This window comes from Streptomyces sp. NRRL F-5122, from assembly GCF_001507435.1.
GTDB classification, from domain to species: domain Bacteria; phylum Actinomycetota; class Actinomycetes; order Streptomycetales; family Streptomycetaceae; genus Streptomyces; species Streptomyces lannensis.
The window spans coordinates 1-57,199 of the sequence record NZ_LMWH01000194.1 but is presented as its reverse complement, the minus strand read 5'-3'; the positions used below and the strand labels follow the sequence as shown (position 1 = coordinate 57,199).

The window sequence follows — 57,199 nt, the reverse complement described above, 5'->3', positions numbered from 1 at the left end:
GCCCGGTCGACCAGTTCGTCGACCTTCGCCCGGCTTTCGGCGCTCAGGCAGAGCAGCACCTCGCTGGTCTTCGTGGCGTCCGCGATCTCCTTCTGTGTGAAGTCGGCGTAGCGCCGCTTGCTCAGCAGCATCGCGATGACGGTGTCGCTGATGACGACGCATGCGCAGTCGTCCGTCGTGAACTGCGGATTGATCGTGTAGCCCAGCTCCGTGAAGAACTTCTTCGACGTGTCGACGTCGGCGACGGGCAGGTTCACGAAGATCATTTGCTGGTACATGAGCACTCTCTCCCGGTGGTGTGCGGGTCCTACGCAGTCATGGACCGCGAACCGTCCTGAAAGTCATCGCCGCCGGCCCGGGTGATTCCCAGCCGGCTCTCGAAGGACCAGCGCGCCGGCCCTATCCACGGGTCAGCGGCATCGCCGCCAGCTCCGCGACCACCCATGTCACCGGCACGAACACCACCACCAGCGCCCCCGCGCGCAGCAGTGCCGCGGTGCGCAGCACGGTGGCCGGCGCGCCCAGCCGTACGAGTGCGGCGATCGTGTCGGCGCGGTCCTGCCGCGCCTCGACCGCCGCCGTCGCCAGCGTTGCGAGCGTGCAGCCCGCCACGAGCACGGCACCGAGCACGGTGAGCGGCCCCAGGGACGGGCCCGCGCCGCCGTACAGCGCCGCCGTCGCGTAGGCCGCCGACGCCACCGCGCAGACCACGCCGAGCGGACGGCCGATCCGCCGCGCCTCCTCCTGCAGACCGCGGCCGGCGAGCAGGCGCACCGCCCCCGGACTCATCGACTGCAGCAGCGAACCGCACAGATAGGCGAGCGCGGGCCCGGCCAGCGCCAGCCCCAGCGCGGTCAGCGCCCAGCCCGCCAGCACCCCGGCGGGTCCGCCCGCGAGACCGCCGGGCAGATGCAGACCCTGTTGCTGACCGCCCCCGCTCGCATGCGTCTCCACGGCGAGCCCCGCGGCGAGCGTGGCCACACCCCAGGGGAGGCCGCCAGGGGCGGGCCGGGGAGCGAGCGGCAGGTCCGGCACGGACATCTCGTCGGGGGAGTCCGGGGCCCGATCGTCCGGCACGTCCCCGGACTCGGCGGCGGTCTGCGCGCCGGTGTCGGTCCGCCCGGGCCGCCGCGCCCGTCCGTCCTTCGGGCGCAGGGCCAGGGCGCTGCCCAGGGACGCGGCGAGCGGCACCAGAACGAGGAGGGTCAGCACGGCGGGCAGCGGCAGGGACTGGTCCGCGGCGAGGAATCCGGCGGCCGTCCGGTCCGACCGAAGTACGGGCAGGTCACCGCGCAGGTGCAGGAAGGCCAGCAGCGCGAGCAGCGAGCCGAGCACGGTCGACAGGGCCGTGGTCACCGCCGAGAGGGCCATCAGCCGCGCCGGGCCGAGACCGATCGTCGAGAGACCCGACCGAGGGCGGGTCCCCGGGTCCGTACGGGCGACGGTGACCGCGAGGTACACGGTGGCGGCCGTCGGCACGGCGCACCAGGCCAGCCGCTGTACCGAACCGGCCGACGCCTCCGGATGCGCGAGCGCGTATCCCAGCGTGCACAGCAGCAGGAAGCCCGTACCCGCCGAGGCCGCCGCGACCAGGAGCCGACGGAACTGGACCAGGGGGTGGGCCCCGCGCGCTAGACGGAGAGCGAGCACGGCGCTCGGCCTTCCTCGGGGACGGGTGGCAGATGGACGGTCCTGACCTGCCGTCCGTCCAGCAGGGACATCGTGCGGTCGGCGACCGCGACGGCGTCCGCCGGATGCGTGGCCAGTACGACGGTGATGCCGTGCGAGCGGGCCGCCGCGGTGAGCGTGCGCAGCACCTGGCCGGCATCGGCGCGATGCAGCGAGGCGGTCGGCTCGTCCGCGAAGAGCACGGTCGGGCACGAGGCGAGCGCCCGGGCGACGGCGATCCGCTGCCGGTCGGCCTGAGGGAGCTCGTAGGGGCGCTTGCGGGCGCGGTCGCCCACGTCGAGGCGTTCCAGCCACTCGAGGGCGCTGGTCTTGGCCCGGCGCCGGCTCGTGCCGCGCAGCATCAGCGGCAGAGCGGCGTTCTCCCAGGCGTTCAGTTCGGGCAGGAGCAGAGGTGCAGGATCGATCCAGCCGAACCGGTCCCGGCGCAGCCGCTCCCGGGTGATCGCGCCCATGGTGTGCACCGGTGTGCTGTTGAACCAGACCTCACCGCGCTGGACGGGCAGTAACCCGGCCAGACACTGCAGGAGGGTCGTCTTGCCGCTGCCGCGGGGGCCCGTGACGGCGAAGATCTCGCCCTCGCGTACACCCAGCGAGACACCGCAGAGTGCGGGCGAGCCGTTGTGCTGGAAGTGCAGAGCGCGTGCCCAGAGCACGTCGTTGTCCGGCGGGGTCACCATCGCGTACACCTCGGTTCAGATCCGTAGTCCCGTGCCGATCCCCGTCCGGGGGACCCGTTCGGGGGAACGAAGGCAGAAGCGATCGGTCACATGGCACGCTAGGCAGACTGCGCCGGAAGCCGCGGACAGCGACGGCCCCGTACCGCCGTTTCTCACTCCAACGGGCGGTACGGGGCCGGTTTTTGATCATCCAGAAGGATGATCTGTGCCTCGGGTGGCTCAGAGCTTGGTCCAGGCCTCCGTCAGCGTCGCGCGCAGGATCTGCTCGATCTCGTCGAACGTCCGCTGGTCGGAGATCAGCGGCGGGGCGAGCTGCACGACCGGGTCGCCGCGGTCGTCGGCCCGGCAGTACAGGCCGTTCTCGAACAGCGCCTTGGACAGGAAGCCGTACAGGACGCGCTCGGTCTCCTCCTCGTTGAAGGACTCCTTGGTCGCCTTGTCCTTGACGAGTTCGATGCCGTAGAAGAAGCCGTTGCCGCGGACGTCTCCGACGATCGGCAGGTCGTGCAGCTTCTGCAGGGTCGTCAGGAAGGCGGCCTCGTTGTCGAGCACGTGCTGGTTGAGCTTCTCGCGCTCGAACAGGTCGAGGTTGGCCAGGCCCACGGCCGCGGAGACCGGGTGGCCGCCGAAGGTGTAGCCGTGCAGGAAGGTGTTGTCGCCCTTGTAGAACGGCTCGGCCAGGCGGTCGGAGACGATGCACGCGCCGATCGGGGAGTAGCCCGAGGTCATGCCCTTGGCGCAGGTGATCATGTCCGGGACGTAGCCGAACTTGTCGCAGGCGAACGTCGTGCCCAGGCGACCGAAGGCGCAGATGACCTCGTCCGACACGAGCAGCACGTCGTACTGGTCGCAGATCTCGCGGACGCGCTGGAAGTACCCGGGCGGCGGCGGGAAACAGCCGCCGGCGTTCTGCACGGGCTCAAGGAAGACCGCGGCGACCGTGTCCGGGCCCTCGAAGAGGATCTGCTGCTCGATCTGGTCGGCGGCCCAGCGGCCGAAGGCCTCGGGGTCGTCACCGAAGATCGGGGCGCGGTAGATGTTGGTGTTCGGCACCTTGTGCGCGCCGGGGACCAGCGGCTCGAAGGGGGCCTTCAGTCCCGGCAGTCCGGTGATGGACAGGGCGCCCTGCGGGGTGCCGTGGTAGGCGACCGCACGCGAGATGACCTTGTACTTGGTGGGCTTGCCGACCAGCTTGAAGTACTGCTTGGCGAGCTTCCAGGCGGTCTCGACCGCCTCGCCGCCGCCGGTGGTGAAGAAGACCTTGTTCAGGTCTCCGGGTGCCTGGTCGGCGAGACGTTCCGCCAGCTCCACGGCCTTCGGGTGGGCGTACGACCACACGGGGAAGAACGCCAGCTCCTGAGCCTGCTTGAACGCCGTCTCCGCCAACTCGGTGCGGCCGTGGCCCGCCTGGACCACGAACAGACCGGCGAGACCGTCGAGGTAACGCTTGCCCTTGTCGTCGTAGATGTAGGTGCCCTCGCCCCGGACGATGGTGGGGACGGGCGCGTTCTCGTACGAGGACATGCGGGTGAAGTGCATCCACAGGTGGTCGTACGCGGTCTTGCTGAGGTCCTTTGTGCTCACGGCTATCGGGTTCCCCACATGTAGGTCTGCTTCTTGAGCTTGAGGTAGACGAAGCTCTCGGTGGAGCGCACTCCGGGCAGGGCCCGGATGCGTTTGTTGATGACATCCAGCAGGTGGTCGTCGTCCTCGCAGACGACCTCCACCATCAGGTCGAACGAGCCTGCGGTCATCACCACGTACTCGCATTCCGACATAGCGGTCAGCACGTCCGCGACGGACTCCACGTCGCCCTCGACGTTGATCCCGACCATCGCCTGCCGGCGGAAGCCCACGGTGAGCGGGTCCGTGACGGCGACGATCTGCATCACGCCTTGGTCGAGCAGCTTCTGGACGCGCTGGCGCACGGCCGCCTCCGAGAGGCCGACCGCCTTGCCGATCGCTGCGTACGGCCGACGGCCGTCCTCCTGGAGCTGCTCGATGATCGCGAGGGACACGGCGTCCGGCTGGGTGTTGCCGTTCCTGAACTCGCGGGAGTCCCTCTGGTCTGCGCTTCGACTGGCCACGACGTCACTGTGCACGACGTCTCGACAGTTTCGCAAGGCTGGATCGATGAAATTCGTTGTCTATGTGAGGGAAGCCTGCGGATTTCGCAGCGATGGCGGGATCGGGACTGTTGAAAACGTGGGGCCACGGATTAGGGTGGGTGTCTCAGCGATTGGACACCGAACTTGGAGGGCCGGCAGTGAGCACCGAGCTGCGTCGTCTGCGCAATTACATCGACGGCGAATTCCGTGACGCCGCCGACGGTCGGACCACCGAGGTGGTCAACCCCGCGACCGGTGAGGCGTACGCGACCGCCCCGCTGTCCGGGCAGGCCGACGTCGACGCCGCGATGGCCGCAGCCGCCGCGGCCTTCCCGGCATGGCGGGACGCCACGCCTGCCGAGCGCCAGAAGGCCCTCCTGAAGATCGCCGACGCGTTCGAGGAGCGCGCCGAGGAGTTGATCGCCGCCGAGGTCGAGAACACGGGCAAGCCGATCGGGCTGACCCGCTCGGAGGAGATCCCGCCGATGGTGGACCAGATCCGCTTCTTCGCGGGCGCGGCACGGATGCTCGAGGGCCGCTCGGCCGGCGAGTACATGGACGGACTGACCTCGTTCGTCCGCCGCGAACCGGTCGGCGTCTGCGCCCAGGTGGCGCCGTGGAACTACCCGATGATGATGGCGGTGTGGAAGTTCGCCCCGGCGATCGCGGCGGGCAACACGGTCGTCCTCAAGCCGTCCGACACCACCCCGGCGTCCACGGTCCTGATCGCCGACATCATCGGCTCGGTCCTGCCCAAGGGTGTCTTCAACGTCATCTGCGGCGACCGCGACACCGGCCGGATGATGGTCGAGCACCCCACCCCGGCGATGGCGTCCATCACCGGTTCCGTCCGTGCGGGCATGTCGGTCGCCGAGTCCGCGTCGAAGGACCTCAAGCGCGTCCACCTGGAGCTGGGCGGCAAGGCGCCGGTCGTCGTCTTCGAGGACACCGACATCGCCAAGGCCGTCGAGGACATCTCGGTGGCGGGCTTCTTCAACGCCGGCCAGGACTGCACGGCCGCCACCCGCGTCCTCGTCCAGGAGTCCATCCACGACGAGTTCGTGGCCGCGCTCGCCAAGGCCGCGTCGGAGACCAGGACCGGTCAGCCGGACGACGAGGACGTGCTCTACGGGCCGCTCAACAACCCGAACCAGCTCAAGCAGGTCGCGGGCTTCATCGAGCGCCTGCCCGCACACGCCAAGGTGGTGGCCGGCGGCCACCAGGTCGGCGAGAAGGGCTACTTCTACGCGCCGACCGTCGTCGCGGGCCTCCTCCAGGACGACGAGATCATCCAGAACGAGGTCTTCGGCCCGGTCATCACCGTCCAGTCCTTCACGGACGAGCAGCAGGCCCTCGAGTACGCGAACGGTGTCGAGTACGCACTCGCCTCCTCGGTGTGGACGAAGGACCACGCGCGTGCGATGCGTCTGTCCAAGGCCCTCGACTTCGGCTGCGTATGGATCAACACGCACATCCCGCTGGTCGCGGAGATGCCGCACGGCGGCTTCAAGAAGTCCGGCTACGGCAAGGACCTCTCGGCGTACGGCTTCGACGACTACACCCGGATCAAGCACGTGATGACGTCGCTGGACGTGTGAGCGAGCCACCGCAAGCGCGCGGCCCCGGGAGGGAGTTGTCCCTCCCGGGGCCGCGCGCTTTGCGGTGCGAGGCACGCCCGAAACGCCGTTCCGCCCCGGCCGACAAGGTGTCGGATTCACGGGGAGCGGCTCGACGGGGCGTCGATTGTCGGCCCGAGGGCGGCGGCGGCATGCTTGCCCGGATGCACCGGACACCGAAGAAGCCCACCCCGACCCGCCGCCAGCTGCTGCGCACCCTCGGTGGGGGCGCGCTCCTCGGCGCACTCGCCGGCTGCGGCGTACCCGGCGCGTACGTGGCGCCCGGAGACCGTTCCTGCGCCGAGCAACCGGGCCGCGATCTTGGCGATCGCACGGGACATCACGTCCTTGGAGCGGGTGGAGTTCGCCAAGCGGTGGAACACGATCGTGGGGCTGTAGGGCGTCACATCCGTCGGGTGTCCGCCGAGCGGCGCCGCCTACTCGTGGTTGGTCGGGCCCTCGGACGGCAGCTCCAGATGCAGTCGGTAGCCGCCGTCGGCCGTCGGGCCGGCCTCGACCGTGCCGCCGAGGAGTTCGGCGCGTTGGCGCAGGCCGACGAGGCCGTGGTGGGCGCTGGGCAGGGCGAGCGCCGGCCGGGTGGGTGCGGTGTTCGTGACGACGGTGTGGAGGGCGCCGTCGCCGTGGTGGATCCGCACCGTCGCCCTGGCACCGGGGGCGTGTTTGCGGACGTTGGTCAGGGCCTCCTGGACCGCGCGGTACACGGCGCGCTGGACGGTGGGCGGGAGGTCGCCGGGCAGATCCGTCTCCAGTTCCGCCTCGATGCCGCTGCCGGCGACCAGCCGGCGCAGGTCGGCCAGGGAGGGCTGCGGCGTGAGCTCGGTACGGCGGCCGCCCGAGGCGCGCAGCACGCTGACCATGTGCCGCAGTTCGTCCAGGGTCTGCACGCTGAGCTGCCGGATCGTGGCCGCCGCTGCCCTGGTCTCGTTGTCCCGGCTGCCCACCTGGAGCGCCCCGGCCTGCACGGCGATGAGGCTGACCTGGTGCGAGACGACGTCGTGCATCTCCCGGGCCAGCTGGGCCCGTTCCTCCGACAGGATGCTCTGGTCGGTCAGGAGCCGTTCGTGCTCACGGGCCTCGGAGATTTCCGCGAGCCGCAGGGACAGTTCCCGGTGGGCCTGCACGAGCTGGCCCAGGAAGACGGGGGCGGCCGCGGTGGCCAGGGTGTAGATGAGCTGGATCAGACCGGGGGTCCGGGTGAGCTCCGCCGGCCGCACCGCCGACCACGGCCAGGGCAGGAAGTCGGCCGCCGCGAAGGCCAGGGCGCAGACCGCCGGCAGCCAGAGGCGTCGGCTGAGCGAGGAGAGCGTGTACAGCGCGGCGATGGTGGCGAACACCGCGTCGGTGATCAGGGCGGTGGGGAGGGTGAGCACGAAGGTCGTCAGCGGCAGTCGGCGGCGCAGCGCGAGGGCGAAGGCGGCGAGCAGCGCGCAGGCCGTCTCCGCCGGGTCCGTGAGGTCGACGTTGACCCATGTGTCCACCAGGGCGGCCCCGACCAGGAGGCCGTCCACGACGGGGGCGGGCAGGCGCCAGGGGCTCATGGAGTGTCCTCGTCCTGCGGCGGCGTGAGCAGCCCCGCGCGCTCGGCGATCAGCACCGCCTGGACCCGGCTGCCGACCTGCAGCTTGCTCAGTACCGCGCTGACGTGCCCTTTGACCGTGCCGGTGCTCAGGTGCATCCGCTCGCCGATGTCGGTGTTGGCCAGGCCCTCGGCCATGAGTACAAGAACGGCTCGCTCGCGCTCGGACAACCGCTCGACGAGGCGGACGGCGGAGGGCTCGTGCGCACCCCTGTCGAGATAGGCGTCGACCATGGTGCGGGTGACCTTGGACGACAGCACGGTCCCGCCCCGGGCCAGCGTGCGCACGAGATGGGGAAGCTGTTCGGGGTCGGTGTCCTTGAGCAGGAATCCGGCGGCCCCCGAGCGGAGTGCGGCCGCCACGTATTCGTCGGTGTCGAACGTCGTGAGCATGGCCACCACGGGCGGGTCCTGCATGCGACGGACCTCGGCCAGAATCGTGAGCCCGTCCACGTCCGGCATCCGGATGTCCAGCAGTACGAGGTCGGGGCGCAGCTCCTGGACGGTCCGCACGGCCTGGCCGCCGGGGACCGCCGCGACGACCTGGATGTCGTCCGCCGCGTCGAGAATGTGCGTGAAGCCCGTGCGGATGAGGGCCTCGTCGTCGACCACCAGTACCCGGATCACGTGCGCTCCGCTCCTCGCATCCCCTCTCTTGGATGCGTACCCCGTCAGGGTCGTCCGTGGCGGGGGAAGTGGGTGTCGACGGCCGCGCGGCCGGATTCCAGCCGGTTGGCGGGGGGAGCTTCGGCCGGTCGGCGGGGTGCCTTCGGAAAGCCGCCGGGATGGCTGGGGCGAGGCCGCGGCGAATGCTGAGGGCATGACGCAGAACGTATTGGCGCCCGCGCCCCCGGCGGAGCCGCGCCCGCTCGAGGCGGACCGAACCCGCGCGTCCGCCGCCACGCCGTCGACCGGGCGGCTGATCGGTATCGACCTGGCCCGTGGGCTCGCGGTCTTCGGCATGTACGCGGCCCACGTCGGCCCCGATGTGTCGGTGGGCGGCCCGGTGGGCTTCCTCCTGGAGCTGGCGCGCGGGCGGTCCTCCGCCCTCTTCGCGGTGCTCGCGGGTTTCTCGCTGATCATCATCATGGGCCGTCCACAGCCCCGTACCGGCCGCTCCGGCCGCCAGGCGATGACCAGGATCGTGATCCGCACGGTCGTCATCGGCGTGATCGGCTATGCGCTGACGGCCCTGGGCACCTCGATCGACGTGATACTCAGCTTCTACGCGCTGCTGTTCCTCGTCGTCCTCCCGCTGTACCGGCTGCGCGCGGGGGCGCTCACGCTCATCGCCGCCACGGGTGCGGTGGTCATGCCCCTGGTGCTGCACGCGATAAACGCCTCGATCGACAACGGGAACTGGGCACAGTCCGTCATCGACCATGACCCGCTGGCCCGGGTCACCGGCACGGACGGCATCGTCGAGCTGCTGTTCACCGGGACGTATCCGGTGCTCACCTGGGTGCCGTTCCTGGTCGCGGGCATGGCGCTGGCCCGACTCGACCTCACTCGCCCCGGTATCCGGTCCCGGATGGCCCTGACCGGCGGGGGGCTCGCCCTGCTCGGCTACGGGGGGTCCTGGCTGGCCCTGCATCTGGTCCCGCACGCCATGACGGCCGTCGCGGCCGCCACGGACGGCGGTTCGGCGTCGGCTGCGTGGTGGTCCGACACGGTCGGCGATCCCGAGGGCCGAACCCCGCTCGCGTGGTTGCTGGTGGCAGCACCGCACAGCGAGACGACGTTCTCCATCGTCGGCAACATCGGCGTCGTCGTCATGGCGGTCGCCACGTGTCTGACCGTCGCCGCCAGGCTGCCGCGACTCACCCGTATGGCCACGCCCGTCGCGTCGGTCGGCAAGATGGCGCTCACGGTCTACGTAGCGCACATCGTCGCCCTGTGGTTCCTCACCCATGTCTGGTACGTGCCCCTGGTGGAGGACGAGACCATGGCCGCGCTGCCGGTGCTGCTCGGCTTCATCGCGTCCGCCGCGCTGGTGGCGACCGTGTGGGCCCGCCACTTCCGCCGCGGCCCCATGGAGCAGTTGCTGCATCTGGCCACCCGGCCCGCGCTCCTGGTCAAGTAGGAGGACGACGGCCCGCCCGGGACTCACGCCGCTCCGCCGCCCCGACTGGCCTGCGGAGCGGGCCGGACGGCCGCTCCACTCGGACGGAGCCGCCGTTCCCGCGCTGTACGCCGGGAACCGGGCCGCCGCGCCGCGGCCCGGCGGCTTTGCCGGCTCTTTACAACCCGCTCCCTTGCCGCCTCGTCTCTTCGCTCGATCCGTAACTCAGCCCGCCGCGTATGGGGCGGGCCGACGAAAGAGAGCGATTCGATGCGCCGAACTGTCCTCAGCGCCCTGGCACTCGGGAGCACCATCGTGCTGGCCGGCACCGTGCCCGCGTTCGCCGACGGGCCGAGCCCGGTCCCCAGCACCCGCCCGGGCGCGGCCGCCCCGGCCGGTCCGAGCCCCGTCCCGGCCACCCGGTCCTCGGCCCCGAGCGCGGTCCCGAGCGCGGCGCCGACGCGGGCCAACGGGCGCGGCCAGGTCTCCGTCGTGCCGAAGGGCGCGCCCGACACCGGAGTGACGGCGGTGTCCTCGTCGTCCGGGTCCGAGGGCGGGCTGATCGGCGGGGGTGCCGCCGCGGCGCTCGTCGCGGGCGGCGCGGCGGTCTTCGTCGTGCGTCGCCGCCGGGCGACCGGGGCATGACACCGCTCTCCAGGCGCGCCTTCGCCACGGCCGCTATGGCCTGCGTGCTCATGGGGTGCGCCGGCCATCCGAACCATCGGGCCACGACCGCACCGGCCGTGAGCACGCCGCCGCCCCCGCATGCTGCCGCACGGGCCGTACACCCCCTCGGTCGCTCGGTCCCGGTCGGGCTGCGGATCCCGGCCATCGGCGTCGACACCCCGGTCATGCAGCTGGGGCTGGCGCCGGACGGAAGCGTGCAGGTGCCCCCGATCCAGGCGGACGACCGGGCGGGCTGGTACCGGCAGTCGCCGACGCCGGGCCAGGTCGGCCCGTCGGTCCTCCTCGGGCACGTCACCGTCGGTGCCTACGGGGACGGGGTGTTCCGGCACCTCGCGCGGCTGCACCGGGGCGACCGGATCGTGGTGCGTCTGGAGAACGGCACGTCCGCGGTGTTCACCGTCGGCGACGTGCGGACGGTCGCCAAGACCGACTTCCCCGCACAGGACGTCTACGGGGATGTGAACCGTCCGGAGCTGCGGCTCATCACGTGCGGTGGACCCCGTAGCGGTGACGGCTACCTCGACAACGTCATCGTGTTCGCGACGCTGAGCTCCGCTGCCCCCTGACCCGGTCCTGCTCGGATGCCGGGCCCATGGAACGTACGCCGTCGGCCCGGCATCCTTCCCCACGAGTGCCCCCACGACCATGGAGAGCGTTGAAACGGTCCCGTGACAAGGCGGCGTCCGAGCTGTTCGCCGCCCTCTACCCGCGCCTCGCCGGCTGGTGCCGCCGTCTCGTCGACGACGACGAGACGGCCCACGAGATCGCCTCGGAGGCGTTCACCCGGCTCTGGGCCCGCTGGACGACTGTGGAGGAGCCCCGCGGCTTCCTCTTCGTCACCGCGGCCAACATCGTCCGGGACCACTGGCGCAAACTGGAACGCGAGCGCAGAGCCGTGCGCCGCGCCACCTCCGAGGCCGCCGTCCGCCCGCACACCGAGCAGACCGACCCGTCGGTGCGGCTGCTCGTACAGTCGCTTCCCGAACGACTCCGGGTGCCGATCCTGCTGCACTACTACGCCGACATGCCGATCCGGGAGGTGTCCGCGCTGACCGGGCGCAAGGAAGGAACCGTCAAGGCCGATCTCCACGCGGCCCGAGAACTGCTCCGCGTCCACCTGAGGAGAAGCCTTGACCACACGCCTTGACGACGGCCCGGAGTTCGGCTCCGACGACCCTCTCGCGGTGATCCTGCGGCCGCCCGCCGAGCACCTCGGCCCGCCCCCCGGTCGGTACGAGGCGATCCGCCGCGCCGCGGGCCGCCGCAGGCTGCTGCGTGCCGCGGCGGGGATCGGCGCGTCCTGCGCGGTCGCCGTTCTTGTCGCGCTGCCCCTTCACCTGGCGAGCCCCGGTGCGCCCGCCTCCCCGGCGGTGCCGCTCGCGCCGCCGCCCGCGAGCGGGCACGCGGGGTCGCCCACCCCCTCGGTGGTGCCCACCCCGTCGGCGTCGCCCGTGCCGTCGGTGCCGCCCGAGCGTGTCGAACCCCGCCCGACGGCACGGTCCTCGGCCGTGGGAAGCGACGCGCCGGGCGGTCCGGTGTCGCCGACCCGGGAGCGACGGGTGGCGTCGAACGCGATGCGGGGCGAGCCGTCGCCCTCCGCCCGCTGACGCTCCCGACGGCGGGGGAGCCGGTGGGGCCGCGCCCGCCCTCCTCCCTGCTCTCGTGCCCGCCTTGCGGGGGCCGCCGCCGCGCAGCAGGCTGCTTCACGGGGGAGGCGAGGAAGGGAGCCCCGTGATGACCCAGCATCCGCCCACGGCGCCGCTCGACCGGCCGGTGGTCGGCTCGTATCCGACCTACGAGGGCGCACAGCGTGCGGTCGACTTCCTCTCCGACAGCAAGTTCCCGGTGGAGCGCACCGCGATCATCGGCTCGGACCTGCGGATGGTGGAGACGGTGCTCGGCCGGCTCACCCGCGGGCGGGCCGCCTTGGCCGGCGCGGGCTCGGGCGCCTGGTTCGGGCTGCTCATCGGCCTGCTGCTGTCACTGTTCGCCGCGGGCAACCATCACGTGCTGGTACTGATGATCAGCGGTCTGTTCTACGGCGCGATCTTCGGTGCGCTCTTCGGCTTCGCCGGCCACGCGTTCACCGGGGGCCGACGCGACTTCGCGTCCCGCAGCCAGATCGTCGCCGCCCGCTACGACGTGGTCGCCGAGGCCGAGGTCGCGGAGGAGGCGAAGAACATGCTCATCAAGCTCGGCTGGCGCGAGAGCTGAGCGGGTACGGGCGCCCGCCGCGACCGGACACGCCCGCGGCCGGTCCACCGGCCCGTGCACCGGACGGTGCGGGGTGCCGCGCGTCTTGGCGCCCCGGCGGGTCCGGGAAAGGGATGATTCCTAGCTGAATGTCCGGTGTGCCGACAACAGCAAAGGAGCGGAAGAACCATGTCCGTGATGCGAGTCGCCCAGGTGGCCGAGCCCCGGGGGAGTTTCGAGATCGTCGAACGGGAGCTGCCCGAGCCGGGGCCGGGACATGTACGGATCGCCGTGGAGGCGTCCGGTGTCTGCCACACCGACTCGGTCTTCGTGCAGACACCCTCCCCGGCCGTGCGGTTCCCTCTCGTGACCGGGCACGAGGTGGCCGGCCGGATCGACTCGGTGGGCGAGGGGGTCGTCGGCTGGGCGGTGGGCACCCGGGTCGAGGTGGGGTGGTTCGGGGGTCAGTGCGGTCACTGCCGCCGCTGCCGCCAGGGCGACTTCATCAGCTGCGAGAACCTCAAGGTGCCGGGGCTGGCGTACGACGGCGGATACGCCACCCACATGGTCGCGCCCGTCGAGGCCCTGGCCCAGATTCCGGAGGGTCTGTCCGCGGTCGACGCCGCACCGCTCGGATGCGCGGGTGTGACCTCCTTCATGGGGCTGCGCACAAGTGTGGCCCGCGCCGGTGACCTGGTCGCGGTCCTCGGCATCGGCGGCCTCGGGCACCTCGGCGTCCAGTACGCCGCCAGGATGGGTTTCGAGACCGTGGCGATCGCCCGCGGCCGGGACAAGGAGGCGCTGGCCAGACAACTGGGCGCGGACCACTACATCGACAGCTCGGCCTCGGACCCGGCCCGGATGCTCAAGGAACTGGGCGGGGCGAAGGTGGTCCTCGGCACGGCGGCGAGCGCGGACGCCATGTCGGCGACGATCGACGGACTCGCCCCGCGCGGTCAGCTGGTCACCATCGGGGTGACGGACCAGTCGCTCGAGGTGGCACCGGTGCAGCTGATCGGCACCAGCCGGGTGGTGAGCGGGCATCCGTCGGGCACGGCGCGGGAGGTCGAGGAGACCATGGCCTTCAGCGCCCGCAGCGGCGTCCGGCCCATGGTCGAGACGATGCCGCTGGAGGAGGTCAACGACGCCTACGCGCGCATGCTGTCCGGCGCGGCACGGTTCCGCATGGTGCTGACCATGGGTGGGTGACGGCGGGGCCCGGCCCGGGCCCGCAAGGGTCCCGGCCGGTCCGGCGTCCGGTACGGCCCGCATACGGACACCCTTCCTCCTCACGGAATGGGACGTCGGGCTTCGGGTGTTTGTGAGTGACAGCAGACCTCGTCAGGGCGGATTGCCCTGGTTGTTCCGGTCTGCCGGAACGGGAGGCGGCGGATGCGTTCGAACCACCTGGCGATCGCCGAGTGAGCGCCTGAGCATGTCCAGCGAAGCCGACGACTACACGGGGCAGACCGCCTGCGGCAAGAACTCTCACTCGCCGCTGCGCGACTTCCTGCAGACCGAGACCGGCAGCGCGGCCGTCCTGGTGGCGGCGGCCGTCCTTGCGCTCGTGTGGGCCAACTCCGCGCCGTCGGGCTACGAGGCGTTCTGGCACACCCACCTGTCCGTACGGATCGGTCCGTACGGTGTGTCGCTCGCGCTGCGCGAGTGGGTGAACAGCGGACTGATGGCGCTGTTCTTCTTCGTCGTCGGTCTGGAGGCGCGCCGCGAGTTCGACATGGGCGAACTGCGCGACCGCTCACGTCTGGCCCTGTCGCTCGCTGCGGGCGTCGGCGGCATGCTCGTGCCGATCGGCATCTATCTGGCGATCAACGCGGGCCATGGGACGACGCAGGGCTGGGGCGCGGCGATGTCCACCGACACCGCCTTCGTACTGGGTGTGCTGGCCGTCGTCGGACGCCGAATGCCACCGGGACTGCGGGTCTTCGTTCTCACGATCACCGTGGTCGACGACCTGCTGGCCCTCGTCGTCATCGCCGTCGCCTACAGCGACCGCATCAACGTGCCGGCGCTGTTCGTGGCCGTCGGCGTCTTCGCCGTCGTCCTGCTGGTGCGATGGCTCGGGGTCCGCCGCGGAGTCGTGTACGCGCTGCTCGCGCTGGTGGCATGGGTCGCCCTGCTCGAATCGGGGGTGGACCCGGTTGTCATCGGGCTCGCCATGGGTCTGATCACCTACGCCTATCCGGCGGCGCGCGCCGATCTGGAGCGCGTCAGCGACCTGTTCCGGTTGTTCCGCGAGCAGCCGACGCCCGAACTCGAGCGCACCGTACGTGTCGGCATCGCCACGGCCCTCTCGCCGAACGAGCGCCTGCAGCGCATGTACCACCCCTGGGCCGGCTATGTGATCGTTCCCCTCTTCGCGCTGGCCAACGTCGGCATCCCGATCGGCGGCGAGCAGTTGGGACGGGCGTTCACCTCGCCGGTGACCCTGGGCATCCTGCTGGCGTACGTCCTCGGCAAACCGATCGGCATCGTCGGGGCGTCGGCCCTGGCCCAGGCGCTCAGCCGCGGACGGCTCCGGGTCCCGGTCGGCTGGGGGACCGTCGCCGCGGGCGGGACCATGGCCGGAGTCGGTTTCACGGTCTCCCTGCTCATCGCCACGCTCGCCTTCAGCGGCGCCCGGCTGGAGGAGGCCAAGATCGGCATCCTGGCGGCCGTGGTCGGCTCCTTCGTGACCGGCCGGCTCGCCACCGGCGTGATCGGGATGCTGTCGCGTCCCCGGCAGTTGCGTGCACTGTTCGGAAAGGCCGAGACGATCGTCGATCTGGGGGTGCCCGTCGGCCCCGGCCGCGACCATGTGCGCGGACCGCACGAGGCACCCGTGACGGTCGTGGAGTACGGCGACTACGAGTGCCCCTTCTGCGGTCAGGCGGAGCCGGTCGTGCGGGAACTCCTCGCGGACTTCGGGGACGTGCGGTACGTATGGCGGCATCTGCCGCTGACCGATGTCCATCCGCACGCCCAACTCGCCGCAGAGGCCGCGGAGGTGGCCGCGCTGCAGGGTCGCTTCTGGGACATGCACGATCTGCTGATCAGCCACCAGGGCGCCCTGACGCTCGACGACCTGCTGGGCCATGCCGCGGACCTGGGACTCGATCTGCGGCGCTTCGAGCGGGACATGCGCGCCCACGCGGGCGCCGCGCGCGTGGCCGAGGACGTCGATTCGGCGGATCTCGGCGGCGTCGCCGGAACGCCCACGTTCTTCGTCAACGGGCGTAGGCACTACGGCGCGTACGACATCACCGGACTGTCCGAGGCCGTGCGTGCCGCGCGTGAACGAGCCGCCGTGGCCGCTTAGCGCGTTCTCGTGTCCCACCCCCCGTACGCGGGCGGCGGGGTCCCCGTCCAGCCACTTTTGAACATGTTCAATTCGAGGGGTACGCTCATGCCATGAGCGACAGAGCGGCCCTGTCGAGGGGCATCCGCGCGTGGCTGGTCTTCTTCGTCGTCTGCCTGGTACTCAGCGGTGCCACGGCCTTTCCCCTGGTCCACGAACTGCGCTGGACCGAGGATCTGCTGAGGTCCCTGTCCGTGCCGGAGCACCTGCCCGCCCTTATGGACTGGATCGAGCGGGTGCGCCGCGGACTCGACGCCACCGATGCCGAACAGCCCTTCGTCCTTTACGGCACGGACTGGCTGGCGTTCGCACACCTGGTGATCGCGGTGGCCTTCTACGGGCCCTTCCGCGACCCCGTCCGCAACATCTGGGTCGTCGAGTTCGGGATGATCGCCTGCGCGGGCATCATCCCGCTCGCCCTGATCTGCGGTCCGATCCGCGGGATCCCGTTCTGGTGGACGGTGATCGACATGTCGTTCGGGGTGTTCGGGATCGTCCCGCTGTATGTCGTCCGGAAGAAGATCAAGCGGCTGGAGGAGCTGACGGCCGCGGTCACCCGGCCGGCCCCCGCGGCAGCGTGAGCCCGGCCACCGAACGGCCCCGGGACCGCCGCCCGCCTCAGCGCCCGCGCAGCGCGTGCAGCGCGTCGAGGCGGTTGGTGGTGATCGAGTCCACGCCCAGGTCGAGCAGGCGCCGCATGGAGCGGCGCGTGTCCGGGGTCCACACCGACAGCAGATGGCCGCCCCGGCGCACACGCGCCGCGAGGTCCCGGTCGACCAGGCTGAACCGGTAGTTGAGCCAGCGCGGGCGCACCGCATCGAGCAGCGCGGGCCGGGGCGGGGCGAGGCTCGTCCAGGTCAGGGCGATCTCCGCCGAGGGGTCGGCGGCCCGGACGGCCAGCATGGCCTGCGCCCCGGCGCAGTAGTAGACGCGCTCCGACGCGCCGCACTGCCGCACGACGTCCACCACCCGGCGCACGGCGCGGACCGAGGGCTCGCCCGGCAGGTCGATCATGACCCGGCCGCCGTCGGACGCCATCAGCGCGTCGGCCAGCGTCGGCACCCCGCCGGCGGTCAGCCCCTGCACCTCGTCGGACGAGAGCGAGGCGAGCGGCCGGTCCTGCTCCCACAGCCGCTTCAGTGTCCCGTCGTGCAGGAGCACGGGGACACCGTCCCGGGTGAGCCGAACATCGACCTCGACGGCGTCCGCGCCCCGGCGGAGCGCGGAACGCAGCGAGGCGAGCGTGTTCTCACGGTGGCGGTAGGGGTCGCCGCGATGGGCGACGGCAGTCACGGTGCGCATGGGCCCATTGTGCTGGTCAGGGAGCGAGCCACGCCGCAGTGTAGGCGTCGATCTCGGCGACCAGTTTCGCCTTGCCCGCGTCGTCGAGGAAGGACGCCTCGACCCCGTTCCTGGCGAGCGAGGCCAGACCCCGTTCGTCGAGGTCCAGCAGTCGTGCGGCGACCGCGTACTCGTTGTTGAGATCGGTGCCGAACATCGGCGGGTCGTCCGAGTTGACGGTGACGATCACGCCGGCGCGCATGAACTCCTTGATGGGGTGCTCCTCGAGCGTGCGGACGGCGCGCGTCGCGATGTTGGAGGTCGGGCAGACCTCCAGCGGGATGCGGTGCTCGGCGAGGTGCGCCAGCAGCTTCGGGTCCCGGGCGGAACTCGTGCCGTGGCCGATGCGCTCGGCGCGCAGTTCGTTCAGGGCGTCCCAGACCGTCTCGGGACCGGTCGTCTCTCCCGCGTGCGGCACGGAACGCAGGCCCGCCGCTATCGCCCGGTCGAAGTACGGCTTGAACTGCGGCCGGGGCACACCGATTTCGGGGCCGCCGAGCCCGAAGGAGACGAGCCCCTCTGGGCGCAGCCGGTCGTCGGTGGCGAGCCGGGCGGTCTCCTCGGCGGATTCGAGGCCGGCCTCGCCGGGGATGTCGAAGCACCAGCGCAGTACGGTCCCGAACTCGGCCTCCGCGGCCTTGCGGGCGTCCTCGATCGCGTCCATGAACGCCCGCTCGTCGATGCCGCGGCGGGTGGACGAGAAGGGGGTGATCGTCAGCTCGGCGTAGCGCACCTGCTGCCGGGCCATGTCGCGCGCGACCTCGTAGGTCAGCAGGCGTACGTCCTCGGGGGTCCGGATGAGGTCGACCACGGACAGATAGACCTCGATGAAGTGGGCGAAGTCCGTGAACGTGAAGTAGTCGACCAGGGCCTCGGGGTCGGTGGGCACCTTGGAGTCGGGGTGACGTGCGGCCAGTTCCGAGACGATGCGCGGGGAGGCAGAGCCCACGTGGTGCACGTGCAGTTCGGCCTTGGGCAGTCCGGCGATGAAGGCATGCAGATCGCGCACGGCGGGGGCGTCACGGTGGTCGGTCAAGGGGTCCTCCCCGGGAGCGGCGCCCCGGCACCCTGTTCGGGCGGGACGCGGGTGATCGGCTGATCGGTGGTTCAGGGATCATCGTAGGACGAGGGTCATGTGTGTCCGGCCCGGGCCGTAGCATGACGGCAGGTACGACGGAGGGGGGACTCACGCATGTCCGAGGACGCGCAGGCGCCGGGAACGCCTCAGCACGGCGCCATGGGGCCGGGGGCCACGCCGGGCGACGGTACGGAACGGGCGCCGGGTGCGCCCGGGGCCGAGGGCCCCGGGATACCGGGCACCCCCGCGGGCCGGGTGCCCGGGGTCGCGCTCGACAAGCCGGCCGCAGATCCGCTCCCCGCGTTCGATCCGTGGGCGCCGCCCGCCGACGACGCGCCCCGCACGGGTCTCGGCTCGCCGGTCCCGGGAGCTCCCGCCGGCCCGCAGGACCGGGTCCCCGGCGGCGCTCCGTTCCCGCACGACCAGCCCACGGTCGCCGCCCTGCCCGGCCCCGGGATGCCCGGCGCTCCGGCCCAGGGGCCCTGGGGCCATCCCTTCGCCCCGCCGGGCCCCACCGCCGCGGCCCCGGTCGGCAACCCGTTCGCGCCGCCCTCCCCGGCCCCGGTCGGCAACCCGTTCGCGCCGCCCTCCCCGGCCCCGGTCGGCAACCCGTTCGCCCCGCCCTCCCCGGCCGCCGCCGGCAACCCGTACGCGCCGCCCGTACCCGGTCAGCCCGTGCCGCCACCGCCCATCGGACCCGAAGGGCCCGGGCAGCCGACGGCCTACGCCTATCCGCAGTACCCCGCATACCCCGGCTACGGCGCACCGTACGGCCCCCAGGGCCATGTCCCCGGCTACGGCTGGCCCGGGATGCCGCTCGCGCCGAGCAATGGAATGGGCACCGCCTCGCTCGTGCTCGGGATCATCTCAGCCGTCGGGTTCTGTCTCGGTCCTGTGGCCATGTTCGTGGGCGCGCTGGCCGTGATCTTCGGAATCGTCGGCCGCCGCAAGTCGAACCGAGGTGAGGCCACGAACGGGGGCATGGCCCTGGCTGGCATCATCTGCGGAGCGGTCGGTCTTGCCATCGGTCTCGTCGTGACCGTCGCCATCTTCTTGGCCCCGGGCAGCGACGACGACCCGTGGACGAGTACGGAGGACGGCTACTCGACGTCGCTCGTGGTGCCTCGGCTGCCCTAGCGCGTCGAGCGCGTGCCGGTGTGTGACACGGCGGCACCTCATATCCCTGTGCTTGTCCGCAGCGGCAGGGCACGGAAGTGCCGCCGGCGGGGAGGGGGTGGCGGGGTGCCGTCGGGAACGCTAGGAGGCGGCCAGCCGCTCCCGCGCCGCCATCAGTGCGAACCCCAGCAGATTCGGTCCCCGCCAGCGCTCCGGGTCGGCCGCCCGCTCGTCGTCCGCCGCGATCCCTATGCCCCAGACCCGGTCCACCGGGCTCGCCTCGACCAGTACCCGGTCACCGGTGGCCAGCAGGAACGCCCGCAGTTCCTCGTGCGCGGAGAACTTGTGGACGCTGCCCTCGACCACGATCCCGAACCGCTCGCGCGCCCATATGACGTCGTCGAAGCCGCGTACCAGCCGCCCCACCTTCTTGGCCAGCGCGGGGCTCGACGCCTGAAGCACCTCGCGCTCGGCCCCCGCGTCGCCGAACAGCCGCGCCTTCGACGCCATCATCCAGTGCTCCGCCGTCGCGTACGCGACGCCGTCCACGGTGAACGGAGACGGCCACCACTGGCTGAGACAGCTCGCTCCCATCTGTCCGTCCCGGCGCGGCCGATGCCCCCAGAAGTGCAGATACTTCACCCTCGCCCCGGCCCGGACCGCCCCGACCAGGGATTCCCGGGAATCGATGCTCCCCATGCACGGGAGTGTGGCACGCACCACTGACAATCCGTCCTTCCTTTTCCAGGAGGAGTAGACAGCTGGTCGACAGATTCCGTCGCGTAACCAAAAGGCAACAACGGAATCACTTGTTGGAGTCCACTCCCTCTGTCAGGATCGGCACTCAAATCGAGCCGGAGCTACGCCGGTCCCCGCGGTGGACGCCGGCGGGGGCGAAGGAGAGCGACATGCACAACGTGGGCAACGCCGGCCACACCGACACCCCCTCCGGGGACGAGGTGGGGAAACGGTTCTCGAACGGTGCGCAGTACATCGCGGGCAGGCCGGCCAAGGGCACCTCGGGACGCAGCCACGCGATCGTCGACCCGTCGACGGGCGCCGAGGTCCACCCGTACGAACTGGCCGGCGCCGAGGACGTAGACCGCGCGGTGGCCGCCGCCCGCGCGGCCTTTCCCGGCTGGTCCACGGCCACCCCCGGTGATCGTTCCGACGCGCTGCACCGCTTCGCCGCCGTACTCGCCGAACGCGCCGAGGAGTTCGCCCGCTACGAGTCCCTCCAGTGCGGCAAACCCCTGAAGCTGACGCGGGAGTTCGACGTGCCGGGCACGATCGACAATGCCTCCTTCTTCGCGGGTGCCGCCCGGCATCTCCAGGGGCAGTCCGCGGGCGAGTACTCCGGCGACCACACCTCTTATGTGCGCCGCGAGCCCATCGGCGTCGTCGGTTCCATCGCCCCCTGGAACTACCCCCTCCAGATGGCCGCCTGGAAGATCCTCCCGGCGATCGCCGCGGGCAACACCATCGTGCTGAAGCCCGCCGAGCTCACCCCGCTCACCTCGCTGCTCTTCGCCGAGGCCGCCACCGACGCGGGGATCCCGGACGGTGTCGTCAACATCGTGACGGGGACCGGCAAGGAGGCGGGCGAGCACCTCGTCGGCCACCCCGACGTGGCGATGACCTCCTTCACCGGTTCCACGGCCGTCGGCAGGCGTGTCGCCGAGATCGCCACCTCCACGGTCAAACGCCTCCACCTGGAACTCGGCGGCAAGGCGCCGTTCGTGGTCTTCGACGACGCCGACCTGGAGGCAGCGGTCCACGGCGCGGTCGCGGGCGCGCTCATCAACACCGGCCAGGACTGCACGGCCGCCACGCGCGCGTATGTGCAGCGTCCTCTCTACGAGGAGTTCGTCCGGGGGGCCGCCGCCCTCATGGAGACCGTCAGGCTCGGCGACCCCTTCGCCCCCGGCACCGACCTCGGCCCCCTGATCTCGCACGCGCAGCGGGACCGTGTCGCAGGCTTCGTCGACCGGGCACGTGCGTACGCGCGCGTGGTGACCGGCGGTGCGGCCCCCGGCGGGGAGCTCGGGGGCGGTGCCTACTACCGGCCCACCCTCATCGCCGACGCGCGGCAGGACAGCGAGATCGTCCAGTGCGAGATCTTCGGACCCGTGCTCGTCGTCCTGCCCTTCGACGGTGACGACGAGGGGATCCGGCTCGCCAACGACACTCCGTACGGCCTGGCCGCCTCCGCCTGGAGCCGTGACGTCTACCGGGCGAACCGGGCGACCCGCGAGATCAAGGCGGGCTGTGTGTGGGTCAACGACCACATCCCGATCATCAGCGAGATGCCGCACGGCGGCTACAAGGCCTCCGGGTTCGGCAAAGACATGTCCTCGTACTCGTTCGAGGAGTACACCCAGATCAAGCATGTCATGTTCGACAACACCGCGGTCGCCAGGAAGGACTGGCACCGCACGATCTTCGGGGACCGATAGCAGAAACGGCCGCCCGACCCCCCGGCCGTACACCTCCCGAAAGGGCACCACGCGCATGGAGCAGAACGAGCCCGACCGCCTGACCCCGGCCCAAGTGGCCGCCATGCGGCGCAGCTTCCGCAACGGCAGGGCCTCCCTCACCCGTCGTTCGCTGCTGCGCGCCTCCGCGGGCGGCGCGCTCGCGGTGGGCGGCCTCGGGGCGCTGAGCGCCTGCGGGATTCCCGCGGCCGGCAAGACACAGGGCGGCACCTCCGCCGAGGACCACTCCTCCAAGGAGAAGGTGGTCAACTTCTCCAACTGGCCCGAGTACATCGATGTCGACGACAGCGGGAAGCACCACCCGACGCTCGAGGCGTTCGGCAGGAGGACCGGCATCACGGTCAAGTACACCGAGGACATCAACGACAACAACGAGTTCTTCGGCAAGATCAAGCCGCAGCTCGCCGCCGGCCAGGACACCGGCCGGGATCTGATCGTCCTCACCGACTGGCTGGCCGCCCGGGTGATCCGGCTGGGCTGGGTGCAGAAGCTGGACCCGGCGAACCTCCCGCACGCCTTCGCCAACCTGTCGGGCCAGTTCCGCAGCCCCGACTGGGACCCCGGACGCGCCTACTCCTACCCCTGGCAGGGCATATCGACCGTCATCGCATACAACAAGAAGGCGCTCGACGGCGTCGAGGTGAAGTCGGTCTCCGACCTTCTCGACAACCCCAAGCTCAAGGGCCGCGTGGGTTTTCTGTCGGAGATGCGCGACAGCATCGGCATGACCCTGCTCGACATGGGCAAGGACCCGGCGAAGTTCACCGACGACGACTTCGACGCGGTGATCGCCCGTCTGCAGAAGGCCGTCGACAAGGGGCAGATCCGCCGCTTCACCGGCAACGACTACACGTCCGACCTCACCAAGGGCGACCTGGCCGCCTGTGTGGCCTGGGGCGGTGACATCGTCCAGCTCCAGGCGGACAGCCCGGACGTCGCCTACATCATCCCGGACAGCGGCTACATGACCTCGACGGACAACATGCTGGTCCCGAACAAGGCCCGTCACAAAGCGAACGCGGAACGGCTCATCGACTTCTACTACGAGCCCGACCAGGCCGCCGCGCTCGCCGGCTACGTCAACTACGTCAGCCCCGTCGACGGTGTGAAGCCCTACCTCGAGAAGATCGACAAGGACGCGGCGAACAATCCGCTGATCCTTCCCGACAAGGCCATGGCCGCGAAGTCCCACGCCTTCCGCTCGCTGACGCAGAAGGAAGAGACGGCCTACGAAGAGAAGTTCGCGAAGCTGACAGGGGCGTGACGAAGATGACGACGGACAACAGCGGCGATGTCCGCCTCTCCGGCATCGGCAAGACCTACGGCTCCTTCACCGCCGTGCACCCGCTCGACCTGACCGTGCCGCAGGGCTCCTTCTTCGCCCTGCTCGGCGCGTCCGGCTGCGGCAAGACCACCACCCTGCGCATGATCGCCGGTCTGGAGGAGCCTTCCTCCGGGACGGTCCACCTCGGCGACCAGGACGTCACCCGTCTGCCCCCGTACAAGCGGCCGGTGAACACCGTCTTCCAGTCCTACGCCCTCTTCCCGCACCTCGACATCTTCGAGAACGTCGCCTTCGGTCTGCGCCGTCGCGGCATCAAGTCGGTGAAGAAGCAGGTCGAGGACATGCTGGACCTGGTGCAGCTGGGCGAGCAGGCGCGCAAGAAGCCGCACCAGCTCTCCGGTGGCCAGCAGCAGCGCGTCGCGGTGGCCCGCGCACTGATCAACCACCCGAAGGTGCTGCTCCTCGACGAGCCGCTCGGTGCCCTCGACCTCAAGCTGAGGCGCCAGATGCAGCTGGAGCTCAAGCGCATCCAGACCGAGGTGGGCATCACCTTCATCCATGTCACGCACGACCAGGAGGAGGCCATGACGATGGCCGACACCGTCGCCGTGATGAACGCGGGCCGCGTCGAACAGCTCGGCTCGCCCACCGATCTGTACGAGAACCCGCAGACCACCTTCGTCGCCAACTTCCTCGGCACCTCCAACCTGATCGAGGCCGAGGTGGACTCCAGGAGCGGCGACCGGATCAGCCTGAAGGCGGGCGGAGGCAAGCTCACCCTGCCCGAGGCACGATGTTCCGCGTCGGCGACGGCGGGCGGAAAGATACTGGTCGGCGTACGGCCGGAGAAGATATCCCTCACCCATGCCGACGACGCGGGCGACATCCCCGAGGGCCGCAACCGCATCTCGGGACGCATCGCCGACTCCAGCTTCATCGGGGTGTCCACCCAGTACGTCGTCGACAGCCCGGTCTGCCCGGAGTTCGAGGTCTACGCCCAGAACATCGACCGCGACCCGCGGCTGGTGCCCGGCGCCGAGGTCGTCCTGCACTGGAATCCCGCGCACACCTTCGGACTGGACGCCGCCCAGGACATCGACGCGGGTGTGGAGACGGTACAGCCCGAGGAAGGGGTGGCCGCCTGATGGCCGCCGTCACCGAGGCGCCCGCGCCACCGGCGCCCACCACGCCCGCGACGAAGCCCCCGCGCAGGCGGGGCCGCTTCACGCCGTACTGGCTGCTGCTGCCCGGCATCCTGTGGCTGCTGGTCTTCTTCGCGCTGCCGATGATCTATCAGGGCTCCACGTCCGTGCAGACCGGTTCCCTGGAGCAGGGCTACAAGGTCACCTGGCACTTCGCGACCTACTGGGACGCGCTGTCGACGTACTGGCCGCAGTTCCTGCGCTCGGTCCTGTACGCGGCCGCAGCGACGCTGCTGTGCCTGGTCCTCGGCTACCCGCTCGCGTACCTCATCGCGTTCCGTGCCGGCCGCTGGCGGAACCTGGTGATGATCCTGGTCATCGCGCCGTTCTTCACGAGCTTCCTGATCCGTACGCTCGCCTGGAAGACGATCCTCGCGGACAACGGTCCGGTCGTCGGCGCCCTCAACACGCTGCACGTGCTGGACGTCACCAACTGGCTCGGCTGGACCGCGGGGGACCGGGTGCTCGCCACCCCGCTTGCGGTGGTCTGCGGTCTGACGTACAACTTCCTGCCGTTCATGATCCTGCCGCTGTACACCTCGCTCGAGCGCATCGACGGCCGCCTCCACGAGGCGGCCGGGGACCTGTACGCCACCCCGTTCACGACCTTCCGGAAGGTCACCTTCCCGCTGTCGATGCCGGGCGTGGTCTCCGGTACGCTGCTGACCTTCATCCCGGCCGCGGGCGACTACGTCAACGCCGACCTGCTGGGCTCCACCGACACCCGGATGGTCGGCAACGTCATACAGACACAGTTCCTGCGGATCCTCGACTATCCGACGGCGGCGGCTCTCTCGTTCATCCTCATGGCCGCGATCCTCGCCATGGTCACGTTCTACATCCGCAGGTCCGGCACGGAGGATCTGGTCTAAATGGGATTCGTCAACTGGTTCAAGCGCCATCTCGTCGTCCTCGCCGGACTGGTGACCCTCGGATATCTTCTGCTGCCGAACATCGTCGTGACGGTGTTCTCCTTCAACAAACCGAAGGGGCGCTTCAATTACGAATGGCAGCAGTTCTCGCTGGACGCGTGGAAGGACCCGTGCGGTGTCGCCGACATGTGCGGCTCGCTGTCGGTCAGCCTTCAGATCGCCGTCTGGGCCACGATCGGGGCCACGGTCCTCGGCACGATGATCGCCTTCGCGCTGGTCCGCTACCGCTTCCGGGCGCGCGGCGCGGTGAACTCGCTGATCTTCCTGCCGATGGCGATGCCCGAGGTGGTCATGGCCGCCTCGCTGCTGACCCTGTTCCTCAACATGGGCGCCCAGCTGGGTTTCTGGACGATCCTCATCGCCCACATCATGTTCTGCCTCAGCTTTGTCGTGACCGCGGTCAAGGCACGTGTCATGTCGATGGACCCTAGGCTGGAACAGGCCGCGCAGGACCTGTACGCGGGCCCGCTGCAGACCTTCCTTCGGGTCACCCTGCCGATCGCGGCACCCGGAATCGCCGCGGGCGCGCTGCTCGCCTTCGCGCTCTCCTTCGACGATTTCATCATCACGAACTTCAACGCGGGCTCGACCGTCACCTTCCCCATGTTCGTCTGGGGCTCGGCGCAGCGCGGTACGCCCGTCCAGATCAATGTCATCGGCACGACCATGTTCGTCCTCGCCGTTCTGTTCGTCCTTCTCTCCATGGCCGTGGGCAACCGCCGGAACCGCCGGAAGGCGTAGTGCATCTGTAGGGAGTTGACATCATGGCCCCGAGCGCCATGACCCGTTGGACCACATCTCTTTCCGAAGCCCAGCCGGTCCCGTACTGGCTGGACGACCCGGGCAGGCCCCACCCCGAACCCGCTCTCACCGGCGCCGAGACCTGCGATCTGCTGGTCGTCGGCGGCGGCTACAGCGGACTGTGGACCGCGCTCATCGCCAAGGAGCGCGATCCGCTGCGGGACGTCGTACTGCTCGAGGGCCGCGAGGCGGGCTGGGCCGCCTCGGGCCGCAACGGCGGGTTCTGCGCCGCCTCCCTCACACACGGCCTGGCCAACGGGGTCGCCCGCTGGCCGGACGAGATCCACAAGTTGCAGGAGCTGGGCGCCCGCAATCTCGACGAGATCGAGAAGGCGGTCGCCCGCCACTCGCTGGACTGCGACTTCGAGCGCACCGGCGAGATCGACGTGGCGACCGAGACGTACCAGGCCTTCGAACTCCGTGACTGGTACGAGGAGACGGTGCGCCGGGGGCTTGCCGAGGACACCGAGTTCCTGGACGCGGAGGCGGTGCGGGAGCAGGTCGACTCGCCGACCTTCGTCGCCGGTCTGTACGACCGCCGGGGCGTCGCCTTGGTCCACCCGGCCAAGCTGGCCTGGGGGCTCAAACGAGCCTGCCTCCGGCTGGGCGTCAGGATCTACGAGCACACACCCGCGCTCACACTGAAGCCGTACGGGGCCGGCATGGCCGTGCGCACCCCCTACGGCCGGGTGCGCGCCCGCCGCGTCGCACTCGGCACCAACATCTTCCCGAACCTGGTCAAGCGGGTCCGCTCCTATACGGTGCCGGTCTACGACTACGCGCTGATGACCGAGCCGCTGAGCCCCGACCGGTTGGCGTCCATCGGCTGGAGCAGGCGCCAGGGCCTCGGGGACTCGGCCAATCAGTTCCACTACTTCCGGCTCTCCGCCGACAACCGCATCCTGTGGGGCGGCTACGACGCGATCTACTCGTACGGCGGCCGGGTGCGAGCGGAGTACGACGACCGCCCGGAGACGTACGCGAAGCTCGCCGAGCACTTCTTCGGCTGCTTCCCGCAGTTGGAGAGAGTCCGCTTCACGCACGCGTGGGGCGGCGCGATCGACACCTGCTCGCGCTTCTCGGCGTTCTTCGGGACGGCGTACCGGGAGAGGGTGGCGTACGCGGCCGGCTACACGGGCCTCGGTGTCGGGGCCACCCGCTTCGGCGCCGAGGTGATGCTCGATCTGCTGGCGGGGGAGCGCACGGAGCGGACCGAGCTGGAGATGGTCCGCAAGAAGCCCCTGCCGTTCCCGCCGGAGCCCTTCGCCTGGACGGGCATCGCACTGACCAAGTGGTCCCTGGCCCGTGCCGACGCGCACGGCGGCCGGCGCAACCTCTGGCTGAAGACGATGGACCGGCTGGGTCTGGGCTTCGACAGCTGACCAGGACCGCGGCCGGGGACCCGCCGGAGCTCACGGCGGGTCCCCGGCCGCGTCCGCCACCGGCGGAGGTCTTGACAACCGGATTGGTCTGGACCAAGTTGGGCGCGCTCCACCCTCCAATTCCCCCATGCCCGGAGGCACTTGTGGATCGCACCAGACCCTTCGTCCGGCGACGGCTGCTGGCCGTGTGCACGGCAACGGCCCTGGCCCTGCCCGGCCTGGCCGCGCTCGCTCCGGCCGCCCGCGCGGCCGACGTGGACCTCGCGCGCAACGGCGGTTTCGAGTCCGGCCTCGACGGCTGGAGCTGCACCGCCGGCGCCATCGTCGGTTCCCCGGTGCACAGCGGAACCTCGGCACTGCAGGCGACCCCGGCCGGCAGCGACAACGCCCAGTGCAGCCAGACGGTGACGGTACAGCCGAACGCGCAGTACACACTCGGCGGTCAGGTCCGCGGCAGCTACGTGTACCTGGGCGCGAGCGGCACCGGCACCACCGACGTGTCCACTTGGACCCAGTCGGCGACCGACTGGCAGCAGCTCACGACGACCTTCCGCACCGGCCCCTCGACCACCAAGGTCACGATCTACACGCACGGCTGGTACGGCACGGGCGCCTACTACGCCGACGACATCTCGCTGGTCGGACCGGGCGCGGTCGCCGGCCAGCCGCCCGCCGCGCCGTCCGGACTGAGGACCGGCGCCGTCACCTCCTCCAGCGTCGCCCTGTCCTGGTCGGCGGTCACGGGCGCCACGAGCTATGCCGTCTACCGGGACGGCGCGAGGGTCCAGACGGTCGCCGGCACATCGGCCACCGTGACCGGCCTGGCGTCCGCCACGGCGTACGGCTTCCAGGTGGCGGCCGTCAACGACGCGGGGGAGTCCGCGAAATCGGCGACGGTGACCGCGACGACCGCCGCGGGATCGGGGGGCTCCGTCGGCCTCCCGGCACACGCCCTGGTCGGCTACCTCCACGCGAGCTTCGCCAACGGCTCCGGGTACACGCGTCTTGCGGACGTCCCCGACAGCTGGGACGTCATCGACCTCGCCTTCGGTGAACCCACCTCCGTCACCTCGGGCGACATCCGGTTCACCCGGTGCCCGGTCACCGAGTGCGCCGGCGTGGAGAGCGACGCCGAGTTCAAGGCGGCCGTCAAGGCCAAGCAGGCGGCCGGCAAGAAGGTGCTGATATCGATCGGCGGCCAGAACGGCCAGGTGCAGCTGACGACCACGGCGGCCCGGGACGCCTTCGTCTCCTCGGTCTCGAAGATCATCGACACCTACGGCCTCGACGGCCTGGACATCGACTTCGAGGGCCACTCGCTGTCCCTGAACGCGAACGACACGGATTTCAGGAACCCGACGACCCCGGTGATCGTCAACCTGATCTCGGCCCTGAAGACCCTGAAGGCCAGATACGGCTCCGGGTTCGTGCTGACGATGGCCCCGGAGACGTTCTTCGTGCAGATGGGCTACCAGTACTACGGCACGGGCAAGTGGGGCGGTCAGGATCCCCGGTGCGGGGCGTATCTCCCGGTGATCCACGCCCTGCGCGACGATCTCACGCTGCTCCACGTCCAGGACTACAACTCCGGCCCGATCATGGGCCTCGACAACCAGTACCACTCCATGGGCGGGGCGGACTTCCACATCGCGATGACGGACATGCTCCTCACCGGCTTCCCGGTGGCGGGTGACGCGAACAACGTCTTCCCGCCGCTGCGGCCCGACCAGGTGGCGATAGGCATGCCGGCGTCGACCAACGCGGGCAACGGCTACGTGGCCCCGTCGGAGGTCACGAAGACCCTCGACTGCCTGACCAGAAAGGCGAACTGCGGTTCGTACACCACCCACGGAACCTGGCCCGGCCTGCGCGGCCTGATGACGTGGTCGATCAACTGGGACCGGTTCGGGAGCTGGGAGTTCCAGCGGACGTTCGACGGCTACTTCGGCTGAGGCAGAGCCACAGCGAGTACAGCAGCATCGCGCACAGGCACCAACTGCCCAGCACGTCCAGGGGCCAGTGGTAACCGCTGCGGACCAGCCCGAAGGCGACGCCCGCGTTCAGGGTGAGCCAGACGGCGAGGAGCTGGAGGCGGGCCTGGGGCGTGTGCAGCCAGGGCGACAGGACCAGGGCCGCCGCGCCGTAGGCGATCATCGCGGTGGCCGTGTGCCCCGAAGGGTAGAAGCCCGTGACCGGGCCCATGAGCGGTGGGCCCGGCCGGGCGAACAGCGTCTTCAAGGCGAGGATCAGCACGGGATAGGCAGCCGTCAGCCCGGCCGCGGCGGCGGGCGGCAGCCACCACCGCTGCGCACCGGCGTCCCGGCCCCGCTGGGCGACCCAGGTCAGCACGATGACCAGCAGCGGAACGGCGATGGTGGCACTGCCCAGGTCGGCGAGGAGTTCCGAGATCCGGCTCGGACGGACCAGGGCCCTGCCCAGCCGTTCGTCCACCCGCACCAGCGGCCCGCGGACGGCGACCTGCCAGGAGAGCAGGAGGAAGAGGGGTCCCAGCAGGCCCAGAACGCGAGCAGGCCGCCCCGGGAGCGGTGGCATTCCACCGTGCACCGCAGGCGGGTCCTCCAGCTCTGGCTCCGGGATGCGCGACACGCTGTACAGCTTCGCAGGCAGTGCGGCCGGCAGTACCCGCGGGTGCCCGCGCGTGGCGAACGCGGCATCCCTGAGCGGTACGTCGACACCCGCCGCGCGGCCCAACGCGGGGCGTCCTGCCGGGCCGGCGGCAGGAGAGCGGAACCGGCCGGATTCGAACCGGCGTCCTCGCGATCTTGGATACCGCGCGCGACGACCTCTGCACTATGGCTCCGCCCGGCCGACAGGGTGGCCGTGGGCCTGACGGCACGGCGTCCGATTCATGCCGGGGCGGTGCGTGCGGGCCGTCACCCCGGCGCGGACCCGGTCCTCACGTCGACGGCACGGCAGTGGGGGCACACGAGTCGAGCGTTGCGGCCGTATCGGCAGGTCAGTCCCTGGCAGCGGGTGCACGGGCCGATCTGTTCCGGGGAGCAGCCCAGCACGAGCGCGGCGGACACCCGGTCCGTCGTGGGGTCGATGCGTCTGGGCGCCTCGTCCATATGTCCGAATATAGCGAGTATGCCGGCTTCGGTGGATCCGACCCGCCGTGCACCGAACGTCGTACGGCACCCGGCCTGTCGGACGGCCGGGTGGAGTGAGGTCCCCGGCGTGCGATCCGTGCGAGGAGGTGCGCCGGGCGCCGGCATGCCCCCGTGGGCCCGGCCCGAGCCGCGAGCGGGTCCGGACGCGCTGAAGGGCCGGCACAAGGGGGGGTGTGTGCCGGCCCTTCAGGTGGACAGCTCTCCCGTCCACGTCCCCTGACCTGCTTGCGCGGGTGCGACGGGGGTGGTTCCGAGGCGGCCGTCCGGATCGGGGTGCCGCCCGCCCCGGGGGGTTTGGGGCGTGCGGCCGTCCGATCGGTGAGGAGATCCAGAGCCGAAAGCTCCGGGTTTGTGCGCGAGGGCACGACCAGGTCGAAGCTGGGGAGGCCTCGGCCCGATGTCACCCACAGTCCCCTGTGGGTGGGGTGTTTCTCTCATCTGGGTAGAACCTACGGCAGGGAAAACGGCTCCGACAGCCGGAAAGGCGTCTTGCCATCCACCTCGCACACGTTCTTCACACCCTCTGACCTCCGCGGCCCCAGCGGCGGCGACGCGGGCGGGCTCAGATGCGCGCGAAGGCCTGCTCGATGATGTCGAGACCCTCGTTGAGCAGGTCCTGGCCGATGACGAGCGGCGGCAGGAAGCGCAGCACGTTGCCGTAGGTGCCGCAGGTCAGGACGAGTAGGCCCTCCTGGTGGCAGGCCTTGGCCAGCGCACCGGTGGCCTCCGGGTTCGGTTCCTTGGTGGCGCGATCCTTGACCAGCTCGATCGCGATCATCGCGCCGCGGCCGCGGACGTCGCCGATGATGTCGAACTTCTCGGCCATCGCCGTGAGGCGGGCCTTCATGGTCTCCTCGATGTCCTTCGCCCGGGCGTTGAGGTCGAACTCCTTCATGGTCTCGATCGCGCCGAGCGCACCTGCGCAGGCGACCGGGTTGCCGCCGTAGGTGCCGCCGAGGCCGCCCGAGTGCGCGGCGTCCATGATCTCGGCGCGACCGGTCACGGCGGCGAGCGGCAGACCGCCCGCGATGCCCTTGGCGGTGGTGATCAGGTCCGGGACGATTCCCTCGTCCTCGCACGCGAACCATTGGCCGGTGCGGCAGAAGCCGGACTGGATCTCGTCGGCGACGAAGACGATGCCGTTGTCCGTGGCGAACTTGCGCAGAGCGGGCAGGAAACCCTTCGCGGGCTCGATGAAGCCGCCCTCACCGAGCACCGGCTCGATGATGATCGCGGCCACGTTGTCCGCGCCGACCTGCTTGGTGATCTGGTCGATGGCCTGTGCGGCGGCCTCGGGGCCGCAGTTGTCCGGACCGGTGGGCCAGCGGTACGCGTACGCCAACGGCATGCGGTAGACCTCGGGCGCGAATGGGCCGAAGCCGTGCTTGTACGGCATGTTCTTGGACGTCAGCGCCATCGTCAGGTTGGTCCGGCCGTGGTAGCCGTGGTCGAAGACGACGACCGCCTGGCGCTTGGTGTAGGCGCGGGCGATCTTGACCGCGTTCTCGACGGCCTCGGCGCCCGAGTTGAACAGCGCGGACTTCTTGGCGTGGTCACCCGGCGTGAGCTCGGCCAGCGCCTCGGCGACGGCGACGTAGCCCTCGTACGGCGTGACCATGAAACAGGTGTGGGTGAAGTCCTGGAGCTGCGCGGAGGCGCGGCGTACCACGGCCTCGGCGGAGGCGCCCACGGACGTCACCGCGATGCCGGAGCCGAAGTCGATCAGACGGTTGCCGTCGACGTCCTCGATGATCCCGCCGCCCGCGCGCGTGGTGAAGACCGGCAGCACGGAGCCCACGCCCTGCGCGACCGCGGCGGTACGGCGGGCCTGCAGCTCCTGCGACTTCGGGCCGGGGATGGCGGTGACGACGCGACGCTCCTGCGGAAGTGCGGTCATGGGGGCTCCCTGATGATCGTGCGAACCGGCCCGGGGACTCGGCGCACCCGCGCTGCGGCGGGCCGGGTGCTCCGGGCGGGGGTGCTTTTCGGACGCTTACCTTCTTTTCTCGCAGGCTAAGGCGGGCAATGGAAGGTGGGCATGCTCCATGTGGGCGCCTTGGCCGCCTCCGCTTGTCCGTGGTGGACATAGCGTGCGGGGGCGCGCCCTCGCGGTCCCGGCCGCATATGCGGCGAACTCCCTTGGCGGGGGCGCTAGATTGACTCGCGGACGGTGCACGGAGCGGCTGGTCAGGGGGCAAGGCGATGGACAGCGACGGGACGCAGGACGCACGGGTCGCACGGGCCGGTTCCGTGCCGCGTCCGGCGGGACCGCCCCAGGTGCCGCCCCGGCCGGCGCACGCCCCCGGGACGCCACCGCCCCCGGACGGTCCCGCGTTCCTGGCCTGGGTGCGAACGCCACGGCCGCAGGCGGCGCCCGGCGTGTGGCGCTTCGGCCACCGGCCGCGGCCCGAACAGGAGCCCGAGCGGACGCCGACCCGGCAGCTGCTCAGCGGAGCGCTCATCGCCTTCCTGGTGGGCTGGCTGATCTGGTCGCTGCTGTGGAACGGCTACCTCGGCGGCTGGTGGGTCGTCCCCCTCGAGCTGTTCACCCCCGACTCCTGGCGCCACAGCGGCGACCGCGTCGGGAACGCCTTCCTCTGGTACGGCTACTACACGCTCATCGCCCTCGCGATCATGATCACCGTCGGCAAGCTGGGCCGCTGGGGTGAGGTCTGGCGGCGGTTCGGGCCGCCCGCGTGGCGCGCCGCCGCGCCGCCCGTGCACGAGCGGCCCCCGGCACCCGAGGAGGACCCCGCGCAGTGGAACCAGCTGCGCGCCGCGGGGGCGCAGGACGCGGCCGACCGGCTCGCCGCCGACGCCCGTGCGGGACGTATGCGCGATGTCGACCACGCCCGTATCGCGCGCGCCTGGCAGGGCGTGCACAGCGGCCGGCACGGTCTCGCCGCCTTCACCGGCGCGGTCCTCAAGGACGGCGCGGCCGCCTGTCTGCACCCCTCCGGGGAGCGCGACCTGCCGGCCCGGATCGCGCTGCACGATCTGATCACCGGACAGGTGCGGCTCGGGTCCACCGTCGACGATCCCCGCAACCCCTACGCCTACCGCGGGTCCGGGCTCGCCCTCGGCCCCGATCTGCTGGGCACCTCCCTGGTCGCGGTGGGGCCCGCGGGTTCCGGCAAGACCGGCTCGGTGGTCCGGCCCCTCGCGGAGTCGCTGTGTCTGCAGGCGCTGGCCGGACGGGCCGCCGTGGTCGTCGTCGGCGCGGCGGGTGCGGGTCTGGGACCCGCGGACGCCTATGACGTCGTCGTCCGCATCGGCCATCCCGAATCCGTCTACGACCTCGATCTGTACGGCGGGACCACCGACCCGGACGAGGCGGCGGCGGTTCTGGCCGAGGCGCTCGTGGGCGACCTCGCCGACCCCCATCCCGGCGGGGACAGCCGCCGCTCCACGACCGTGCTGGCCCAGCTCCTCGGCCCGTTCCGGGCCGTGCACGGCCGATTCCCGTCCGTGCCGGAACTGAGGCAGCTCCTGGACGGCGCGTCCGATCCGCTCGCCGCGCTGCGCAAGGCCCTGCAGGACACCGGGCGGGACTCGCTGCTGCGGGAACTGGACGCGCGCGAACGGCAGGCGGCACACCCGGGCGATGTGGGAAGTGTCCTCGCCGACCGGGTCGCACTGCTCGACCGGCCCGCCTTCGCCCCGTTCTTCGACACCTCCGGGCAGTCCCGGCCGTTCTCGCTGCGGGCCCTGGACCACCCGGTGCGCGTCCGGATCGACCTTCCCGAGCGCGGCCACGCGGATGCCTCCCGAATCCTCGCGCGACTGGTGCTCGCCCAGTTCACGGCCAGTGTCGCGACGCGCGAGGACCGGTCCCTCTTCGCGTGCCTGGTGCTCGACGACGCGACGGGCGTGGTGACCCCCGAGTCCGTCCGGGGCATCCAGCGGCTGCGCTCCGCGAACGCCGGAGCCGTGCTCACCCTGCGCACCCTCGACGACGTGCCCCGGCCCCTGCGCGGCCCGCTCCTCGGCGCGACCGGCTGCCGGATGGCCCTGTCCGGGCTCACCCCCTGGGACGGGCAGGACTTCGCCGAGGTGTGGGGCAAGGAGTGGATCGAGGCGCGGGACGTCACCGACCGGCAGATCATCGCCGAGACCCCGGCGGGCAAGGCGCTGCACGCGCTGCGCCGCGTGATCACCGGACGTGCGCCGACCGCCCGCGCGGTGACCGTCCGCCAGGTCGAACGCGAACGGTGGTCCGCCTCCGAACTGGCGCATGCGGTCCCACCCGGGCACGCCGTGCTCTCGCTGACGAATGTGAAGGGTGAGCACGCGCCCCCGCTGCTGGTGGACCTGCGGGGCTGAGTGCGGCGGTCGGATGTCCGGGCTTCGGGGCACATGGCGACCGTACGGTGAGGCAGAATCGGCATAGGCCGTTCATACGTGGCGGCCAAAGGATCACAAAGATCACGGAATCCGTGGCGGATCACGGATTCCGTGAAGAAACCCCGTCCGTGCCGACCTGAAGGCCTCATGCCCCCGACGCTCGCCTCGCTCGTCCACCACTCCGCGCTGAAGCTGACCGTGCGCGCGGGCGAGGACCATCTGGACGTCCCCGTCCGCTGGGCGCACGTCAGCGAACTCGCCGACCCCGTGCCCTACATGGAGGGCGGCGAACTGCTGCTGATCACGGCGCTGAAACTGGACGCCGACGATCCCGAGGCCATGAGCCGGTATGTGAAGCGGCTGGTGGGCGCGGGAGTGGTCGGGCTCGGATTCGCCGTCGGGGTGAACTACGACGACATCCCGAAGGCTTTGGTGGACGCGGCGCGGGAGGAGGGGCTCCCGCTGCTGGAGGTGCCGCGGCGCACCCCCTTCCTCGCCATCAGCAAAGCCGTCTCCGCCGCCATAGCGGCCGACCAGTACCGGGCCGTGACCGCGGGCTTCGCCGCCCAGCGGGAGCTGACCAAGCAGGCCCTGACCGACGGTCCCGAGGGCCTGCTCGCAGCGCTCGCCGGGCAGGTCGACGGCTGGGCCGCGCTCTACGACGCCTCGGGTGCCGTCGTCGCGGCCGCGCCTGAGTGGGCGGGGCGGCGGGCCGCACGGCTCACCGCCGACGTGGAGCGGCTGCGGGAGCGGCCCGCGCCGGCCAGTTCCGTGGTGGGAGGGCCGAGCGGTGAGGACCGGGTCGAGCTGCACTCCCTGGGCACCGGGCGGCGCCCGCGCGCCGCGCTCGCCGTGGGCACGGCCGCCGCACTGGGCACCGCCGAGCGGTACGCCGTCCACTCCGCGATCGCCCTGCTGACCCTCACCACCGAGCGGTCCCGCTCCCTGCACGCCGCCGAGCAGCGGATCGGGGCCGCCGTGCTGCGCATGCTGCTGGCCGGGGAGCCGGACCACGCACGCGCGGTGGCCGGTGACCTGTACGGCGATCTCCTCGACGCGCCCTTCCGGCTGATCCTCGCCGAGTCGGCGTCCGCGTCGGCGGCCCGCGCGCACGCCGACGGCCACGCGCGCTCGGCGCCCACGGCACCGGCCGCCGCGGTGCTCGCCGCCGCCGACATGAACGGTGATCCGCTGAGCGGCCTTGCCGAGATCGTCGAGTCCGCCGCGGCGCGCTCCGGCGAGGCGGTGCTCGTCGTTCCTGAAGGGGAGCGGCTGGTGGTGCTCGCCACCGACGGAGGCGCGGCCGTCGCCGCCTGCCAGGAGTACGCGCTCGCGGTGCAGGCCGCACGCGCCGCGACCCTGGAACAGGCTGCCGCCGACGAGGACGAACTGGTGGTGGGGCTGTCCGCGCCGGCGGGACCGATCGCCGCGGCCGCCGCGTACAAGCAGGCCGAACAGGCGCTGTCGGTGGCCCGGCGCCGGGGCCGGTCGCTGGTCGAGCACGAGGAGCTGGCGGCGGGCTCGGTACTGCCACTGCTCGCGGACGACGCGGTGCGCGCCTTCGCGGACGGACTGCTGCGCGCCCTGCGCGAGCACGACGCCACGGGACGGGGTGACCTGGTCGCCTCACTGCGGGCCTGGCTCTCCCGCCACGGCCAGTGGGACGCGGCTGCGGCCGACCTCGGCGTCCACCGCCACACGCTGCGCTACCGGATGCGGCGGGTCGAGGAGATCCTCGGGCGTTCGCTCGACGATCCGGACGTCCGTATGGAGCTGTGGCTGGCGCTGAAGGCGACGGCCGCGGCGGGGGAGTGATCCCCCCTCCACGCCTGTACAAGGCGTAGAAGACCCGCCCTGTACTGCTACTCCCCGGACAAACGACCCAGCGCCCCCCCGGGCCTACCGTGGACCACGAACTCCACGCACCACCAACCTCGGAAGGGCCGGGACCCGATCATGACCTCCACCCACGCCTTCTGGCTCGCCGGCCGCCGGGCCACCGGTGAGACCACCTTCGACGTCACCTCGCCGTGGGACGGCAGGCTCGTCGGCAAGGTCAGCGTTCCGACCGAGGCCCAGGTAGAGGAGGCGGTGGCCGCCGCGTACGCCGTACGGGACGAGTTCGCCGCCACGCCGGCCCACGTCCGCGCCGCCGCCCTCGACCATGTCTCCAAGCGCCTCGCCGAGCGCACCGAGGAGATCGCGCAGCTGATCTCCGCCGAGAACGGCAAGCCCGTCAAGTGGGCCCGCGGTGAGGTAGGCCGTGCCGTCTCCGTGTTCCGGTTCGCGGCTGAGGAGGCCCGTCGCTTCAACGGCGGGGAGGCCCAGCGTCTGGACACCGATGCCGGCGGCCAGGGCCGGCTGGCGCTGACCCGCCGCTTCCCGAAGGGTGTCGTCCTCGGCATAGCACCGTTCAACTTCCCGCTGAACCTGTGCGCCCACAAGATCGCCCCCGCCATCGCCGCGGGCGCCCCGATCATCCTCAAGCCGGCGCCCGCCACCCCACTGTCCGGCCTGATCATCGGTGACCTGCTCGCCGAGACCGACCTGCCGGCCGGGTCCTGGTCGATCCTGCCGGTCGGCAACGACCGCATGCCCGCCCTGGTCCGGGACGAGCGACTGCCCGTCATCTCCTTCACGGGCTCCGACCGGGTCGGCTACGCGATCATGGACTCGGTGCCGCGCAAGCACCTCACCCTGGAACTCGGCGGCAACGGCGCGGCCGTCGTCCTCGGTGACTACGCCGGCGACGCGGACCTGGACTGGGCCGCGAGTCGCATCGCCACCTTCTCCAACTACCAGGGCGGCCAGTCCTGCATCTCCGTGCAGCGTGTGATCGCCGACGCGGCGATCTACGAGCGACTGCTGCCGCGCATCGTCGCCGCCGTCGAGGCGCAGGTCACCGGCGACCCCTCGGACGACGCGACGGACGTCGGCCCGCTGGTGAGCGAGGACGCGGCGAAGCGTGTGGAGACCTGGGTCGACGAGGCCGTCGCCGCCGGCGCCACGCTGCTGGCCGGCGGCAAGCGTGACGGTGCCTCCTACGCGCCGACCGTCCTGACCGATGTGCCGGCCGATGTGACCATCTCCTGCGAGGAGGTCTTCGGGCCGGTTCTCACCGTACGGAAGGTGGACGGCGAGGCCGAGGCCTTCGCCGCGGTCAACGACTCCAAGTACGGCCTCCAGGCGGGCGTGTTCACCCATGACCTCCAGACCGCCTTCCGGGCGCACCGTGCACTGGAGGTGGGCGGTGTCGTCATCGGCGACGTGCCTTCCTACCGTGCGGACCAGATGCCGTACGGCGGCGTCAAGCAGTCCGGTGTGGGACGCGAGGGCGTGAAGTTCGCGATGGACGACTACACCTACGAGCGCGTCCTGGTCCTCACGGGCCTCGCCCTCTGAGACCTAGGTCCCACCGACGGCCGAAGCCCGCTGTGCGGGGGCTTCGGCCGCCGGTGCTCTGGCCGGGAACGCAAGAGACGCCACGGTCCGCCCCGTCTTCGGCCGTCCGCCGAGTACGGCCGCTGTGTCAGTCCAGGATGTGCCGCAGGTAGGACCGGGGGTCGGCGAGGTAGCGACGCCAGTGGTCGACCAGGGCGAGCTCGTCCCAGGCCACCCGGCGCATGCCGTGGTCGCCGACCTCGATGATGTCCGCACCCGGCAGCGCGGTCAGCAGCGGTGAGTGCGTGGCGCAGACGACCTGGCCGCCGCTTCTCACCAACTGGTCGATATGGCCGAGCAGTTCCAGGCAGGAGGAGAACGAAAGCGCGGCCTCCGGCTCGTCCATCACATACAGACCGGGATGCAGGAACTTCCCCCGGAACGCCGCGAGGAAGCCCTCCCCATGGCTGACCGACTCCGGTGCGAACCCTTCGCGGTCCAGTGCGTTCAACGCCGTCTCGGCGCGCAGGAAGAAGCCCTTGCGGGCGGACCAACTGCCCAGCATTCGCCGTCCGCGCGGTGCCGCGTCGAAGCGGATCCGCTCACCGAGCACCGACCTGGGGCGGTGACTGGCATGGCGCCAGTCGTGCGAACCGCCCCAGGAGTCCAGGCCGAAGCCCTCGGCGAGAGCCTCGACCAGCGTCGACTTGCCCGACCCGTTCTCGCCGACCAGATAGGTCACGGGCGCGGTGAAGCGCAGGCCGTCCGCCACGAGCCCGCGCACGCAAGGCAGGAACCAGGGCCACTCCCCCTCGCCAGGCGAGACGCCGCTAACGTACGCGCGTTCGATAATCATGCTTGAGTCTCCCACGCGGTGTGGTCGGGGACCCGTCGATCGGAGCCGTCGAGCCCGTGCGCGCCTTGTGATCGGGCTGCCTCGGGTGCCGGACGCCCGGGACGATCTTCCAACGCGGCCGCTCGGTTCAGCAGTAGCAACGCCACCAGTGCGCGTTCGCCGTCCGGGAGGACGTTTCAACCGACGCTACAGACCTGGAACGCGCGTGAGGATGCGCCGGTGAAGCTGCTGCAACTCGCGGCCGGGATCGATACCCAGTTCCCGAGCGAGATGCCTGCGTATCCGGTCGTAGGCCTCGAGGGCATCCGCCTGCCGACCGGAACGGTAGAGGGCGAGCATCTGCAGCTCACGAAGGCGTTCACGCAAAGGGTTTGCCGCTATCAGCAAGGCCAGATCGGCCAGGGCCGTGGCGTAGCGCCCCATGTGGACATCGGCCGCGACGACCTCCTCACCGGCCGCCGCGTGCAGTTGGGACAACCGATCGCGCTGCGCATCGGCGAACGGTCCCGGGACACCGGCAAGCGCGGTGCCGCGCCAGAGGGCCAGTGCGTCTCTCAGGCGAACGGCGTTGTCCTCATGATCCTCCGGCCTCCGGCTGTGGACCCGGTGGACGAGATCGGCGAAGTGGGTGGTGTCGAGATCGACGGCTCCCGTGGGAATCATGTAGCCCCCTGCCACCGTCCTGATCGGGCTTTCCGGTTCACCGCCGCGCAGAATCCGGCGCAGTCTCAACAGGTATGTACGGATCGTGCCGTCGGCGGCGCGAGGCGGACTGGAACCCCAAATCGCGTCGATGAGTTGCGCCTTGGACGTCTGTGCGCCCGCCTTGAGGAGGAGCACTGCGAGGGTGGCCTGCTGCTGTGGGGAGCCCAGGTCCAGTTCTGTTCCGCCTCGCCAACCCTGCATGGGGCCCAGCAGGGTGAAGCGGAGTTCTCTCGTCAACATGATCCGTGTCTCTGTGGGGCTTGTAACGGCACCTCCTGGACCCGCCAGGGAGTGCACCGGCAATCGAGTCGCAATTCCGGCACTCGAAGCTATCCGGGCCAAGTGCCCAACAAGTGCCGCATGCGTGAGGACGATTCCCGGGACGTGCGTCAACGTGGCATCAACGCTCCGTTGACAGGCGTCCCGTTGAATGGTTCCTGCGGCACCGCGCTCGGCCCCTGTCCTCGCCGACGGCAAGGTCCCGACCAGGCGACTGCCCGGGTCGGCCGGTCCATCGTCTCGCCAGGGGTTCGAACGTCGGCGAGACGAGCGGCGAGGCCGTCGACGGCAGCCGGTTCGTCGTGGGCCCGACCGGCGGCACGGCCTGAGTGCCTCCGCCGGGACATGTGATGAGGTGTCGACCGGACTGTGCCACGATTGATTCCGCGGTTCCGGAGAACCTCTCGAATATCGAGGGCCATGGCCCATGGGTGGTGCGGCCGAGTGATATCGAGCAGCTAAACTGCCGATGTGACGAATTGACCGCCTCACCCGTGACGGCGTCAGGCGTGCCGAAGACGGCCGCTTGTGAGACGGCCGGGTGCTCGGACAGGGCGTTTTCGACGCCCCGCGAGAAGACGTTGACACCGTTTCTGATGATCATGTCTTTCTTTCGGTCGACGATGAAGACATATCCGCGATCGTCGACCCTGCCGATGTCTCCGGTGTGGAGCCACCCGTGAGCGAAGACCTCCTCCGTGAGTCCGGGCCGGCGGTGATAGCCGTTCATGGCCAGCGGGCTTCGCACGCAGATCTCGCCCGTGTTGCCGGTGCTCACCTCATTGCCCTCGTCATCCAGAATGGCGACGGTGGATGCCGTGACGGGCTGTCCGGCGGACGTCAGCAGTTCGGGTCTTTCCGGGTCGTGCTCAGTGCGGCGGAGCAGTGAGATGGGATAGCACTCGGTCTGACCGTAGAACTGGGAGAAGACGCCCCCGATGCGGTCGAGGCCTTCGGCAAGGCGGTCAGGCGTGATGGCCGAAGCGCCGTACAGGAGAAGCTCCAACGAGGCCAGATCGGCTGTGCGCAGGGCGGGATCGTCGAGGAGCGCGTAGATCAACGGGGGAGCCAGGGACAAGGACGCGATCCCCTCCGGGGTGGCCACGTCCCTGGCCATGGACGGACCGACGTGTTCCGCCTCCCGCAGCAGATCGGTGCCGTAGTCGGCGGGGCCCACGGTGAACACCACCCGGAGTCCACCGACGTGTGCTGCCAGTGCCCCACCGCACTCTGCGAATCGGCGCACGTCGACCAGCAGAACGTCCGCACCGGCGTCGTTCAGTTGATGAGCGTGGTCTTCGGCCGGGGCCAAGGGGTGCAACCAGGTGACCGTGAGGCCGAAAGCCTGTGCGGCGACGCCCGCGCACCAGGCTTCCGCGCGGTTTCCGGACAGCAGGGCCATGCACTGTCCTGGCCGTAGACCGTGACCGGCGAACACCGCCTGCATCCTGCCGATCAGAGCGAGGGCGGCCGCATACGTCAGGGAAGAGCCGTCCCATGCGAACGCGATGCGATTCGGGTACCGGCGTAGTGCCCGCAGGGCGAGTCCACCGGCAGTCGATTCGCGTCCGATGGCCTGTCGCATGGTCGTCGCAGCCGGTTTCTCTTGATGGAGTTGCAGAACGCGCCCGTAACATAACCGGACCGTTCGGCATATTCGTCATTCGTTACTATAGACCGTTGGAGACGGTCGAAGTTCGGACGATTTTACGTTGGATTTGCCTCAGAAACCCGTACGGTGGACGTTGCTCGGCTCACTGGCAGGGCGGCGCGCAGGGGAGAACCTCGTCCTGGGGCCGCCGCAACGACGTAGCGTCCTTGCCGCACTGCTCGTTCGCAACGGATCGCCGGTGACCCTCGCGGAATTCATCGATGTTCTGTGGGGGCAACGGCCCCCGGAGAATGCCGCGAACGTCGTCCACCGGCACATCGGTGAACTTCGCCGACTTCTGGAACCCGGTCTGAAGCGGCGGGCAACGGGCCAGTGGCTGCTGCCCGGTGCCGAAGGCTATCGGCTGCGGACGGAACCGGGCTGTCTGGATCTCCAGGAGTTCCACTCACTGGTGCGCCAGGCGCGCGCGGCCGCCGCCTCTCGCGGGTCGCTCGACCTGTGGGTGCGGGCACTGTCCCTGTGGACGGCTCCCGTTGTCCGCGGAATCACCCCCCAAGCGGCCCAGCACCCGATGTTCACCGGGTTGCAGCGCGAGTATGCCGCCGTTCTGGCGGAGGCCGCCGATGTCGCCCTGCAGACCGGCACACCCGAGGTGGTCCTCGCTCCACTGCAGATCGCCGTACGAAGGGACCCACTGGACGAACCTCTGCAGGCCCGGCTCATCTTGTGTCTCGCCGCCGCGGGACGGCAGTCGGAGGCCCTGGACAACTACCGGTCGGTGCGTGCCGTTCTCGCGGACGAGTTGGGCATCGACCCCGGCGCAGAGTTGAGGGAAGCCCATCGGCGCGTGCTGTCCGGCCTGCCGATGCACAGGCCCCCGGCACCCGTATCCGTACCGCCGGCCCAGTTGCCGCCGGCCCCCGAGCCGTTCACCGGCAGGCGGGCCGAAGTCGCCCGGTTGGTCGCGGAGGTGGGCGGCGCCGTCGCCGCGCCCGGTGCCGGCCGAACGTTGGTCATCAGCGCGATCGGTGGCATGGCCGGAGTGGGCAAGACCGCCCTTGCCCTCCATGTGGCGCACCGGCTGTCCGACCGATTTCCGGAAGGGCAGCTCTATGTCAACCTCCGCGGTTTTGATCCCTCCCAGCCTCCGCTGAGTCCGCAGCACGTCCTTCGGGGCTTTTTGCGCGGATTGGGTGTCATGCCACAGCACATGCCCCGGGACCCGGACGGCCAGACCGCGCTCTACCGCAGTGTTCTGGCCGGCCGGCGTGTGCTCGTCGTCCTCGACAACGCGCTGGACTCCGAACAGGTCAGACCGCTGCTCCCCGGCGCGTCGGATAGCCTCGTCCTGGTCACCAGCCGCAACAAGCTGCTGGGACTGGTGGCGAACGAGGGTGCTCGCCCGGTGGACTTGGGCGTCCTGGACGAGAAGGGCGCACGGGCGCTGCTGGCCGATCGGCTCGGCTCCGCCCGGTTGGCCGCCGAACCGAAGGCGGTGCGTGACATCACCGCGCTCTGCGGCCGGTTGCCACTGGCCCTGGCCATTGTCGCCGCGCGGCTGGCCACCCACCGCGGTTTCACGATGACGTCTGTCGCACAGCACATGCGGGAGACGGGCCCGTTGAGCGGATTCGTGGGACCCGATTCGGCGCTCGACATACGCAACGTCTTCTCGTGGTCCTGTCGGAACCTGTCACCCGGCGCCGCGCGGCTCTTCCGGCTGCTCGCCCTGCGACCCGGTCCGGACATCTCCGTGCCGGCTGCCGCGGCCCTGGCCGACATGACGGTCACCGCGACCGGCCGATCGTTGGCCGAACTCAGCCAGACGCACCTGGTGATCGAACATGTGCCGGGCCGATTCACGCTCCACGACCTCCTCCAGGCCTACGCCCTCGAATTGGTGGAGGCCGAGACTTCCGAAACGGAACAACAGGCGGTCCTCAGACGCGTCCTGGACCACTATGTGCTTCTCGCACGGGCTGCCGCTGCCGTCGTCGACCCTGAGTCCATGTCCGAGTCGACCGTCTTCCCGGACGCTGAAAGCGCCTTGGGGTGGTTTTCCTCCGAGCGGGGCGTTCTCACCGAGGCGATCCGCCGAGCTGCCGAGGCGGGTCTGCACGAACACGCCTGGCGGCTGGGCTACGCACTGGGCGGCTTCTACGAGTTGTCGGGTCTGTTTCACGAGTGGGCGTCCGTGCAACGGATGGCGTTCGACTCGGCACAGCGACTGGCGGACCAGCGTGCACATGCGCACGCGCATCGACGTCTGGGCCGTGTCACCTCGCTCGTCCACGGGTACGAGGAGGCGCAACACCACTTGGAGCGCGCACGTGACCTCTACGCGGAGCTGGGCCTCCCTCTTGACCTGGCCCATGCGCACCGCGCACTCGCCTGGGTAATGGCCAAGGGCGGCCGTCCGCAAGAGGCGGTGGACCAGGCGGAGCAGGCCCTTGTCGTCTATCGCTCCCACGACGAGACGATCATGGCGGGACGGTGCCTCTACGCCATCGCCTGGTTCCTGGTGCTGCTGGACAAGAGCGAGGAGGCCGTTCTCCACGCGCAGTCGGCACTCGAGTGCTTCGACGAGAGCACGGAGCCGATGAACGTGGCCCGGACCCTGGACACCTTGGCCTTCGCCCATGCGCACCTGGGTCAGTACGACCTGGCCGTGGGATACGAACTAAGAGCCGTCGAACTGTTCCGTTCGTGCCGCGCGCTCTACAACGAGGGCTGCGCGTTGAGCCGTCTTGGGGACGTCCGTTCCGTCGCGGGCGACACAGAGGCCGCTCGCAGGAACTGGCAGGCGTCCCTGGCCATCATGACCGAATTGGATCCGCCGTGGGCCAACGCGCTCCGCACCAAGCTGAACCAACGGGGCTCATCCGCCCCTGAGTCGCACACCGGGGCGGCCGAAACGGTGGGGACCCACGCGTTGCTGTCCTTGCACGGTGTCATGCCGCCGCATGGCCGACTCGATCGCGAGCTACGGCAATGAGGCGCTGAACGTCTCGCGCATCGCACCGTCTGGACTTCGCGGTCCTGCTCCGCGGAGCGGCCGATGTTCTCGACGTGGGCTCCGGCCGGGGGTGGAGGCGCTGACCGGTCCGCGGGTCTGCGGTATAGCGTTCACCTCTATTCATTGCAACGAACGCAGTGGAGTGCGTTGCGTTAGATTTCCATCCAGTGCAACGATTCTTAGCAATCTACCTGCGATTATGGTGGTTTAGCGCAACAAGCTTGTTGCCAGACTTTTGAATGCAACGTAGCGTTTCCGTCGTTAGGAAAGGCGCTCGAAGGGGCGCGCGACGCAGAAGAAGGAGCGCACGATGCAGAGGTTCGACACCCCCGCCCCGGTCTCGGCCGTCCTCGACATCCCTGCGGGACGCATCCAGCTCATCGCCGCCGACCGGGCCGACACCGTGGTCGAGGTCCTGCCCGTGGATGCCTCGAAGGGCCGCGATGTGAAGGCGGCGGAGCAGACCACGGTCGAATACGCCGACGGCGTTCTGCGGATCGAGGCCTCGACGGCGAAGAACCGGATGCTCGGCAACCCCGGATCCATCGAGGTGACCGTCCAACTGCCCGTCGGTTCCCACGTCGAGGCGAAGGCGGCCGGCGCCGGGTTCCGGGGCGTCGGACAGCTCGGCGACGTCGTCTTCGAGGGCGCGCAAGGCGCGGTCGAGGTCGACGAGGCAGCGAGCGTCCGTCTCACCGTCCTCGCCGGAGACGTCACGGTCGGCCGCCTGGGTGGCGCTGCGGAGATCAGCACGCAAGAGGGCGACATCCACATCACCGAGGCCGTGCGCGGCACGGTCACACTGCGCACCGAGCACGGCGAGGTGTCGGTCGGTGCCGCTCACGGAGTCTCCGCCTCCCTGGACGCCGGCACCGGCCACGGCCGGATCCACAACGCATTCAAGAACACCGAAGGCACGGCCGAGCTGACCGTCCACGCGACCACCGCCTACGGCGACATCACCGCCCGCAGCCTCTGAAGGAGCCTCCCACCATGACCGAACTGGCCATCGCTGCCGAGGGGCTGCGCAAGTCCTACGGCGACAAGACCGTCCTCGACGGCGTCGACCTGGCAGTCCCGGAAGGAACGATCTTCTGCTTGCTCGGCCCGAACGGCGCGGGCAAGACCACCGCCGTCAAGATCCTGTCCACCCTCATCTCCCCCGACCCCGCCAGTGGCCGGATCCGCGTCGGCGGCCACGACCTGGCCACCGAAGCGCAGGCCCTGCGCGCCGCGATCGGTGTCACCGGGCAGTTCTCCGCCGTCGACAGCCTGATCACCGGTGAGGAGAACATGCTCCTCATGGCGGACCTGCACCATCTGTCCAAGCACGAGGGGCGGCAGGTCACCGCCCGGCTGCTGGAGCGCTTCGACCTCACCGAGGCCGCGAAGAAACCCGCTTCCACCTACTCCGGCGGTATGAAGCGGCGCCTGGACATCGCCATGACCCTGGTCGGCAACCCGCGGATCATCTTCCTCGACGAGCCGACCACCGGCCTCGACCCGCGCTCGCGCCACAACATGTGGCGGATCGTCCGCGAACTCGTCTCCGACGGCGTCACCGTCTTCCTCACCACCCAGTACCTGGAGGAGGCCGACGAGTTGGCCGACCGCATCGCCGTGCTCAACGACGGCAGGGTCGCCGCTGAGGGCACCGCCGAGGAGCTGAAGCGGCTCGTCCCCGGCGGACACGTCCGGCTCCGCTTCACCGACCCGGCCGCCTACCGGAGCGCCGCCACCGCACTCCGCGAGGCCTCCCGGGACGACGAGGCACTCGCGCTGCAACTCCCGAGCGACGGCAGCCAGCGTGAACTGCGTTCCATCCTCGATCGGCTGGACTCGGCCGGCATCGAGGCCGACGAACTGACCGTCCACACCCCCGACCTCGACGACGTTTTCTTCGCCCTGACCGGCGGCGCCGGCGTCCCCGACCAGCCCAAGGAGTCCGTCCGATGAGTTCCCTCTCCCTCGCCGTACGCGACTGCTCCACGATGCTGCGGCGCAACCTGCTGCATGCCCGTCGCTACCCGTCGCTCACCCTGAACCTGCTGCTCACGCCGGTCATGCTGCTGCTGCTCTTCGTCTACATCTTCGGCGACACCATGAGTGCCGGGATCGGCGGCGGCGGTCCCGACCGCACCGAGTACATCGCCTACATCGTCCCGGGCCTGCTGCTGATGACCGTCGGCAGCACCGTGGTCGGGACCGCGGTCTCCGTCTCCAACGACATGACCGAGGGCATCATCGCCCGCTTCCGTACGATGGCGATCCACCGCGGTTCCGTGATCGTCGGACACGTGATCGGCAGCGTGCTCCAGTCGATCATCAGCGTGGTTCTCGTCGGTGCACTCGCCGTGGCGATCGGCTTCCGCTCCACCGACGCCACCGTTCTGGAGTGGCTCGCGGCGTTCGGACTGCTTGTGCTCTTCGCCATGGCGCTCACCTGGATCGCGGTCGGCATGGGCCTGGTCAGTCCGAACGCCGAGGCCGCAGGCAACAACGCGATGCCGCTGATCCTGCTGCCGTTGCTGTCCAGCGCCTTCGTCCCCATCGACGCGATGCCGGGCTGGTTCCAGCCGATCGCCGAGTACCAGCCGTTCACGCCCGCCATCGAGACCCTGCGTGGCCTGCTGCTCGGCAGCGGCATCGGCAACAACGGATGGCTCGCCGTCGTCTGGTGCCTGGGCCTCGCGGTACTCGGCTACTTCTGGTCGACCTCGAAGTTCAACGACGACCCGAAGTAACCGCCGTGCCGACGCGGGTCACCTCCGCGCCCGTCCCACCCGAGGGCGGCGTACCCCGACAGTCCGTCGGTGTGCGCCGCCCCGTTCGTGTAAGTCCACCGGCGTGATTCTCTAGGCGGAGGCAGGCTTCGTACGCAGAGTGCGTAGAACAAGCGACGGTGAAAGCAGGCGCGTGGGGGGCTCGAGCAGGTTGATCACACCGAGCAGAGTCCGGCCGAGTCCGGCATCTACGGTGGCGGCTCGTCGATAGCGGTCGAGATACCGGTTCATGAGTCTGTCAATGGGCGTCCGCTTGCCTTCCACTTCGGGAAAGCGCAGGTCGCCACCCGCCGAAAGCGCCCAAGGTGTGTCGAGGAGCTTCGCGGCCGACCGGTAGAAACGCCGAGGCAGGTTCTCGACCCCTTCGCGCAGCAAACTGCTGAGCAGGACGGCCTCCATCGCGGCCACGCTCATGCCCTGACCGTAGACGGGATTGAAACTGCACAGTGCGTCACCGAGGATGACCAGCCCCTCCGGCTGCCGGTCCACCTTCTCGTGGTGCCGGCGGACACTCTGTGGATAGCGCATCTTCGCCGGCTCGCTCAACGGCTCGGCGGTCTTCAGGATCTCGACGATCCGGGGAGCGCCAAGGGACTCGGCGAAAGCGAGCATCCCGTCGGGATCCGTCGGCGGTTCCTCGCCCAACATGCCTGTCAGCGCGAGGGAGAAGCGCCCGCCTTCCTGTCGCAGGACGTTCGCCGACCGGGGCTGACCGGGGGAGGCGGTGAAACTCACCGCCAGCTTTCCGTCCAACAGGCCCGGTTCACTGCGGTAGTGCCGGTGCACATAGACCATGTCAACGCGGATCGTGGATTCCGACGCCGTGGGGAAGCCGAGCTGCGACAGCCATACACCGGCCCGCGATCCACGTCCGGACGCGTCGACGACGAGATCGGCGGGCATCTCGTACTCCTGCGCGTTCACGCCGGGTTGATAGAGGCGGACGCCGGACACCCGATCGCCCCGCCGGTCCGTGACAAGACCTGTCACCTCACAGGCGTCCATGACGGTGACGCCGGGAAGAGACGTCGCGACGCGTCGGCGGATCACGTGCTCGAGCAACGGACGGGTCGGCGCTATACCGATGATTCCGGACTCGGCCTGACGCATGAGATGCCCGTCGAGATACCAGAGAGCGTCCTTTTGCAGATCGCCACGCGGTGCGCCCTCGTCGACCAGTTCCTCCGTGATGCCCGGAAGGAGCTCCTCCAATGCCGCCGTGCCACTCGCCAGAAGGCCGTGCAGTTGCCGGCTCTGCGGCACACCCCGTCGCGGCGCCGCCGTGTCGGGCAGGGTGTCGCGGTCGACGACCGTGACCTTGTCGAACCTGTCGTGGAGGGCGCGTGCGGCAAGGAGTCCTGCGATGCTCCCGCCAATGACAACCGCGTGCCGAGAATTCCCGCGGACGGTGACGGATGGGCTACTCATTGTGTCTGTCTTTCGCTGTACGTGGCTGATGCCGGACCGGACACCATCCGTACGGAGCCTGGCGGCCCGTACGGCACGACCGTAAGGAGGACAAGTGCTCAAGAAGTGCCGGTCCCGTCATGCGCGATGCCGGCCCAGGCCGGACCTCTTCCATGGGGTCGGTCCGCGCCCACCGGCGCGAGCGCGTGCGAGAGGGTCCGGTGGGCAGGGATCGTCTCGGACAGACCGGTGATCCGCAGCAGGTACCTGGTCAAACCGTGCGGACACACCAGGTGCAGCCGGCCGTGGCACCGGCGGGCGGCGTGGTGGGCGCGACCAGCACCAGCAGGCCACTGGCGTCACAGAAGGTGAGCCCGGACAGGTCCAGGACGATCCTGGCGGGGCCATGACGCGTGATGACGTCATGGAGGTGGAGGTCCAGCAGGCAGCCCGCGGGGTGGCGCGCACCGGCGGTGGCGTGTGTCCCGTCCGGATGACCGGTGGCGCCGACGACGCACCCCCGTATCGGTCCTGGGACGGCGCCCAAGGCGGGTACGTGGCCGCGCTCGCTCTCGGCGCCATGCGCGAGGACCTGGTCCGACGGGCCGGCGAGGCGGCTCCCGTCCGCACCCTGGGTGCGCACTTCCTGGCCCCTGTGGACGAACGCCCGCTCCGCTTCACGGCCCGAACCCTGCGCGAGGGCCGTCGTACATCCATGTGCACCCTCACCGCGACACAGGGTGGCGCCCCGGTGCAGGCAGGCTCGGCGGTGTTCGGGTGGGGAGGCGCAGGCCCGGCCCTCGCCGATCTGTCGGCGCCGCCCGCGCCGGCCTCCGAGGCGTGCCACCGCTCACCCTCCCGAGCGACCTGGCGGCTTTCGCCGCCCATCTGGAGATCCGACCGGCGAGCGAGGCCCGGCCGCTGGGCGGGGCCCGCGGGCCGAGCTCCTCGCCTGGCTGCGCTTCACCGACCGCAGGCCGTTGGACGCGGGCACACCGGTCGTCCTCGCGGATGCGCTGCCGCCCGGCCTGTTCGCCGTGTGGACCGTCCCTCGTCCCGTGCGGACCGCGGAACTGACCGTTCACTTCACCGACGCCCTGGAGGCCGCACCGGTCGAGGACCGGGTCCTGGTCCGGATCCGCACCGAGTACGCCGGCAGCGGCTGGGCCGTCGAGGACAGCGCCCTGTGGTCGACCACCGGTCGACTCCTCGCTCTGGCACGCCAGGCACGCGCCCTGCGCAACGGCCCCCGGCCGCACACGGCGGCGACTGACCGGCCCCGGCGATCGCTGTTCCGTGGGGATGCGGCCGGCCGGAGGAGAGTCGTCACGGTGCGGCCGGCGCGGGGCCCGTGCTCGCCCTGACCGTCAACTCGGGGGCGAGCAGCACCACTTCCTCCGTCCCGCGGCCGTCCAGCTTCGCCACGAGCAGTTCGACCGCTCGTCTGCCCATCTCCTGGGCGGGGATGGCGACCGACGTCAGCCGGACCGACGCCTGCACGGCGACCTGGTCCGGGCAGACGGCGAGCACGGAGACGTCCTCCGGCACGGCCCGACCCTGCTGACGCAGCAGTGCGAGCAGGGGCTCGACCGCGGACTCGTTCTGCACCACGAACCCCGTGGTGGCGGGCCGTTCGTCGAAGATCCGGGCGAGTGTCAGGGCCATCGCGTCATACCCGCCCTCGCAGGGGCGATGCAGCACCCGCAGCCCCAGCTCGCGGGAGCGGGACCTCAGCCCGTCGAGCGTGCGCTCCGCGAAGCCCGTGTGCCGCTCGTAGACGGCCGGTGCCTCGCCGATGACGGCGATGTCGCGGTGTCCCAGCATCGCCAGGTGCTCGGCGCACAGCGCGCCCGTGGCCGCGAAGTCCAGGTCGACACAGGTCAGCCCCGAGGTGCTGGTGGGCAGCCCGATGAGCACCGACGGCTGGTCCGTCCCACGCAGGAGCGGCAGCCGCTCGTCGTCGAGCTCCACGTCCATCAGGATCATCGCCTCGGCCAGGCCGCTGCCGGTGACCCTGCGCACCGCGTCGGGGCCCTCCTCGCCGGTGAGCAGCAGGACGTCGTAGCCGTGTGTGCGCGCGGTGGTCGCCACGGCGATGGCGATCTCCATCATCACCGGCACGTACATGTCCGTACGCAGCGGGACCATCAGCGCGATGATGTTCGACCTGCTGCTCGCGAGGGCGCGGGCCCCGGCGTTCGGGTGGTAACCGAGCTCCCGGATACTCTGCTCGACCCGCTCCCGGGTGGCCGCGGAGATGGACCGCTTGCCGCTGAGGACGTAGCTCACCGTGCTCGCCGACACTCCGGCGTGCTGGGCGACCTCGGCGAGGGTGACCATCCAGCTCTCCAAGGGACTGAAGCGCTTCGACGCGGCGCATATACGGAACGGAGATATGGGGGTTGCCTGACAGTAGCTCCACACAGGGATGGTGTCCATAGGTTGTCGAAGCGCTTCGATTCGAGACTTTCCCGGAAGTGGCGAGCGCCGCCCTGGCGCCCGGGGACCACCGAACGGACGTATGCGAGCGGCTCCTTGGCGGTCGCCGGCAGGTCGCCGTCGAGATGCTCGGAAAGTACTGCCTGGGCCCCGGCCCGCGGGCGGCCGCCACGGCACCGTCAGGGCCGAGGCGGAGGCCGTCGTGCCGGAGGGGTCGACTTGACATCAAGGTGCGGTCGACGGGGATCGGTTGACGCGCAATCCCGGGTAGGCGGTTGCACGAAGACTGGTGACCTCGCCCCGAATCGGGTACGAACGATCCAGTAGCACCGATCAGTAACGTACGCCCGCAGGGTCGCCGTACGGCACTCTTGGCCGCTGTACGGCAGCTTGATCGGCGTATGTCCAAAATGATCCCTATTCGCGGCGAGGTGAGCCTCATGTCCGCACCAACAGCCCCCACTCCCAAGCCCACTGTCACCGAGCGTGAGGCGCGACAGGTCGCCGAGGCCGCGCGCGAGCAGGACTGGCGCAAGCCCAGCTTCGCCAAGGAGCTGTTTCTCGGCCGTTTCCGGCTCGACCTCATCCACCCCCATCCGCTGCCCGCCGACGAGCACGTACAGCGCGGCGAGGAGTTCCTCGCCAAGCTGCGCGACTTCTGCGAGACACAGATCGACTCCGCGCGCATCGAGCGCGAGGCCCGGATCCCGGACGAGACGATCAACGGGCTCAAGGAACTCGGCGCCTTCGGCATGAAGATCGACACCAAGTACGGCGGCCTCGGCCTCACCCAGGTGTACTACAACAAGGCGCTTTCTCTGGCCGGCTCCGCGAATCCCGCGGTCGGCGCGCTGCTGTCCGCGCATCAGTCGATCGGCGTACCGCAGCCCCTGAAAATCTTCGGGACGCAGGAGCAGAAGGACACGTTCCTGCCCCGCTGCGCCCGCACCGACATCTCCGCGTTCCTCCTCACCGAGCCGGACGTGGGCTCGGACCCCGCCCGCCTCGCCACGACGGCCGTCCCGGACGGGGACGACTACGTGATCGACGGCGTGAAACTGTGGACCACCAACGGCGTGGTGGCCGACCTGCTCGTGGTCATGGCGCGCGTCCCCAAGTCCGACGGCCACGGCGGCGGCATCACGGCGTTCGTCGTCGAGGCCGCGTCGGAGGGCATCACGGTCGAGAACCGCAACGCCTTCATGGGCCTGCGCGGCCTCGAGAACGGTGTCACCCGCTTCCACCGGGTCCGTGTCCCGGCGGCCAACCGCATCGGCCCGGAGGGTGCGGGTCTGAAGATCGCGCTGACCACGCTGAACACCGGCCGGCTCTCACTGCCCGCGATGTGCGTGGGCGCGGGCAAGTGGTGTCTGAAGATCGCCCGCGAGTGGTCGGGAGCCCGCGAGCAGTGGGGCAAGCCGGTCGCACTGCACGAGGCGGTCGGTTCGAAGATCTCCTTCATCGCGGCGACGACCTTCGCCATCGAGGCGGTCGTGGACCTCTCCTCGCAGATGGCCGACGAGGACCGCAACGACATCCGCATCGAGGCCGCTCTCGCCAAGCTCTACGGTTCGGAGATGGCCTGGCTGATGGCCGACGAACTGGTCCAGATCCGCGGCGGCCGCGGCTTCGAGACCGCCGAGTCCCTCAAGGCCCGGGGCGAGCGGGCGGTGCCCGCCGAGCAACTGCTGCGGGACCTGCGCATCAACCGCATCTTCGAGGGCTCCACGGAGATCATGCACCTGCTGATCGCCCGCGAGGCCGTGGACGCCCATCTGTCGGTGGCGGGAGACCTGATCGATCCCGACAAGTCCCTGGCCGACAAGGCGAAGGCGGGCGCGAACGCCGGCGTCTTCTACGCCAAGTGGCTGCCCAAACTGGTCGCCGGACAGGGGCAGGTCCCGGGCGCGTACGGGGAGTTCCGTCAGGAGGTCGACCTCTCCCCGCATCTGCGCTACGTCGAACGCAGCGCCCGCAAGCTCGCCCGCTCCACCTTCTACGCGATGTCCCGCTGGCAGGGCCGCATGGAGACCAAGCAGGGCTTCCTGGGCCGGATCGTGGACATCGGCGCCGAACTGTTCGCGATGAGCGCGGCCTGTGTGCGCGCCGAGCATCTGCGCAGGTCCGGGCAGCACGGGCGGGAGGCGTACCAGCTCGCCGACGCCTTCTGCCGGCAGTCCCGGATCCGCGTCGAGGAGTTGTTCGGCCGGCTGTGGAGCAACACGGACGACCTCGACCGCAAGGTGGTCAAGGGAGTCCTGACCGGTACCTACGAATGGCTGGAGGACGGGATCGTCGACCCGTCCGGGGACGGCCCGTGGATCGCGGACACGACTCCGGGTGCCAGCAGCCGGGAGAACGTGCACCGTCCGATCCGCTGACGGCCGGCCACCGCGTGCCCGGCGGTCACCGATGCGACGGTCCCGGCGCCGGAGTAGGCCGCGGCGAGGTCCCGGAGTCCGGCGGTCGCGGTGGCCGGCAGGCCGACCGCGCCCGCCGGGCGGTGCCGATCCGCGCCGGCGGCGCCCTCTCGGCGTCCGCGGAGCCTTCCCCCGCCCAGGCAGATCGGATCCCCGGACATGACGGCATCTCCGTGATGTCCGGGGGCGGCACCGGCATGTCAGGACCGGTCTGCCGGGGGACCTTCGGTGAGGAGTGGGGCACCCTGTCCCCCCGGGCACCGTGCTACGGCCACAATGGAGGAATGAGCGACAGTCCAGCCCCTCTTGCCGACCCCCATCTCGTCTTCGATCCCGTGGACGGAGTGCGGGACGTCGTGATCCTCGGCTCCACCGGCTCGATCGGCACCCAGGCCGTCGACCTCGTGCTGCGCAACCCCGACCGGTTCAAGGTCACCGGGCTCTCCGCCAACGGCGGCCGGGTCGGACTGCTCGCCGAGCAGGCCCGCCGCCTGCGGGTGCGGACGGTCGCGGTGGCGCGCGAGGACGTCGTGCCGGCGCTGCGCGAGGCGCTCTCGGCGCAGTACGGGTCAGGAGAGCCCCTCCCCGAGATCCTCGCCGGACCCGACGCGGCCACCGCGCTCGCCGCCTCGGACTGCCACACCGTGCTGAACGGCATCACCGGCTCCATCGGCCTCGCGCCCACCCTCGCCGCCCTGGAGGCGGGCCGCACACTCGCGCTCGCCAACAAGGAGTCGCTCATCGTCGGCGGCCCGCTGGTGAAGGCGCTGGCCAAGCCCGGCCAGATCATCCCGGTGGACTCCGAGCACGCCGCCCTCTTCCAGGCCCTCGCCTCCGGAACCCGCGCCGACGTGCGCAGACTCGTCGTCACCGCCTCGGGGGGTCCCTTCCGCGGCCGGACGAGGGACCAGCTGGCCGACGTCACGCCCGAGGACGCGCTCGCCCACCCCACCTGGGCGATGGGCCCGGTCATCACCATCAATTCCGCGACCCTGGTGAACAAGGGCCTCGAGGTGATCGAGGCCCATCTGCTGTACGACATTCCCTTCGATCGCATCGAGGTCGTCGTGCACCCGCAGTCGTATGTCCACTCGATGGTGGAGTTCACGGATGGATCGACTGTGGCGCAGGCGACGCCCCCGGACATGAGGGGGCCGATCGCCATCGGTATCGGCTGGCCCGAACGGGTGCCCGATGCGGCGCCCGCTTTCGACTGGAGCAAGGCCTCGACCTGGGAGTTCTTCCCGCTGGACAACGAGGCGTTCCCCTCGGTGGGACTCGCCCGGCATGTGGGACAGCTCGCGGGCACGGCCCCGGCGGTGTTCAATGCCGCCAATGAGGAGTGTGTCGACGCGTTCCTGAACGGCGCCCTGCCGTATCTCGGGATCATGGAGACGGTCATCCGGGTGGTGGAGGAGCATGGCACCCCTCGCTCGGGAACTTCCCTGACCGTCGCGGACGTCCTCGAAGCGGAGGCCTGGGCGCGTGCCCGGGCCAGGGAACTGACGGCCCAGACGGCAAGCGCGGAGGCTCGTGCATGACGACCTTGATGATGATCCTCGGCATAGTCGTCTTCGCAGTCGGACTTCTGGTCTCGATCGCCTGGCACGAGCTGGGGCATCTGTCGACGGCCAAGCTCTTCGGTATCCGGGTGCCGCAGTACATGGTCGGGTTCGGCCCGACCGTCTGGTCGCGCAAGAAGGGCGAGACCGAGTACGGCATCAAGGCGGTCCCGCTCGGCGGCTACATCCGCATGATCGGGATGTTCCCGCCGGGGCCGGACGGCCGGATCGAGGCCCGTTCCACCTCGCCGTGGCGGGGGATGATCGAGGACGCACGGGCGCAGTCCTTCGAGGAGCTGCAGCCCGGTGACGAGGACCGCCTCTTCTACACGCGCAAGCCGTGGAAGCGGGTCATCGTCATGTTCGCGGGCCCCTTCATGAACCTGATCCTCGCCGTGGCGGTCTTCCTCGGCGTGATGATGACCTTCGGTGTCCAGACCCAGACCACCACCGTCTCCAAGGTCTCCGACTGCGTCATCCAGCAGAGCGAGAACCGCACCAAGTGCGCGAAGGGCGATCCGGCCGCACCCGCACAGGCCGCGGGGCTCCGGGCGGGCGACAAGATCGTCTCGTTCGGCGGCAAGCCGGTGAAGGACTGGTCCGTCCTCCAGTCCGACATCCGTGCCAACCCGGGCAAGGACGTCACGATCACCGTCGAGCGCAACGGACGGACCGTCGACCTCCAGGCTCACCTGATCAAGAACCAGGTCAGCAAGACGGACGGCAACGGCGGCTATGTCGAGGGCAAGTACGTGTACGCCGGCTTCCTCGGCTTCACCCCCGCCAGCGGCATCGTCCAGCAGTCCTTCGACCAGTCCGTGCAGCGCATGGGCGACATGATGGAGAACGGCGTCGAGTCGCTGCTGTCGCTCCCGGGCAAGATTCCCGCCCTGTGGGACGCGGCCTTCGGCAACGCCCCGCGTGAGCCGGACTCCCCGATGGGCGTGGTCGGCGCGGCCCGTGTGGGCGGCGAGGTGTTCACCCTGGACATCCCGCCGTCCCAGCAGATCGCCATGATGCTGCTGCTGGTCGCGGGCTTCAATCTGTCCCTGTTCCTGTTCAACATGCTTCCGCTGCTCCCGCTCGACGGCGGGCACATCGCGGGCGCCCTGTGGGAGTCGCTGCGGCGCGCCGTGGCCAAGGTGCTGCGCCGCCCCGACCCGGGTCCGTTCGACGTGGCGAAGCTGATGCCGGTGGCCTATGTGGTGGCCGGGATCTTCGTCTGCTTCACCCTGCTGGTGCTGATCGCGGACGTGGTTAACCCGGTGAAAATCTCCTAGTCACGCGGAGTTGGCGGCGGCCGGGGAGGCTTTTTTCCCGGCCGCAGCCCATTGGGTGGGTTTACGGACCGTGATGTGCTGGGGTCCGTGCCCGTGCCGTAGGCTCAAAGCCTGGAGCCCGTCGTTCCGGGGCTGGACCTTGATCCATAACTTGGGGTTGCACAGCAGATGACTGCGATTTCACTCGGCATGCCGTCCGTTCCGCTCAAGCTCGCCGAGCGTCGGAAGAGCCGGCAGATCCAGGTCGGATCCGTGGCGGTGGGTGGAGACGCTCCGGTGTCGGTGCAGTCGATGACGACGACGCGTACGTCGGACATCGGTGCGACGTTGCAGCAGATCGCGGAGTTGACGGCGTCGGGTTGCCAGAT

The 57,199-nt window shown here is 70.3% G+C and carries 50 protein-coding genes, 1 tRNA gene and 1 pseudogene (1 of these 52 cut by a window edge); 31 read left to right on the top strand and 21 right to left on the bottom strand.

Going from position 1 to position 57,199, the window contains the following annotated elements:
* The 5 genes from ADL25_RS19525 to ADL25_RS19505 all read right to left on the bottom strand — a co-directional run.
* On the bottom strand, positions 1-278 hold the 5' portion of the coding sequence (locus ADL25_RS19525; protein WP_059129048.1) for a VOC family protein. It extends 130 nt beyond the left edge of the window; only the first 278 of its 408 coding nucleotides appear in the window; the start codon lies at positions 276-278; the stop codon falls past the left edge of the window.
* 121 nt (positions 279-399) lie between these two features.
* Positions 400-1,650 carry a hypothetical protein gene (locus ADL25_RS19520; protein WP_059129047.1) on the bottom strand — a complete coding sequence of 417 codons (1,251 nt, stop codon included), beginning with the start codon at positions 1,648-1,650 and terminating at the stop codon, positions 400-402.
* A complete protein-coding gene (locus ADL25_RS19515) occupies positions 1,632-2,366 on the bottom strand; it encodes an ABC transporter ATP-binding protein (RefSeq protein ID WP_059129094.1) in 735 nt (244 codons plus the stop codon). Before ADL25_RS19515 ends, ADL25_RS19520 begins: the two co-directional genes overlap by 19 nt.
* A gap of 219 nt (positions 2,367-2,585) precedes the next feature.
* Complete coding sequence (locus tag ADL25_RS19510; RefSeq protein WP_059129046.1) at positions 2,586-3,950, bottom strand: aspartate aminotransferase family protein; 1,365 nt, start codon at positions 3,948-3,950, stop codon at positions 2,586-2,588.
* A gap of 2 nt (positions 3,951-3,952) precedes the next feature.
* Positions 3,953-4,468 carry an Lrp/AsnC family transcriptional regulator gene (locus tag ADL25_RS19505; RefSeq protein WP_059129045.1) on the bottom strand — a complete coding sequence of 172 codons (516 nt, stop codon included), beginning with the start codon at positions 4,466-4,468 and terminating at the stop codon, positions 3,953-3,955.
* Between the two features lie 164 nt (positions 4,469-4,632).
* On the opposite strand from ADL25_RS19505, the gene ADL25_RS19500 reads away from it, so the two are divergent.
* The gene (locus tag ADL25_RS19500; RefSeq protein WP_059129044.1) at positions 4,633-6,072 is read left to right on the top strand and encodes a gamma-aminobutyraldehyde dehydrogenase; all 1,440 of its coding nucleotides are present in this window, start codon (positions 4,633-4,635) and stop codon (positions 6,070-6,072) included.
* 116 nt (positions 6,073-6,188) lie between these two features.
* Here ADL25_RS19500 and ADL25_RS51895 read toward each other — a convergent pair whose 3' ends face one another.
* Genes ADL25_RS51895 through ADL25_RS19485 form a run of 3 tightly spaced genes read right to left on the bottom strand, consistent with a single transcriptional unit; the run spans position 6,189 to position 8,314 of the window.
* The gene (locus tag ADL25_RS51895) at positions 6,189-6,497 is read right to left on the bottom strand and encodes a hypothetical protein (protein ID WP_059129043.1); all 309 of its coding nucleotides are present in this window, start codon (positions 6,495-6,497) and stop codon (positions 6,189-6,191) included.
* A gap of 30 nt (positions 6,498-6,527) precedes the next feature.
* Positions 6,528-7,649, bottom strand: coding sequence for a sensor histidine kinase (locus ADL25_RS19490; protein WP_059129042.1), 1,122 nt, complete (start codon positions 7,647-7,649; stop codon positions 6,528-6,530).
* Positions 7,646-8,314 (bottom strand): response regulator, encoded by a 669-nt coding sequence (locus ADL25_RS19485; RefSeq protein WP_059129041.1) that lies wholly within the window; start codon positions 8,312-8,314, stop codon positions 7,646-7,648. The genes ADL25_RS19490 and ADL25_RS19485 overlap by 4 nt, the downstream gene beginning before the upstream one ends.
* A gap of 193 nt (positions 8,315-8,507) precedes the next feature.
* On the opposite strand from ADL25_RS19485, the gene ADL25_RS19480 reads away from it, so the two are divergent.
* The 9 genes from ADL25_RS19480 (at position 8,508) to ADL25_RS19440 (ending at position 16,565) form a co-directional block, all read left to right on the top strand.
* Positions 8,508-9,770, top strand: a complete 1,263-nt coding sequence (locus tag ADL25_RS19480) for a DUF418 domain-containing protein (RefSeq protein ID WP_059129040.1) — start codon at positions 8,508-8,510, stop codon at positions 9,768-9,770.
* Positions 9,771-10,019: 249 nt separating this feature from the next.
* A complete protein-coding gene (locus ADL25_RS19475) occupies positions 10,020-10,394 on the top strand; it encodes a hypothetical protein (protein ID WP_059129039.1) in 375 nt (124 codons plus the stop codon).
* Positions 10,391-11,002 (top strand): class F sortase, encoded by a 612-nt coding sequence (locus ADL25_RS19470; protein ID WP_059129038.1) that lies wholly within the window; start codon positions 10,391-10,393, stop codon positions 11,000-11,002. Before ADL25_RS19475 ends, ADL25_RS19470 begins: the two co-directional genes overlap by 4 nt.
* 89 nt (positions 11,003-11,091) lie before the next feature.
* Positions 11,092-11,583 (top strand): RNA polymerase sigma factor, encoded by a 492-nt coding sequence (locus ADL25_RS19465; RefSeq protein WP_059129037.1) that lies wholly within the window; start codon positions 11,092-11,094, stop codon positions 11,581-11,583.
* On the top strand, positions 11,567-12,043 hold the full coding sequence (locus ADL25_RS19460; RefSeq protein ID WP_059129036.1) for a hypothetical protein: 477 nt from the start codon (positions 11,567-11,569) through the stop codon (positions 12,041-12,043). The genes ADL25_RS19465 and ADL25_RS19460 overlap by 17 nt, the downstream gene beginning before the upstream one ends.
* Positions 12,044-12,170: 127 nt before the next feature.
* Entirely contained in the window at positions 12,171-12,650 is a 480-nt protein-coding gene (locus tag ADL25_RS19455; protein WP_059129035.1) for a general stress protein, read from the top strand.
* A gap of 168 nt (positions 12,651-12,818) precedes the next feature.
* On the top strand, positions 12,819-13,838 hold the full coding sequence (locus tag ADL25_RS19450; RefSeq protein ID WP_059129034.1) for an alcohol dehydrogenase: 1,020 nt from the start codon (positions 12,819-12,821) through the stop codon (positions 13,836-13,838).
* Positions 13,839-14,064: 226 nt separating this feature from the next.
* Positions 14,065-15,945, top strand: coding sequence for a Na+/H+ antiporter NhaA (gene nhaA / locus ADL25_RS19445; protein WP_181923166.1), 1,881 nt, complete (start codon positions 14,065-14,067; stop codon positions 15,943-15,945).
* Between the two features lie 92 nt (positions 15,946-16,037).
* Positions 16,038-16,565: a hypothetical protein gene (locus tag ADL25_RS19440; RefSeq protein ID WP_059129033.1), complete on the top strand. Its 528-nt coding sequence runs from the start codon at positions 16,038-16,040 to the stop codon at positions 16,563-16,565.
* A gap of 37 nt (positions 16,566-16,602) precedes the next feature.
* Here the strand turns inward: ADL25_RS19440 and ADL25_RS19435 are convergent, their stop codons facing one another.
* Both ADL25_RS19435 and ADL25_RS19430 read right to left on the bottom strand, forming a co-directional pair.
* On the bottom strand, positions 16,603-17,286 hold the full coding sequence (locus tag ADL25_RS19435; RefSeq protein ID WP_059129032.1) for a glycerophosphodiester phosphodiesterase: 684 nt from the start codon (positions 17,284-17,286) through the stop codon (positions 16,603-16,605).
* A 16-nt stretch (positions 17,287-17,302) separates the two neighbouring features.
* Positions 17,303-18,361 carry an adenosine deaminase gene (locus tag ADL25_RS19430; RefSeq protein ID WP_059129031.1) on the bottom strand — a complete coding sequence of 353 codons (1,059 nt, stop codon included), beginning with the start codon at positions 18,359-18,361 and terminating at the stop codon, positions 17,303-17,305.
* Positions 18,362-18,517: 156 nt separating this feature from the next.
* Here ADL25_RS19430 and ADL25_RS51565 point away from each other — a divergent pair, with 156 nt between their 5' ends.
* A complete protein-coding gene (locus ADL25_RS51565; RefSeq protein ID WP_063805681.1) occupies positions 18,518-19,540 on the top strand; it encodes a DUF4190 domain-containing protein in 1,023 nt (340 codons plus the stop codon).
* A 120-nt stretch (positions 19,541-19,660) separates the two neighbouring features.
* On the opposite strand, the gene ADL25_RS19420 is transcribed toward ADL25_RS51565, so the two are convergent.
* The gene (locus tag ADL25_RS19420) at positions 19,661-20,218 is read right to left on the bottom strand and encodes an NADAR family protein (RefSeq protein ID WP_059129030.1); all 558 of its coding nucleotides are present in this window, start codon (positions 20,216-20,218) and stop codon (positions 19,661-19,663) included.
* Positions 20,219-20,427: 209 nt separating this feature from the next.
* Here ADL25_RS19420 and ADL25_RS19415 point away from each other — a divergent pair, with 209 nt between their 5' ends.
* The 7 genes from ADL25_RS19415 to ADL25_RS19385 all read left to right on the top strand — a co-directional run bounded on the left by ADL25_RS19415 (position 20,428) and on the right by ADL25_RS19385 (position 29,568).
* Positions 20,428-21,975: a gamma-aminobutyraldehyde dehydrogenase gene (locus ADL25_RS19415; RefSeq protein WP_059129029.1), complete on the top strand. Its 1,548-nt coding sequence runs from the start codon at positions 20,428-20,430 to the stop codon at positions 21,973-21,975.
* 55 nt (positions 21,976-22,030) lie between these two features.
* Positions 22,031-23,278: a polyamine ABC transporter substrate-binding protein gene (locus ADL25_RS19410; protein WP_059129028.1), complete on the top strand. Its 1,248-nt coding sequence runs from the start codon at positions 22,031-22,033 to the stop codon at positions 23,276-23,278.
* 5 nt (positions 23,279-23,283) lie between these two features.
* Positions 23,284-24,444 (top strand): ABC transporter ATP-binding protein, encoded by a 1,161-nt coding sequence (locus ADL25_RS19405; protein ID WP_059129092.1) that lies wholly within the window; start codon positions 23,284-23,286, stop codon positions 24,442-24,444.
* Positions 24,444-25,373, top strand: a complete 930-nt coding sequence (locus ADL25_RS19400; RefSeq protein ID WP_059129027.1) for an ABC transporter permease — start codon at positions 24,444-24,446, stop codon at positions 25,371-25,373. Before ADL25_RS19405 ends, ADL25_RS19400 begins: the two co-directional genes overlap by 1 nt.
* Positions 25,374-26,174: an ABC transporter permease gene (locus ADL25_RS19395; RefSeq protein WP_059129026.1), complete on the top strand. Its 801-nt coding sequence runs from the start codon at positions 25,374-25,376 to the stop codon at positions 26,172-26,174.
* Positions 26,175-26,197: 23 nt separating this feature from the next.
* The gene (locus ADL25_RS19390) at positions 26,198-27,616 is read left to right on the top strand and encodes an NAD(P)/FAD-dependent oxidoreductase (RefSeq protein ID WP_059129025.1); all 1,419 of its coding nucleotides are present in this window, start codon (positions 26,198-26,200) and stop codon (positions 27,614-27,616) included.
* A 143-nt stretch (positions 27,617-27,759) separates the two neighbouring features.
* Positions 27,760-29,568, top strand: a complete 1,809-nt coding sequence (locus tag ADL25_RS19385; protein WP_059129024.1) for a chitinase — start codon at positions 27,760-27,762, stop codon at positions 29,566-29,568.
* Here the strand turns inward: ADL25_RS19385 and ADL25_RS19380 are convergent.
* From ADL25_RS19380 to gabT, 4 genes are all read right to left on the bottom strand, one after another.
* The gene (locus ADL25_RS19380; protein WP_234380968.1) at positions 29,507-30,223 is read right to left on the bottom strand and encodes a phosphatase PAP2 family protein; all 717 of its coding nucleotides are present in this window, start codon (positions 30,221-30,223) and stop codon (positions 29,507-29,509) included. The two genes, ADL25_RS19385 and ADL25_RS19380, sit on opposite strands and share 62 nt — an antisense overlap.
* 139 nt (positions 30,224-30,362) lie before the next feature.
* Positions 30,363-30,437 (bottom strand) — tRNA-Trp (locus ADL25_RS49035).
* Between the two features lie 73 nt (positions 30,438-30,510).
* Complete coding sequence (locus ADL25_RS19375) at positions 30,511-30,705, bottom strand: hypothetical protein (RefSeq protein ID WP_059129023.1); 195 nt, start codon at positions 30,703-30,705, stop codon at positions 30,511-30,513.
* Positions 30,706-31,309: 604 nt separating this feature from the next.
* Positions 31,310-32,644, bottom strand: a complete 1,335-nt coding sequence (gene gabT, locus ADL25_RS19370) for a 4-aminobutyrate--2-oxoglutarate transaminase (RefSeq protein WP_059129022.1) — start codon at positions 32,642-32,644, stop codon at positions 31,310-31,312.
* A 305-nt stretch (positions 32,645-32,949) separates the two neighbouring features.
* On the opposite strand from gabT, the gene ADL25_RS19365 reads away from it, so the two are divergent.
* From ADL25_RS19365 to ADL25_RS19355, 3 genes are all read left to right on the top strand, one after another.
* Positions 32,950-35,070 (top strand): hypothetical protein, encoded by a 2,121-nt coding sequence (locus tag ADL25_RS19365; protein WP_059129021.1) that lies wholly within the window; start codon positions 32,950-32,952, stop codon positions 35,068-35,070.
* A 168-nt stretch (positions 35,071-35,238) separates the two neighbouring features.
* Positions 35,239-36,906 (top strand): PucR family transcriptional regulator, encoded by a 1,668-nt coding sequence (locus ADL25_RS19360; RefSeq protein ID WP_059129020.1) that lies wholly within the window; start codon positions 35,239-35,241, stop codon positions 36,904-36,906.
* Positions 36,907-37,047: 141 nt separating this feature from the next.
* Positions 37,048-38,493, top strand: coding sequence for an aldehyde dehydrogenase family protein (locus ADL25_RS19355; RefSeq protein ID WP_059129019.1), 1,446 nt, complete (start codon positions 37,048-37,050; stop codon positions 38,491-38,493).
* 127 nt (positions 38,494-38,620) lie between these two features.
* Here ADL25_RS19355 and ADL25_RS19350 read toward each other — a convergent pair whose 3' ends face one another.
* The 3 genes from ADL25_RS19350 to ADL25_RS19340 all read right to left on the bottom strand — a co-directional run bounded on the left by ADL25_RS19350 (position 38,621) and on the right by ADL25_RS19340 (position 41,897).
* Complete coding sequence (locus ADL25_RS19350; RefSeq protein WP_059129018.1) at positions 38,621-39,328, bottom strand: AAA family ATPase; 708 nt, start codon at positions 39,326-39,328, stop codon at positions 38,621-38,623.
* 186 nt (positions 39,329-39,514) lie between these two features.
* Entirely contained in the window at positions 39,515-40,234 is a 720-nt protein-coding gene (locus tag ADL25_RS49030) for an AfsR/SARP family transcriptional regulator (protein ID WP_267889262.1), read from the bottom strand.
* Positions 40,235-40,433: 199 nt separating this feature from the next.
* Entirely contained in the window at positions 40,434-41,897 is a 1,464-nt protein-coding gene (locus ADL25_RS19340; RefSeq protein WP_079050466.1) for an AMP-binding protein, read from the bottom strand.
* A 265-nt stretch (positions 41,898-42,162) separates the two neighbouring features.
* Here ADL25_RS19340 and ADL25_RS19335 point away from each other — a divergent pair, with 265 nt between their 5' ends.
* The 4 genes from ADL25_RS19335 to ADL25_RS19320 all read left to right on the top strand — a co-directional run bounded on the left by ADL25_RS19335 (position 42,163) and on the right by ADL25_RS19320 (position 47,684).
* A complete protein-coding gene (locus ADL25_RS19335) occupies positions 42,163-44,919 on the top strand; it encodes an AfsR/SARP family transcriptional regulator (protein ID WP_059129015.1) in 2,757 nt (918 codons plus the stop codon).
* 331 nt (positions 44,920-45,250) lie between these two features.
* A complete protein-coding gene (locus tag ADL25_RS19330; protein WP_059129014.1) occupies positions 45,251-45,919 on the top strand; it encodes a DUF4097 family beta strand repeat-containing protein in 669 nt (222 codons plus the stop codon).
* Between the two features lie 14 nt (positions 45,920-45,933).
* A complete protein-coding gene (locus ADL25_RS19325) occupies positions 45,934-46,896 on the top strand; it encodes an ATP-binding cassette domain-containing protein (protein WP_059129013.1) in 963 nt (320 codons plus the stop codon).
* Positions 46,893-47,684, top strand: a complete 792-nt coding sequence (locus ADL25_RS19320; protein ID WP_059129012.1) for an ABC transporter permease — start codon at positions 46,893-46,895, stop codon at positions 47,682-47,684. Before ADL25_RS19325 ends, ADL25_RS19320 begins: the two co-directional genes overlap by 4 nt.
* Before the next feature lie 111 nt (positions 47,685-47,795).
* Here ADL25_RS19320 and ADL25_RS19315 read toward each other — a convergent pair whose 3' ends face one another.
* Positions 47,796-49,151, bottom strand: a complete 1,356-nt coding sequence (locus ADL25_RS19315) for an FAD-dependent oxidoreductase (RefSeq protein WP_059129011.1) — start codon at positions 49,149-49,151, stop codon at positions 47,796-47,798.
* A 250-nt stretch (positions 49,152-49,401) separates the two neighbouring features.
* Positions 49,402-49,773 (bottom strand): hypothetical protein, encoded by a 372-nt coding sequence (locus ADL25_RS50605; protein ID WP_063805679.1) that lies wholly within the window; start codon positions 49,771-49,773, stop codon positions 49,402-49,404.
* Here ADL25_RS50605 and ADL25_RS51890 point away from each other — a divergent pair.
* Both ADL25_RS51890 and ADL25_RS46295 read left to right on the top strand, forming a co-directional pair.
* Positions 49,711-49,848 (top strand): annotated as a pseudogene (locus ADL25_RS51890) (acyl-CoA thioesterase domain-containing protein); the annotation flags it as partial. The gene ADL25_RS50605 and the pseudogene ADL25_RS51890 sit on opposite strands and share 63 nt — an antisense overlap.
* A gap of 22 nt (positions 49,849-49,870) precedes the next feature.
* On the top strand, positions 49,871-50,494 hold the full coding sequence (locus tag ADL25_RS46295; RefSeq protein WP_234380967.1) for an acyl-CoA thioesterase domain-containing protein: 624 nt from the start codon (positions 49,871-49,873) through the stop codon (positions 50,492-50,494).
* Here the strand turns inward: ADL25_RS46295 and ADL25_RS19305 are convergent.
* Positions 50,457-51,470, bottom strand: coding sequence for a LacI family DNA-binding transcriptional regulator (locus ADL25_RS19305; RefSeq protein WP_059129010.1), 1,014 nt, complete (start codon positions 51,468-51,470; stop codon positions 50,457-50,459). The two genes, ADL25_RS46295 and ADL25_RS19305, sit on opposite strands and share 38 nt — an antisense overlap.
* Before the next feature lie 539 nt (positions 51,471-52,009).
* On the opposite strand from ADL25_RS19305, the gene ADL25_RS19300 reads away from it, so the two are divergent.
* The 4 genes from ADL25_RS19300 to ADL25_RS19285 form a co-directional block, all read left to right on the top strand.
* Positions 52,010-53,950 (top strand): acyl-CoA dehydrogenase family protein, encoded by a 1,941-nt coding sequence (locus ADL25_RS19300; protein WP_059129009.1) that lies wholly within the window; start codon positions 52,010-52,012, stop codon positions 53,948-53,950.
* Positions 53,951-54,273: 323 nt separating this feature from the next.
* Positions 54,274-55,530, top strand: coding sequence for a 1-deoxy-D-xylulose-5-phosphate reductoisomerase (gene dxr / locus ADL25_RS19295; protein WP_059129090.1), 1,257 nt, complete (start codon positions 54,274-54,276; stop codon positions 55,528-55,530).
* Positions 55,527-56,831 (top strand): M50 family metallopeptidase, encoded by a 1,305-nt coding sequence (locus ADL25_RS19290; protein WP_059129008.1) that lies wholly within the window; start codon positions 55,527-55,529, stop codon positions 56,829-56,831. Before dxr ends, ADL25_RS19290 begins: the two co-directional genes overlap by 4 nt.
* Before the next feature lie 168 nt (positions 56,832-56,999).
* Positions 57,000-57,199, top strand: a 200-nt coding sequence (locus ADL25_RS19285) for a flavodoxin-dependent (E)-4-hydroxy-3-methylbut-2-enyl-diphosphate synthase (protein ID WP_159044955.1), incomplete at its 3' end; no start/stop codon positions are given.

What these genes read in the sequence shown, in the direction of transcription:
- ADL25_RS19515 (WP_059129094.1), bottom strand. Translation starts at nt 2,366, where the DNA reads ATGGTGACCCCGCCGGACAACGACGTGCTCTGGGCACGCGCTCTGCAC.
- ADL25_RS19490 (WP_059129042.1), bottom strand. Translation starts at nt 7,649, where the DNA reads ATGAGCCCCTGGCGCCTGCCCGCCCCCGTCGTGGACGGCCTCCTGGTC.
- ADL25_RS19480 (WP_059129040.1), top strand. Translation starts at nt 8,508, where the DNA reads ATGACGCAGAACGTATTGGCGCCCGCGCCCCCGGCGGAGCCGCGCCCG.
- ADL25_RS19475 (WP_059129039.1), top strand. Translation starts at nt 10,020, where the DNA reads ATGCGCCGAACTGTCCTCAGCGCCCTGGCACTCGGGAGCACCATCGTG.
- ADL25_RS19470 (WP_059129038.1), top strand. Translation starts at nt 10,391, where the DNA reads ATGACACCGCTCTCCAGGCGCGCCTTCGCCACGGCCGCTATGGCCTGC.
- ADL25_RS19455 (WP_059129035.1), top strand. Translation starts at nt 12,171, where the DNA reads ATGACCCAGCATCCGCCCACGGCGCCGCTCGACCGGCCGGTGGTCGGC.
- ADL25_RS19450 (WP_059129034.1), top strand. Translation starts at nt 12,819, where the DNA reads ATGTCCGTGATGCGAGTCGCCCAGGTGGCCGAGCCCCGGGGGAGTTTC.
- nhaA (WP_181923166.1), top strand. Translation starts at nt 14,065, where the DNA reads ATGTCCAGCGAAGCCGACGACTACACGGGGCAGACCGCCTGCGGCAAG.
- ADL25_RS19440 (WP_059129033.1), top strand. Translation starts at nt 16,038, where the DNA reads ATGAGCGACAGAGCGGCCCTGTCGAGGGGCATCCGCGCGTGGCTGGTC.
- ADL25_RS19435 (WP_059129032.1), bottom strand. Translation starts at nt 17,286, where the DNA reads ATGCGCACCGTGACTGCCGTCGCCCATCGCGGCGACCCCTACCGCCAC.
- ADL25_RS51565 (WP_063805681.1), top strand. Translation starts at nt 18,518, where the DNA reads ATGTCCGAGGACGCGCAGGCGCCGGGAACGCCTCAGCACGGCGCCATG.
- ADL25_RS19420 (WP_059129030.1), bottom strand. Translation starts at nt 20,218, where the DNA reads ATGGGGAGCATCGATTCCCGGGAATCCCTGGTCGGGGCGGTCCGGGCC.
- ADL25_RS19415 (WP_059129029.1), top strand. Translation starts at nt 20,428, where the DNA reads ATGCACAACGTGGGCAACGCCGGCCACACCGACACCCCCTCCGGGGAC.
- ADL25_RS19410 (WP_059129028.1), top strand. Translation starts at nt 22,031, where the DNA reads ATGGAGCAGAACGAGCCCGACCGCCTGACCCCGGCCCAAGTGGCCGCC.
- ADL25_RS19405 (WP_059129092.1), top strand. Translation starts at nt 23,284, where the DNA reads ATGACGACGGACAACAGCGGCGATGTCCGCCTCTCCGGCATCGGCAAG.
- ADL25_RS19400 (WP_059129027.1), top strand. Translation starts at nt 24,444, where the DNA reads ATGGCCGCCGTCACCGAGGCGCCCGCGCCACCGGCGCCCACCACGCCC.
- ADL25_RS19395 (WP_059129026.1), top strand. Translation starts at nt 25,374, where the DNA reads ATGGGATTCGTCAACTGGTTCAAGCGCCATCTCGTCGTCCTCGCCGGA.
- ADL25_RS19390 (WP_059129025.1), top strand. Translation starts at nt 26,198, where the DNA reads ATGGCCCCGAGCGCCATGACCCGTTGGACCACATCTCTTTCCGAAGCC.
- ADL25_RS19375 (WP_059129023.1), bottom strand. Translation starts at nt 30,705, where the DNA reads ATGGACGAGGCGCCCAGACGCATCGACCCCACGACGGACCGGGTGTCC.
- gabT (WP_059129022.1), bottom strand. Translation starts at nt 32,644, where the DNA reads ATGACCGCACTTCCGCAGGAGCGTCGCGTCGTCACCGCCATCCCCGGC.
- ADL25_RS19365 (WP_059129021.1), top strand. Translation starts at nt 32,950, where the DNA reads ATGGACAGCGACGGGACGCAGGACGCACGGGTCGCACGGGCCGGTTCC.
- ADL25_RS19360 (WP_059129020.1), top strand. Translation starts at nt 35,239, where the DNA reads ATGCCCCCGACGCTCGCCTCGCTCGTCCACCACTCCGCGCTGAAGCTG.
- ADL25_RS19355 (WP_059129019.1), top strand. Translation starts at nt 37,048, where the DNA reads ATGACCTCCACCCACGCCTTCTGGCTCGCCGGCCGCCGGGCCACCGGT.
- ADL25_RS19350 (WP_059129018.1), bottom strand. Translation starts at nt 39,328, where the DNA reads ATGATTATCGAACGCGCGTACGTTAGCGGCGTCTCGCCTGGCGAGGGG.
- ADL25_RS49030 (WP_267889262.1), bottom strand. Translation starts at nt 40,234, where the DNA reads ATGCAGGGTTGGCGAGGCGGAACAGAACTGGACCTGGGCTCCCCACAG.
- ADL25_RS19340 (WP_079050466.1), bottom strand. Translation starts at nt 41,897, where the DNA reads ATGCGACAGGCCATCGGACGCGAATCGACTGCCGGTGGACTCGCCCTG.
- ADL25_RS19330 (WP_059129014.1), top strand. Translation starts at nt 45,251, where the DNA reads ATGCAGAGGTTCGACACCCCCGCCCCGGTCTCGGCCGTCCTCGACATC.
- ADL25_RS19325 (WP_059129013.1), top strand. Translation starts at nt 45,934, where the DNA reads ATGACCGAACTGGCCATCGCTGCCGAGGGGCTGCGCAAGTCCTACGGC.
- ADL25_RS19320 (WP_059129012.1), top strand. Translation starts at nt 46,893, where the DNA reads ATGAGTTCCCTCTCCCTCGCCGTACGCGACTGCTCCACGATGCTGCGG.
- ADL25_RS19315 (WP_059129011.1), bottom strand. Translation starts at nt 49,151, where the DNA reads ATGAGTAGCCCATCCGTCACCGTCCGCGGGAATTCTCGGCACGCGGTT.
- ADL25_RS19305 (WP_059129010.1), bottom strand. Translation starts at nt 51,470, where the DNA reads ATGGTCACCCTCGCCGAGGTCGCCCAGCACGCCGGAGTGTCGGCGAGC.
- ADL25_RS19300 (WP_059129009.1), top strand. Translation starts at nt 52,010, where the DNA reads ATGTCCGCACCAACAGCCCCCACTCCCAAGCCCACTGTCACCGAGCGT.
- dxr (WP_059129090.1), top strand. Translation starts at nt 54,274, where the DNA reads ATGAGCGACAGTCCAGCCCCTCTTGCCGACCCCCATCTCGTCTTCGAT.
- ADL25_RS19290 (WP_059129008.1), top strand. Translation starts at nt 55,527, where the DNA reads ATGACGACCTTGATGATGATCCTCGGCATAGTCGTCTTCGCAGTCGGA.